The sequence below is a fragment of the Drancourtella sp. An12 genome (assembly GCF_002160935.1).
GTDB classification, from domain to species: Bacteria; Bacillota; Clostridia; order Lachnospirales; family Lachnospiraceae; genus Sellimonas; species Sellimonas catena.
Genome location: NZ_NFLO01000001.1, coordinates 114,631 through 172,301 on the forward strand (window position 1 = coordinate 114,631; position 57,671 = coordinate 172,301).

The 57,671-nt window shown below is 46.4% G+C and carries 51 protein-coding genes, 1 tRNA gene, 1 other RNA gene and 1 riboswitch (2 of these 54 only partly in view); of the genes, 45 read left to right on the forward strand and 8 right to left on the reverse strand.

Going from position 1 to position 57,671, the window contains the following annotated elements; all coding sequences use genetic code 11:
• Together B5E64_RS00580 and pcp are read left to right on the forward strand one after the other, a co-directional pair.
• Window positions 1-710: the 3' portion of a peptidase gene (locus B5E64_RS00580; RefSeq protein ID WP_087166589.1), read on the forward strand. The gene continues 277 nt to the left of window position 1, outside the view; only the last 710 of its 987 coding nucleotides appear in the window; its start codon lies off the left edge, out of view; its stop codon occupies window positions 708-710.
• 20 nt (window positions 711-730) lie between these two features.
• Window positions 731-1,375 carry a pyroglutamyl-peptidase I gene (pcp, locus tag B5E64_RS00585; protein WP_087166590.1) on the forward strand — a complete coding sequence of 215 codons (645 nt, stop codon included), beginning with the start codon at window positions 731-733 and terminating at the stop codon, window positions 1,373-1,375.
• 192 nt (window positions 1,376-1,567) lie between these two features.
• Here pcp and dltD read toward each other — a convergent pair whose 3' ends face one another.
• The 4 genes from dltD to dltA are packed head-to-tail and all read right to left on the reverse strand — an operon-like array spanning window position 1,568 to window position 5,681.
• Window positions 1,568-2,743 carry a D-alanyl-lipoteichoic acid biosynthesis protein DltD gene (gene dltD, locus B5E64_RS00590; protein ID WP_087166591.1) on the reverse strand — a complete coding sequence of 392 codons (1,176 nt, stop codon included), beginning with the start codon at window positions 2,741-2,743 and terminating at the stop codon, window positions 1,568-1,570.
• Window positions 2,740-2,976 carry a D-alanine--poly(phosphoribitol) ligase subunit DltC gene (gene dltC / locus B5E64_RS00595; RefSeq protein ID WP_087166592.1) on the reverse strand — a complete coding sequence of 79 codons (237 nt, stop codon included), beginning with the start codon at window positions 2,974-2,976 and terminating at the stop codon, window positions 2,740-2,742. The genes dltD and dltC overlap by 4 nt, the downstream gene beginning before the upstream one ends.
• A gap of 18 nt (window positions 2,977-2,994) precedes the next feature.
• A complete protein-coding gene (gene dltB, locus B5E64_RS00600; protein WP_087166593.1) occupies window positions 2,995-4,155 on the reverse strand; it encodes a D-alanyl-lipoteichoic acid biosynthesis protein DltB in 1,161 nt (386 codons plus the stop codon).
• Window positions 4,152-5,681, reverse strand: coding sequence for a D-alanine--poly(phosphoribitol) ligase subunit DltA (gene dltA, locus B5E64_RS00605; RefSeq protein WP_087166594.1), 1,530 nt, complete (start codon window positions 5,679-5,681; stop codon window positions 4,152-4,154). The genes dltB and dltA overlap by 4 nt, the downstream gene beginning before the upstream one ends.
• A 163-nt stretch (window positions 5,682-5,844) precedes the next feature.
• On the opposite strand from dltA, the gene B5E64_RS00610 reads away from it, so the two are divergent.
• Both B5E64_RS00610 and B5E64_RS00615 read left to right on the forward strand, forming a co-directional pair.
• A complete protein-coding gene (locus tag B5E64_RS00610; protein WP_087166595.1) occupies window positions 5,845-6,948 on the forward strand; it encodes a helix-turn-helix domain-containing protein in 1,104 nt (367 codons plus the stop codon).
• A 104-nt stretch (window positions 6,949-7,052) separates the two neighbouring features.
• On the forward strand, window positions 7,053-9,347 hold the full coding sequence (locus tag B5E64_RS00615; RefSeq protein ID WP_087166596.1) for a hydratase: 2,295 nt from the start codon (window positions 7,053-7,055) through the stop codon (window positions 9,345-9,347).
• Between the two features lie 46 nt (window positions 9,348-9,393).
• Here the strand turns inward: B5E64_RS00615 and B5E64_RS00620 are convergent, their stop codons facing one another.
• Window positions 9,394-10,803, reverse strand: coding sequence for an amidophosphoribosyltransferase (locus B5E64_RS00620; protein WP_087166597.1), 1,410 nt, complete (start codon window positions 10,801-10,803; stop codon window positions 9,394-9,396).
• 199 nt (window positions 10,804-11,002) lie between these two features.
• Between B5E64_RS00620 and B5E64_RS00625 the strand changes: the two genes are divergently transcribed.
• The 12 genes from B5E64_RS00625 to pflA all read left to right on the forward strand — a co-directional run bounded on the left by B5E64_RS00625 (window position 11,003) and on the right by pflA (window position 25,045).
• Complete coding sequence (locus B5E64_RS00625; RefSeq protein WP_087166598.1) at window positions 11,003-11,209, forward strand: hypothetical protein; 207 nt, start codon at window positions 11,003-11,005, stop codon at window positions 11,207-11,209.
• Window positions 11,210-11,929: 720 nt separating this feature from the next.
• Window positions 11,930-14,575 (forward strand): hypothetical protein, encoded by a 2,646-nt coding sequence (locus B5E64_RS00630; RefSeq protein ID WP_087166599.1) that lies wholly within the window; start codon window positions 11,930-11,932, stop codon window positions 14,573-14,575.
• Window positions 14,576-14,706: 131 nt separating this feature from the next.
• Window positions 14,707-16,620 (forward strand): 1,4-alpha-glucan branching protein GlgB, encoded by a 1,914-nt coding sequence (gene glgB, locus B5E64_RS00635; RefSeq protein WP_087166600.1) that lies wholly within the window; start codon window positions 14,707-14,709, stop codon window positions 16,618-16,620.
• 101 nt (window positions 16,621-16,721) lie between these two features.
• Window positions 16,722-17,330 carry a class I SAM-dependent methyltransferase gene (locus B5E64_RS00640; protein ID WP_087166601.1) on the forward strand — a complete coding sequence of 203 codons (609 nt, stop codon included), beginning with the start codon at window positions 16,722-16,724 and terminating at the stop codon, window positions 17,328-17,330.
• A 52-nt stretch (window positions 17,331-17,382) separates the two neighbouring features.
• Window positions 17,383-18,159: a ZIP family metal transporter gene (locus B5E64_RS00645; protein WP_087166602.1), complete on the forward strand. Its 777-nt coding sequence runs from the start codon at window positions 17,383-17,385 to the stop codon at window positions 18,157-18,159.
• 39 nt (window positions 18,160-18,198) lie between these two features.
• Window positions 18,199-18,849, forward strand: a complete 651-nt coding sequence (gene trmB / locus B5E64_RS00650) for a tRNA (guanosine(46)-N7)-methyltransferase TrmB (protein ID WP_087166603.1) — start codon at window positions 18,199-18,201, stop codon at window positions 18,847-18,849.
• Between the two features lie 218 nt (window positions 18,850-19,067).
• A complete protein-coding gene (locus B5E64_RS00660; protein WP_087166605.1) occupies window positions 19,068-19,412 on the forward strand; it encodes a thioredoxin domain-containing protein in 345 nt (114 codons plus the stop codon).
• 129 nt (window positions 19,413-19,541) lie between these two features.
• Window positions 19,542-19,614: transfer RNA gene (locus B5E64_RS00665), tRNA-Lys, on the forward strand.
• A 114-nt stretch (window positions 19,615-19,728) separates the two neighbouring features.
• Entirely contained in the window at window positions 19,729-21,756 is a 2,028-nt protein-coding gene (locus B5E64_RS00670; RefSeq protein ID WP_087166606.1) for a sulfatase-like hydrolase/transferase, read from the forward strand.
• Window positions 21,757-21,943: 187 nt separating this feature from the next.
• Window positions 21,944-24,028, forward strand: a complete 2,085-nt coding sequence (gene pflB / locus B5E64_RS00675) for a formate C-acetyltransferase (RefSeq protein WP_087166607.1) — start codon at window positions 21,944-21,946, stop codon at window positions 24,026-24,028.
• Between the two features lie 26 nt (window positions 24,029-24,054).
• Window positions 24,055-24,297, forward strand: a complete 243-nt coding sequence (grcA3, locus tag B5E64_RS18580) for an autonomous glycyl radical cofactor GrcA3 (RefSeq protein ID WP_024734038.1) — start codon at window positions 24,055-24,057, stop codon at window positions 24,295-24,297.
• Complete coding sequence (pflA, locus tag B5E64_RS00685) at window positions 24,284-25,045, forward strand: pyruvate formate-lyase-activating protein (RefSeq protein ID WP_087166608.1); 762 nt, start codon at window positions 24,284-24,286, stop codon at window positions 25,043-25,045. The genes grcA3 and pflA overlap by 14 nt, the downstream gene beginning before the upstream one ends.
• A gap of 497 nt (window positions 25,046-25,542) precedes the next feature.
• Here pflA and B5E64_RS00690 read toward each other — a convergent pair whose 3' ends face one another.
• Complete coding sequence (locus tag B5E64_RS00690) at window positions 25,543-27,000, reverse strand: helix-turn-helix transcriptional regulator (RefSeq protein WP_087166609.1); 1,458 nt, start codon at window positions 26,998-27,000, stop codon at window positions 25,543-25,545.
• A gap of 290 nt (window positions 27,001-27,290) precedes the next feature.
• Between B5E64_RS00690 and B5E64_RS00695 the strand changes: the two genes are divergently transcribed.
• From B5E64_RS00695 to tadA, 6 genes are all read left to right on the forward strand, one after another.
• A complete protein-coding gene (locus B5E64_RS00695; RefSeq protein ID WP_087166610.1) occupies window positions 27,291-27,779 on the forward strand; it encodes a GNAT family N-acetyltransferase in 489 nt (162 codons plus the stop codon).
• A gap of 113 nt (window positions 27,780-27,892) precedes the next feature.
• Window positions 27,893-28,519 carry a 4'-phosphopantetheinyl transferase superfamily protein gene (locus B5E64_RS00700; protein ID WP_158099173.1) on the forward strand — a complete coding sequence of 209 codons (627 nt, stop codon included), beginning with the start codon at window positions 27,893-27,895 and terminating at the stop codon, window positions 28,517-28,519.
• Window positions 28,520-28,543: 24 nt separating this feature from the next.
• On the forward strand, window positions 28,544-29,374 hold the full coding sequence (locus tag B5E64_RS00705; protein ID WP_087166612.1) for a M15 family metallopeptidase: 831 nt from the start codon (window positions 28,544-28,546) through the stop codon (window positions 29,372-29,374).
• Window positions 29,375-29,409: 35 nt separating this feature from the next.
• Entirely contained in the window at window positions 29,410-30,816 is a 1,407-nt protein-coding gene (locus B5E64_RS00710; RefSeq protein ID WP_087166613.1) for a deoxyguanosinetriphosphate triphosphohydrolase, read from the forward strand.
• Between the two features lie 104 nt (window positions 30,817-30,920).
• Entirely contained in the window at window positions 30,921-31,907 is a 987-nt protein-coding gene (locus B5E64_RS00715; protein WP_087166614.1) for a DUF6128 domain-containing protein, read from the forward strand.
• Window positions 31,908-31,991: 84 nt separating this feature from the next.
• Entirely contained in the window at window positions 31,992-32,513 is a 522-nt protein-coding gene (tadA, locus tag B5E64_RS00720) for a tRNA adenosine(34) deaminase TadA (protein ID WP_087166615.1), read from the forward strand.
• Window positions 32,514-32,532: 19 nt separating this feature from the next.
• On the opposite strand, the gene ffs is transcribed toward tadA, so the two are convergent.
• Window positions 32,533-32,795, reverse strand: an RNA gene (ffs, locus tag B5E64_RS00725) — signal recognition particle sRNA large type.
• 69 nt (window positions 32,796-32,864) lie between these two features.
• Between ffs and B5E64_RS00730 the strand changes: the two genes are divergently transcribed.
• The 16 genes from B5E64_RS00730 (at window position 32,865) to B5E64_RS00805 (ending at window position 49,137) form a co-directional block, all read left to right on the forward strand.
• Window positions 32,865-34,598: a B12-binding domain-containing radical SAM protein gene (locus B5E64_RS00730; RefSeq protein ID WP_087166616.1), complete on the forward strand. Its 1,734-nt coding sequence runs from the start codon at window positions 32,865-32,867 to the stop codon at window positions 34,596-34,598.
• A 5-nt stretch (window positions 34,599-34,603) separates the two neighbouring features.
• Window positions 34,604-35,242 carry an endonuclease III gene (nth, locus tag B5E64_RS00735; protein ID WP_087166617.1) on the forward strand — a complete coding sequence of 213 codons (639 nt, stop codon included), beginning with the start codon at window positions 34,604-34,606 and terminating at the stop codon, window positions 35,240-35,242.
• A 141-nt stretch (window positions 35,243-35,383) separates the two neighbouring features.
• Window positions 35,384-36,868, forward strand: a complete 1,485-nt coding sequence (locus tag B5E64_RS00740; protein WP_162610110.1) for a peptidoglycan binding domain-containing protein — start codon at window positions 35,384-35,386, stop codon at window positions 36,866-36,868.
• Window positions 36,865-37,848: an AIR synthase-related protein gene (locus B5E64_RS00745; protein ID WP_087166619.1), complete on the forward strand. Its 984-nt coding sequence runs from the start codon at window positions 36,865-36,867 to the stop codon at window positions 37,846-37,848. The genes B5E64_RS00740 and B5E64_RS00745 overlap by 4 nt, the downstream gene beginning before the upstream one ends.
• Before the next feature lie 7 nt (window positions 37,849-37,855).
• Window positions 37,856-38,338 (forward strand): Lrp/AsnC family transcriptional regulator, encoded by a 483-nt coding sequence (locus B5E64_RS00750; RefSeq protein ID WP_087166914.1) that lies wholly within the window; start codon window positions 37,856-37,858, stop codon window positions 38,336-38,338.
• The gene (locus tag B5E64_RS00755; protein WP_087166620.1) at window positions 38,338-39,513 is read left to right on the forward strand and encodes an aminotransferase class I/II-fold pyridoxal phosphate-dependent enzyme; all 1,176 of its coding nucleotides are present in this window, start codon (window positions 38,338-38,340) and stop codon (window positions 39,511-39,513) included. The genes B5E64_RS00750 and B5E64_RS00755 overlap by 1 nt, the downstream gene beginning before the upstream one ends.
• Before the next feature lie 41 nt (window positions 39,514-39,554).
• Window positions 39,555-40,052, forward strand: a complete 498-nt coding sequence (locus tag B5E64_RS00760; protein ID WP_087166621.1) for a tRNA (cytidine(34)-2'-O)-methyltransferase — start codon at window positions 39,555-39,557, stop codon at window positions 40,050-40,052.
• 445 nt (window positions 40,053-40,497) lie between these two features.
• The gene (locus B5E64_RS00765; protein ID WP_087166622.1) at window positions 40,498-40,806 is read left to right on the forward strand and encodes a hypothetical protein; all 309 of its coding nucleotides are present in this window, start codon (window positions 40,498-40,500) and stop codon (window positions 40,804-40,806) included.
• A 31-nt stretch (window positions 40,807-40,837) separates the two neighbouring features.
• On the forward strand, window positions 40,838-42,859 hold the full coding sequence (locus B5E64_RS00770) for a V-type ATP synthase subunit I (protein WP_087166623.1): 2,022 nt from the start codon (window positions 40,838-40,840) through the stop codon (window positions 42,857-42,859).
• Window positions 42,859-43,344: a V-type ATP synthase subunit K gene (locus tag B5E64_RS00775; protein WP_087166624.1), complete on the forward strand. Its 486-nt coding sequence runs from the start codon at window positions 42,859-42,861 to the stop codon at window positions 43,342-43,344. Before B5E64_RS00770 ends, B5E64_RS00775 begins: the two co-directional genes overlap by 1 nt.
• A gap of 38 nt (window positions 43,345-43,382) precedes the next feature.
• Window positions 43,383-43,976 (forward strand): V-type ATP synthase subunit E, encoded by a 594-nt coding sequence (locus B5E64_RS00780; RefSeq protein WP_087166625.1) that lies wholly within the window; start codon window positions 43,383-43,385, stop codon window positions 43,974-43,976.
• 34 nt (window positions 43,977-44,010) lie between these two features.
• Window positions 44,011-44,982: a V-type ATPase subunit gene (locus B5E64_RS00785; RefSeq protein ID WP_087166626.1), complete on the forward strand. Its 972-nt coding sequence runs from the start codon at window positions 44,011-44,013 to the stop codon at window positions 44,980-44,982.
• Window positions 44,975-45,295 (forward strand): V-type ATP synthase subunit F, encoded by a 321-nt coding sequence (locus B5E64_RS00790; protein ID WP_087166627.1) that lies wholly within the window; start codon window positions 44,975-44,977, stop codon window positions 45,293-45,295. Before B5E64_RS00785 ends, B5E64_RS00790 begins: the two co-directional genes overlap by 8 nt.
• A gap of 20 nt (window positions 45,296-45,315) precedes the next feature.
• A complete protein-coding gene (locus B5E64_RS00795) occupies window positions 45,316-47,085 on the forward strand; it encodes a V-type ATP synthase subunit A (RefSeq protein WP_087166628.1) in 1,770 nt (589 codons plus the stop codon).
• A complete protein-coding gene (locus tag B5E64_RS00800; protein ID WP_087166629.1) occupies window positions 47,086-48,456 on the forward strand; it encodes a V-type ATP synthase subunit B in 1,371 nt (456 codons plus the stop codon).
• Between the two features lie 18 nt (window positions 48,457-48,474).
• The gene (locus tag B5E64_RS00805) at window positions 48,475-49,137 is read left to right on the forward strand and encodes a V-type ATP synthase subunit D (protein ID WP_087166630.1); all 663 of its coding nucleotides are present in this window, start codon (window positions 48,475-48,477) and stop codon (window positions 49,135-49,137) included.
• Window positions 49,138-49,232: 95 nt separating this feature from the next.
• Here the strand turns inward: B5E64_RS00805 and B5E64_RS00810 are convergent, their stop codons facing one another.
• Entirely contained in the window at window positions 49,233-50,333 is a 1,101-nt protein-coding gene (locus B5E64_RS00810) for an SLC13 family permease (protein WP_087166631.1), read from the reverse strand.
• Window positions 50,334-50,521: 188 nt separating this feature from the next.
• Between B5E64_RS00810 and B5E64_RS00815 the strand changes: the two genes are divergently transcribed.
• From B5E64_RS00815 to B5E64_RS00845, 7 genes are all read left to right on the forward strand, one after another.
• On the forward strand, window positions 50,522-50,947 hold the full coding sequence (locus B5E64_RS00815; protein WP_087166632.1) for a hypothetical protein: 426 nt from the start codon (window positions 50,522-50,524) through the stop codon (window positions 50,945-50,947).
• A gap of 122 nt (window positions 50,948-51,069) precedes the next feature.
• A complete protein-coding gene (locus B5E64_RS00820; RefSeq protein WP_087166633.1) occupies window positions 51,070-51,585 on the forward strand; it encodes a shikimate kinase in 516 nt (171 codons plus the stop codon).
• 198 nt (window positions 51,586-51,783) lie between these two features.
• Complete coding sequence (locus tag B5E64_RS00825; protein ID WP_087166634.1) at window positions 51,784-53,076, forward strand: UDP-N-acetylglucosamine 1-carboxyvinyltransferase; 1,293 nt, start codon at window positions 51,784-51,786, stop codon at window positions 53,074-53,076.
• Between the two features lie 123 nt (window positions 53,077-53,199).
• Window positions 53,200-53,297: riboswitch (SAM riboswitch) on the forward strand.
• A gap of 137 nt (window positions 53,298-53,434) precedes the next feature.
• Window positions 53,435-54,622, forward strand: a complete 1,188-nt coding sequence (metK, locus tag B5E64_RS00830) for a methionine adenosyltransferase (RefSeq protein WP_087166915.1) — start codon at window positions 53,435-53,437, stop codon at window positions 54,620-54,622.
• A 101-nt stretch (window positions 54,623-54,723) separates the two neighbouring features.
• Complete coding sequence (locus tag B5E64_RS00835) at window positions 54,724-55,881, forward strand: HAMP domain-containing sensor histidine kinase (RefSeq protein ID WP_087166635.1); 1,158 nt, start codon at window positions 54,724-54,726, stop codon at window positions 55,879-55,881.
• Window positions 55,874-56,563: a response regulator transcription factor gene (locus B5E64_RS00840; protein ID WP_087166636.1), complete on the forward strand. Its 690-nt coding sequence runs from the start codon at window positions 55,874-55,876 to the stop codon at window positions 56,561-56,563. The genes B5E64_RS00835 and B5E64_RS00840 overlap by 8 nt, the downstream gene beginning before the upstream one ends.
• 186 nt (window positions 56,564-56,749) lie before the next feature.
• A protein-coding gene (locus B5E64_RS00845) for a glycoside hydrolase family 3 N-terminal domain-containing protein (RefSeq protein WP_087166637.1) crosses the window boundary here: on the forward strand, window positions 56,750-57,671 show its 5' portion. Its footprint extends 344 nt past the window's final position; the window shows 922 of its 1,266 coding nt (coding positions 1-922); the start codon lies at window positions 56,750-56,752; the stop codon falls past the right edge of the window.

A 57,671-nucleotide genomic window follows, 5' to 3' on the forward strand; every position in this document is an offset into this window, starting at 1 on the left:
CGAAGCGCGCAATCAGCCGTCATAAGAAATTTTTGTCCCTGCCCCTTTCGACAAACAATGGAAAATCCATGCTGGAATTTGATTTCCTCATGATGGATACAAAGAAAAGCCGGCTGATGGCGGAGGTTATTATGAAATACCTCCGTCATTCGTCACGGATTCACGTAACCACTCCTGCGGGTACCGACCTGCAGATGGGGAAAAAGGGCAGAAATCCGGGGTTTTTCAACGGTGTGGTCAAAGACGGCAAAGGATATTCCTCGGCCAGTATCGAGGTTTATGTACCGATTGAGGAGACGAAGACGGAAGGCATCATGATGCTGGACGGATCACTTGGGTACATTGGGAAAGCAGAAGAAGTTACGAGAATAGAATTCCGGGAAGGGCGCATTGTAAAAATCGAAGAGACGCCGACCGGAATCCGGCTGAAAAACTATATGGAAGCTTACAAGGACAGCAGGATCTATATTGGCGGTGAATTCGGCATCGGCCTGAATTCGTACTCCCGGTGTGTGGGAGACTGCTATATCGAGGACGAGTCAGCCTATGGAACATTCCATATCGGACTCGGCCGGAATCTTGCCCTTGGAGGTGTACAGAATGCCAAAGGGCATTTTGATCTTGTATGCCTGGAACCGGATATCTATGCGGACAACAGGCAGCTGATGCAGGAAGGCAAGATTATCTTGCCGGAACCAAATGTATATTAAGGTATAAGGAGGTCAGTACAATGAAAGTATTAGTGACAGGATTCGATCCATTTGGGGGAGAAAAAGTAAATCCGGCATATGAGGCAGTGAAACTGCTTCCGGATACAATCGCAGGAGCTGAAATTATCAAAATTGAAATTCCGACCGTATTCACAAGAAGTGCAGAGGTTGTAGAAGAGGCAATTAAAAAATACGAGCCGGACATGGTACTGGATGTCGGACAGGCAGGCGGACGCTCCTGTATGACAGTAGAAAGGGTTGCGATCAACCTGAAAGAAGCAAGGATCCCGGATAACGACGGAGAACAGCCATTTGACGAACCAATCCGCGAAGACGGCGAGACTGCATACTTTTCCACACTTCCGGTAAAAGCAATGGTGGAAAATATGAGAGCCCATGGAATTCCGGCACACATTTCCTATACAGCAGGAACCTATGTATGCAATTGCATTATGTACAATGTGCTTTATCTTGCGGCGAAAAAATATCCTGGAATCCGCGCCGGATTTGTACATGTACCATTTGAAAGCGGACAGGTTGTGGACAAGGCAAACGGCACACCGTTTATGTCCCTGGAAATGATAGCAAAAGCTCTGGAATACGGCATCGAAGCCGCAGTGACAAACAAAGAAGATGTGCAGAAAGCAATGGGCGAAACACACTAAATAAAAAAGATTTCATTGGGGACGTGTTCCGGTGCGCAGGAACCCGTCCCTTATAAATTGGTAAAAAATTAATATTAGAACATATTGTAGACAAATTTTGGTGCGGTGGACAGATTGGCGTACATGAGATACAGGTAGAGTATCATGAGCATTGCATAAAATACAGCCGTCCACCCTGCGAATGCGGCAAATTTATTTTTCTTCAGTTTTCTGATAAAATCTGTAAATGCTTTCATTGATCATCACCCATCCTTTCTTACCTATATGGACTCCGTCTTCGAAGAAGTATTTTGTGTATTCCTGATCGGAGAAATCTGCTATGGAGGCATTGTACTCGGCGGCCACGGAGCGGATTTTCTGGTAGTAGTCTTCCCTTGCTTCTTTTGGGAAGCCGGTATAATCGTACCAGTATCCGTTAACCGGCATCATGACGAGCAGAGGGCGGATTCCAAGATCCTGACAGACATCAAGAAAACATCTGAGATCGTCATATTCCGGCGAGGTGCTGTAACTTCCATTCAGACTCTGGTTTTTCTTTTTTTTCATGAATGGACGGACTTTCCATTTGTAGGAACTGTCGTCCATATAAAACGGATTTCCCTGATTCTGTGCCTCTCCATCTTTAATGGACTGTTTTAACAGGGAAGCAAAATCCGGATCCTGATCCGTTTTTTCTTTGGACGATGCTTTTGGAACATTGTCCTTTACCATCTGCATGACAGCGGTCTGCAGTTCTTTTTCTTTCAGGAACCTCGTGTAGATCCGGTAGTTGACACGGTCAGACATGGAAGCGTCCTGAGTGTAGAGTACACGGTTATAAAGGTCTGCACGTTCCCGGGCAGCAGGATCGACCCGAAGCAGTTCATGGGAGCGTTTGATCATGTAGTCCTTGACATTTTTGCGCAGATGGTTGTTTTTGAGCATTGCGATGTAATGGGACTCTGAAAAACGGGAGGTGAAAGCCTCCGGCTGTACACCTGCCTTCCGGAACCACTGCGGGGAAAGGAAAAGAACCGCTTCCTTTGTCTTTGCATGTTCTCCCAGCGATGCCAGTGTGATGGCATGGCTGAGAGACTGGTAGTAGCCGGCACCGATCAGCATCATATGAAATTTTGTGTCTTTGAAAATCTTTCCCGGATGATAAGGTGTTTTCACGCCGTACTGAAACTCGGAAGAGCCGAATGTCAGAACTGTATTTTCATCCAGGTTTTTTAAAATAGCTTCCCTGGCCGGAAATTTTCCGTCTCCGGACCAGGAGGCGAATGCATTTCCATCGGCATATACCCTGCGCTCTGCCAGAAAATGCAGCCCGGCTGCCGAAGTCAGTGTAAGGGCAGCGGCAAGGAAAAATGCCAGTAACCGTTTCATGATGCACTCCTTGTTTCCAGATAGGTAAGGATCCGGTTTGGTGTGTTAAAGGTACTGCGGTCTACCTCGGACGGGGCGATCAGGATACCGAGTTCGTCCTCAATATCTGCAAGCAGTTCTGCAAATCCAAGCGAATCCATCAGATCGGTTTCAAACAGATCAATGTCCGGGTTGCTTTTTACAATATCATCTTCACAGATTCTTTCCAAAATTTCAAACAGTGTTTCTTTCATAGTATATTCCCTCCAAAATTATGATAATCCGAGCAGCCATACAAACTTGCCCGAAAAGATATAAAAACCAAAAATTACGAGCTGAAGTGTGATCAGCCACGACAGGAAACGGTACCACCGTTTCTGACGGTGATTTTTGTAAAAGGTTGATTTTTTCTTGTACCATTCCGTAGCGGCCAGTAGAACGCCATGATAAAGTCCGTACAGGATATAGGATGGCGTCACGCCGTGCCACAGACCCATGACAAGCATGTTGACAAGAAAACCTGCACAGGCTGCATTGAGCCTGTTTTTAAAACGCTTTTTCCGGATCGACTGAATCATAAACCGGGAAAAGAGAAAATCCCGGAACCAGTGGGACAGTGTAATATGCCAGCGGTCCCAGAACTCCTGAATGTCAATACTTTGAAACGGCCGCCGGAAATTGTCCGGAGTCCGGATGCCAAGAAGATAGCTGGTGCCGACTGCCATCAGACTGTACCCGGCAAAATCGAAAAACAGGTAAAATCCATAGCAGTACGCATAGAAAATCACATAGTACCATGTGCGGGCACCGTCAACCATTCCCATGCCTTTAAAGAACACAGAGGCAAGAATCAGCTTGTAAATCAGTCCAAGCAGAATTTTAAATATGCCTTCTCCGGCAAGCGCCAGGTACTCTCTGCGGGGCCGGATACTGTTCAGGTCCTCCAGAAACCGCCGGCTCCGGTCGATAGGACCTGAACTAAGAGACGGAAAGAACAGCACGAAGGCTGTAAAATCAAAGACAGACATTTCGGTAATCAATCCGTCATAGGTCTCGATAATGATCTGGGCACACCGGAATGTCAGATAGGAAATTCCAAGGAACGCAAAGATGGATTCTCCCCACAGTCCGGCCAGTTTACTGAGAATCAACGGCAGAATACTCAAAAACAGTGCCAGCCTGTACACCCGGACATTCCGGTCTCTGGAAACACGCAAGGCCATGTACCCTTTTACAACAGTCAGTTCGATTATAAAAAACAGAATCAGGTAAGATGCCTGCTCCGGTTTTGAAAAAAAGGCCAGAGCGGTAAATAAAATAGTTGCGGCAGTAGAGTACCATTTCAGCGGCTGCTCCAGAATACCGAGCAGTAATGCCGGAAGAAGAATGAGAATAAGGACACAGAAAAACTGATAATTGTCAAAAAAACTCATGAAAGCATCCCTCCCAGAGCTTTCCGGTCAGCTTTTCCGTTGGCCGTCATCGGGAGCTGGTCAAGGAAGACCACTTTTTTGGGAATCATGTAATCCGGAAGATATTCTTTCAAATCCTGCCTGATGCGCAGTGATTCTGCAAACTCATCTTCCGGGACATCTTCCTTGACAAGGAAAGCGGTAATACTTTTTGCTTTTCCATCCCGCATATTCGCGACAGCGGCAGCGTTTTTAATACCGGGAAGCTTCAAAAGATTGCTTTCGATATCTCCGAGTTCAATCCGGTATCCATGCAGTTTGATCTGAAGATCAATGCGTCCGCAGTAGTAAAGCATGCCATCCTTTATATAACCCTCATCTCCTGTCCGGTATCCGCGGACTGTATTTCCGCTTTTGGAGACGGTGAAAAAGACAGGTTCTGAGAGGTCCGGCCGCCGGAAATATCCCGGACTGACCGTGTTTCCGAGAATAACAATCTCGCCCCTTTCTCCATCGGTCAGACGCGCCCCTTCCGGGGAATGGATTTCAATCCATGTTCCCGGTTTTGGACGCCCGACAGGAAGCGGAATTTCCGTTTCTGTAAGTTCCGGTGTGACCTGAACTTCCGTCACTGCTACCGTGGATTCTGTCGGCCCATATGTATTCATGATGACAGCATCCGGAAACCGTCCGGCCAGCTTTTGTGCGGTCCGGTTTGTCAGCGTTTCTCCGCAGAATAAAAACAGGCTGATCTGCGGAAGCAGTGAACTGTCAAAATTCGGATCCCGAAGGCACATATCTGCGAAAGACGGCGTAGAAACCCACACGGAGGCCCGGGATGCGGCCAGTGCCGGAAGAAGGAGACGAAAATCGGACTGCTGCGATTTTGTAAGAGGATACAATGTTCCGCCGCAGGCCAGGCACGTGTACAGATCCATGACTGAAAGATCAAAAGAAAACGGTGCCTGGTTTAAAAAGATGTGTCCTTCTTTATCTTTTTTTGAGGTACCAAGGCCGACAGACCACTCCAGATAATGATTCAGACAGTCAGAAGTGATCTGAACGCCTTTCGGGTTTCCGGTACTTCCGGAAGTGAAAATCATATAAAAAAGATCTTCGCCGGAAACCGGGGACAATTGTAATTGCTCCTCCGGATATTCTTCCTGCATCAGATGTTGAATTTCTTCTTTCCTGATAAAGGAAACGGTACTGGAACTGTCCTCCGGATCTTCGCAGGCCAGTACAAAAGGCGGCTGAATGCTTTCGATGATCTGCATGGTACGGGACCATGGTACAGAAACATCGACCGGACAGTATCCTCTTCCTGATTTTACACATGCAAGAAAGCAGATGAGCATCAGCGGGCTTTTATGTCCGTAGACAGGAATCGGAGTCCTGTCATCTTTACAGAGCCTTTGAAGAGCCGCGGCAAGAAGATCAGAATATTTCCAGAGATCTCCGTAGCTTAAACGTTCTTCACCGGATATCATTGCAGCGCGGTCCGGAAAACGGACGGCTGTCTGATTGATTTCGTATAAAATGTTCATAACTTTTCCCTCCTGTAGTGCTTTACCAGTATCATAAAGAACCGCCCTGAAAAGTCAATATGATTTCGCGAACAGTAAGAAAACATTCAACAAATCTTAATAATCCTCATTTACTTTTCCACTTTTTTTGATATAATTATTCCAATGAATGGAGGAAAACATCATGTTGTCAAATCAGGTACTGCAAAGAACAATATCAGAAATAGAAAATATAGCAGGGGGTTCCTGTTCTGTGTGGGCAATGGACGGACATCGCATTGTACAGGCAGGGACAGAGAGTATGAATGCGGGCGAGAGGATTCAGGCATTTCTCGAAGAGATAAAAAAAGAAGAGATCTTTCAGGGACTCGAAGAGATCCGCACAGGATACGCCCTCTTCCTTGTGTGTGATGAGGAGAAACCTGCTTACATATTAAATATAGAAAACATGAGCGGAGAAAAGGCGGAAATTGTAGGGCGCCTCGGCGTTAAACAGATGGAGGGGCTGATACGTGCCTATAAAGAAAAGATTGACAAGAACCGTTTTCTTCAGAATCTTCTTCTTGATAATATGCTTCTTGTGGATGTTTACAACCAGGCAAAGAAGCTTCATATCGAAAACGATCAGAAGAGAGTGGTCTATCTTGTAGAGGCCAGGGCCAAAGATAATCAGATGCTTCTTGAAACGATGAAAGGAATGTACGCGTCCGGCATGAAAGATTTTGTAACTGCGGTGGATGAGGGAAGTGTGATTCTTGTCAAGGCGCTGGAAGAGACAGATGGATACCGGGAAGTGTTTGAAAGCGCCAAGAGCATCGCGGATACGGTATCTGCTGAGGCAATGGTTAATATCCGGGTGTCTTACGGTACGATGATCCACGAGTTGAAGGATGTATCAAAATCCTACAAAGAGGCCGGCATGGCACTGGATGTGGGGCGGATTTTCTATCCGGACAGGAATATTCTTGCTTATAACGAACTGGGAATAGGACGGCTGATCCATCAGCTTCCGCTCTCTCTGTGCGAGATGTTTTTGAAAGAGGTTTTCGGGGACAGGGATGTATCCGAGTTTGAAGAAGAAACACTTTCCACGGTTTACAAATTCTTCGAAAACAATCTGAATATCTCCGAGACGGCCAGACAACTCTATATCCACAGAAATACGCTCGTGTACCGGCTGGAAAAGATTCAGAAGCTGACAGGTCTGGATGTGCGGGTGTTTGAGGACGCTCTGACATTTAAAATCGCGATGATGGTATCAGAGCATATGAAATTTATGAATCAATAAAGTTTATAAACAGGGAAAACACAGAGACAGGTATTACAGCTTGTCTCTGTTATTTTAATGTGCTAAAATGAGAAAAGTACAAAATGAAGGAGGTACTTGCCTGTATGATAAAGTTATTTAAAAATGGAGTCTACTTACTGAATGGTAAAGATATCATAGAAGACGGACCGGAAGCTGCCGAGGCGCTGAAAGCAAAGACGGGACGTGTGGTTACAAAAGAAGAGGCGGCGGCGCAGACGATCGCCTATGAAATTCTGAAAGCCCACAATGTTTCAGGAAATATGAAAAATCTGAATATCAAGTTTGACAAACTGACGTCACATGACATTACGTTTGTCGGAATCATCCAGACAGCAAGAGCGTCCGGACTTGAGCGGTTCCCGATTCCGTACGTGCTTACCAACTGCCACAACAGCCTCTGTGCTGTAGGCGGCACGATCAATGAGGATGACCATATGTTTGGACTGACCTGTGCCAAAAAATACGGCGGCGTCTATGTACCGCCTCATCAGGCTGTCATCCACCAGTATGCGAGAGAAATGCTTGCCGGAGGCGGTCAGATGATCCTGGGATCTGACAGTCATACCCGATACGGCGCTCTTGGAACAATGGCAGTAGGGGAAGGCGGACCGGAGCTTGTAAAGCAGCTTCTCAGCAAGACATATGATATCCGGATGCCGGAAGTGATTGCAGTTTATCTGGACGGAGAGCCGGTTAAAGGAGTCGGCCCGCAGGATGTTGCTCTGGCGATTATCAAAGCGGTGTTCCAGAACGGTTATGTGAATAATAAAGTGATGGAGTTTGTGGGACCTGGCGTTGAAAAGCTGAGTGCAGATTTCCGTATCGGCATTGATGTTATGACGACAGAGACGACCTGCCTCTCTTCGATCTGGAAGACGGATGACACCATCCGGGAGTTCTATGAGATCCACGGAAGAAGCGGAGACTATAAAGAGCTGAATCCTGGAGAAGCCGCTTACTATGACGGAATGGTCTATGTAGACCTTGGAAGCATCCGCCCGATGATTGCAATGCCGTTTCATCCGAGCAACGCCTACACGATCGAAGAAGTTAATGCAAACTTAAAGGATATTCTTCATGATGTGGAAGAAAAAGCAAAGGTAAGCCTTGACAATGCGGTGGAATATTCACTGCAGGATAAAATACGAAACGGAAAACTCTACGTGGAGCAGGGAATCATTGCAGGATGTGCCGGAGGCGGATTTGAGAATATCTGTGCCGCGGCGGACATTATCCGCGGGAAGAACATCGGCTCCGATGCCTTTACATTCAGTGTGTATCCGGCAAGTACTCCGATTTACATGGAACTGGTGAAAAACGGTGCTGTCGCAGATCTCCTTGCGGCAGGAACGGTTGTTAAGACAGCATTCTGCGGACCTTGCTTTGGCGCGGGGGATACTCCGGCAAATAATGCGTTCAGTATCCGTCATACGACAAGAAACTTCCCGAACAGAGAAGGATCCAAGCTTCAGAACGGTCAGATTTCCTCTGTGGCGCTGATGGATGCAAGATCCATTGCAGCAACAGCCGCCAATAAAGGATATCTGACACCGGCGACCGATCTCGATGTGGAATATAAAAATCCGACCTATCATTTTGATGCCTCCATTTATGCGAACCGTGTCTTTGACAGCCACGGAAAAGCAGATCCGGACGCAGCGATCCAGTTTGGTCCAAACATCAAGGACTGGCCGCAGATGCCGGCGCTTCCGGAAAACTTATTGTTAAAGGTTGTTTCAGAGATCCATGATCCGGTAACGACGACAGATGAGCTGATTCCGTCAGGAGAGACTTCCTCTTACCGGTCCAATCCGCTTGGACTTGCGGAGTTTGCGCTTTCCAGAAAGGATCCGGCATATGTCGGGCGTGCAAAAGAGGTGCAGAAGGCCCAGAAAGCAATCGAGGCACACACTTGTCCGCTGGAAGTACTGGAAGAACTCAAACCTGTGATGGCAAAAGTGAGAGAACAGTTCCAGAATGTGGGAGAAGGAAACCTTGGTATCGGAAGCACGATCTTTGCAGTGAAGCCGGGAGACGGATCTGCAAGAGAACAGGCGGCATCATGCCAGAAGGTGCTTGGAGGATGGGCGAACATCGCAAGCGAATATGCGACGAAGCGTTACCGCTCCAACCTGATCAACTGGGGAATGCTTCCATTTATTACAAAGGAAGACCACAAAGCCCTTCCGTTTAAAAACGGCGACTATATCTTTGTTCCGGAAATCCGCAAAGTGATTGAAAGCAAAGCAGAAGAAGTAAAAGCCTATGTTGTGGACGGCGGCCTGAAAGAGATCACGCTTCATCTTGGCGCGCTGACAGATACAGAACGGGAAATCATTATGAAAGGATGTCTCATCAATTATTATAGAGGCTGGTAAGCAGCAGAAAACCCCGTCCGGGAGCCGGACGGGGTTCATTTTTACTTTATTCTTCTCCGTTGAAGCAGTACGTACAGAGCTTGCAGGAGTCGATTCCGATGGATTCGATCAGGTCATCCAGACGGTGGTAACGAAGAGAGGTGAAATTCTGCTGACGGCAGATTTCATCCAGCATCTTCTGGTACCGGTCACTGTTCGGGTCTGCGTATTCAGCCAGGATTTCCGGGGAAGCATCTCCTTCCCAGTCGCGGATAATCCGGCGTGTAATCAGATCCAGTTCGGATTTGGATCTTGAGAAGTTCAGATACTTACATCCATATAACAACGGAGGACATGCAGGGCGTACATGCACTTCCTTGGCACCGCTCTGATAAAGGAATTCAGTAGTCTCACGCAGCTGTGTTCCACGGACAATGGAATCATCGATCAGAAGCAGCTTTCTGTCTTCGATTAAAGCCTGCACCGGAATCAATTTCATGCGGGCGATCAGATTTCTCTGACTCTGAGTGGTCGGCATGAAAGAACGCGGCCAGGTAGGTGTATATTTAATGAACGGGCGGGCATATGGGATACCGGATTCATTTGCGTAACCGATGGCATGTGCCACTCCGGAATCCGGGACGCCTGCAACGATGTCAGGAGTAACGGTTCCGGCATCTCTTTTTGCAAGAAGGCTTCCGCATTTGTAGCGCATCTCCTCTACATTGACTCCCTCATAGGAAGAAGTAGGGTATCCATAATAAACCCAGAGGAAGGAACAGATCTTCATTTTTTCAAAAGGCTGTCCGACTGTTTCCACGCTTTCAGGTGTTACATAGACGATCTCACCAGGTCCCAGTTCCTTATAATCGGTATATCCGAGATTGATATATGCGAAACTCTCAAAAGAAACACAGTATGCATCATCTTTCTTTCCGACGACAACCGGAGTGCGTCCGTAACGGTCACGTGCCGCATAGATACCTTCCGGAGTCATGACAAGCAGAGTCATGGAACCGTCCACGATCGACTGTACATAACGGATTCCTTCTACAATCGAATCCTTTTTGCAGATCAGGGAAGCAACCAGTTCTGTGGCATTAATCTGCCCGGTGCTCATCTCCTGAAAATGAGAATGTCCATCATTATAAATCATGTTCAAAAGTGAATCAAGATTATTGATCTTGCCGACTGTAGTGATAGCAAAGCTGCCAAGATGTGACTGGATCAGCAGAGGCTGCGGTTCGAAGTCGGAAATACAGCCAATACCCAGATTTCCCTTCAGCTCCTCCAGATCTTTGTCAAATTTGGTACGAAACGGGGAATTTTCAATATTATGGATTGCGCGGCTGAATCCATTCTCTCCGTGAGTTGCCATACCGCCTCTTCGTGTTCCGAGGTGAGAATGATAATCTACCCCGTAAAATAAATCAAGTACACATTCATTTTTTGAAGCTACGCCAAAAAATCCGCCCATAGTGTGTATTTCTCCTTTCCCATTCTAAAACAATCTTACATTGACAATACTAATTTAGTTTAGCACGGATGGACCGGTAAATGAAGAGGAAATTAAAAATAGATAAATGAATGAAAAATATAAATAAATCAGACAATAAGTACAATTAGAATCGAAGAATGAAATAAAATAAAAAATATAAAAGAAAAGTATTGACAAAATGGAGGCGAGATGCTATAGTGTAATCAATCCAAAAGAAAAGAAACCTGACGAGAAAGGGATTCTTGAAAACTGGAAGTTGTTTCACTTTCAGAATTGGAAATTTAGAAAAGGAGGGCTTTTACCATTGGACAATACGGAATTCAAAACTCAATATGTTAGTGGTGTTACAGATGAAGGTTCCCATGATGAAAGCCTTTATCAATAAATCAATCCAGTAAATAGTTGAGTATACAAAGTATATCGGAGTTGTTAGAAACTGGAATTTGTGATTGAAAGATCTGTAAGACATATTGAGGATGATACCACATCAGTCAATAGTTCAAAGAGTTAGAAGATGTGTAAAGAAACATCGCATAACCATCAGAAATTTTATTAACCATTTATTTTATATTTAATATGAGTTGATGAATGAAGACGTAGTATGCGGATAGTAACAGGGGAGGAAGCCAAGGAGCAGAACCCATAAGAAGATTGAAATAAGAAAGAGAGTTTCTCTAAGTTATATGAATCTGATATATTGGCAGAAGATCCGAAAAGTCAACAAAATTAAATACATTATAAAAGGAAGTAAAAGATCTGAGATCAAAGATTACATTAGCGGAAAATTAATCAGAGACTTTGAGTTATATATCGAATATAAAATAAAAAAGGCTTTTGGGAACCGGTAGATCAAAAGAAAGATTCCTCCGGTAAGAGAATATAGAATATGAAAAAATTGAATAGTTAGAGTAGCCATTATAAGAAAAAACGTTATAATGGCTACTTTTTTTGCGTAATAGTTTTGTAATAATTAAGAAAAAAACACTCCCATTTTTTTGACATTGACAGGTTGGTATGATACACTAAGAAAATGAAAAGATATATCATTCTTGCGTATAGAAGGCTGGTAAGGAATCGCTGCAAAAGCAAGTAATTAATGAGGTGAATGACATTGGATAAATACGAGTATCGTGAAAAAACGGAACAAATGATGAAGTACGTCCAGACAAGATCCTACGACAAGGCAAAGGAGATCGCAGATACGATCGACTGGAAGCGAGTAAAAAATGCGTCAATGCTTTGTACTGTAAGTGAAATTTACGAATATACCGGGGAGTATCAGAAGAGCAGAGAGATCCTTTTTATTGCATATGACAGAAGTCCGGGGAGCAGGAAGATTGTATACCGCCTGGGGACTCTGGCGCTTCGGCTGGGGGAGACGGAGGAAGCGCTGGACTGCTATGACGAATTTGTGAGTATGGCTCCGAAGGATCCGAACCAGTACATATTAAAGTATAAGATTTTAAAGGCGCAGAACGCCCCGATTAAGGAACAGATTCATGTGCTGGAAGAATTTAAAAAAGCGGAATATATTGAAAAATGGGCATATGAGCTTGCAGAGCTTTACGATCAGGCGGGAATGACAACCGAGTGCCTAGAAGAGTGTGACGATCTGATTCTGTGGTTCAGTGACGGAGCTTTTGTACAAAAGGCGATGGAGCTGAAAATGAAATATAAACCTCTGACGCCGCAGCAACAAAAGAAATATCGAAAAGCGGGGAATGAGGAAGAATCCGGAAACCTGACTGCCGCTGTGGAAGAAGCACAGACAAGGAAGGCGGAAAAAGAGGAGCAGGTAAAGGTTGAGGAGATTCCGGCGGAAAATCAGAAAGAGGTTCAGGGAGAACCGGAAAAGACAGTAGATTTTGAGCAGGTGATTTCGATGCTTCAGGACCAGGGGAAAAGAGAAACACTGATTCTGAAAGCAGATTCTTCAAAAGCGCTGACAGGAGCCTTTCTGCTTGGAATGGCTGTCGGAGGAAATAAGACGATAACAGAAGTGAAGCAGATGTTCGAAAAAGGAGAGGGAGACGTGTACGAAACAGGCCAGATGAAAATAGAAGAGATCCTTCGTCAATGGGAAGAAAGACAAAGGAAAAATGCAGCCGTTATTGAAGAAAAACGGCGCGAAGCAGAGGCAAAAGCAGAGGAAGAAAAAGCAAAGCAGGAAACAGTTTCCAAGGACACAGCGACGATACTTTCAGAAGATATTCAAAGACTTCTCAGCGAGATGGAAGCGGAAGAAAAAGAAAGAGAAGAGGCTGTCGGCGGCACGACAGAGTCTCTTGCAAGACTTTCCGAGTCGATGAAAGATCAGACAGAAGAAGAGACAGAAACTGAAACAGAACCGGATGAATCTGTCGAAGAAGAAAGTCCTGAGGACGAGTACGCCGAAGAAGAGTACGACGAGGACGAGTACGCCGAAGAAGAGTACGACGAAGACGAGTACGCTGAGGAGGAGCATGACGAGGACGAGTACGCCGAAGAGGAGTATGACGAGGACGAGTACGCCGAAGAAGAGTACGACGAGGACGAGTACGCCGAAGAAGAGTATGATGAGGACGAGTACACCGAAGAGGAGTATGACGAGGACGAGTACGCCGAAGAAGAGTACGACGAGGAGGAGTACGCCGAAGAGGAGTATGACGAGGACGAGTACGCCGAAGAAGAGTATGACGAGGACGAGTACGCCGAAGAAGAGTATGACGAGGACGAGTACGCTGAAGAGGAGTCCGTGGAAGAGGAGTATGAGGACGAAGAATCCGATTTTGAAGAGGATGATTCTGACTATGAAGAAGAGGTAGAAGAGTCAGATCAGGAAGAAGAGGAAGCGGCGGAACAGGAGCCGGAAAAAGAAGAGGTTCTGGAAATCGAGGAACCGGATGAAGACGAAGACTCCAGATCTTCCGGCGGATCTTCCTTTGATACAGGATTTATTGTTCAGGGAAGATATGACTTGAGCGCAACAAGTGAAATCGGTCTGAAGCTTGGTTTGACAGAGGAGCAGAAAAAACTGTTCTCCTATTTTGTACCGATCCGTGGAATGAGTGAGCAGCTTGTCGATGTTCTCGAGCAGGACAGAAACTGCAGAAAGCGGTATGGAACTTCCAGAACAGGAAATATTCTTGTAATCGGACACAAAGGATCCGGTAAGACTGTACTTGCGGTTGATATTGTAAAAGCGATTCAGAAGCAGCGCAGGATGAAGCAGGGCAAGGTTGCGATTATCACCGGAGACGCACTGAATAAGAAGAACCTGATCAGTATTATCCAGAAGCTCAGCGGTGGTGCGCTGATTATTGAAAAAGCAAGTAAAATGAATGATAAAACCATTGATGAATTGACAGGATTAATGGAAGAGCAGACCGGAGAGATGCTGTTTATTCTGGAAGATGAGAGACGTCCGATGGAGAAAATGCTTTCTGAGTATCCGGACTTCCGCAGAAAATTTACTTCCCGTGTGGAACTTCCGATCTTTATCAATGATGAGCTTGTTACGTTCGGCCAGACATATGCAAAAGAAAACGGATACCGGATTGATGAAATGGGAATTCTTGCTCTTTACAGTCGTATCGATGTACTTCAGAAAGAAGACCACTTTGTGACAGTAGCTGAAGTGAAGGAGATCATGGATGACGCGATTGCCCATTCCCAGAAAGCGAATGTAAAACATCTGATGAAGAGGGTATTCGGAAAGAGCACAGATGAAACTGACAGAATTATTCTGAAAGAGGATGATTTCAAACATTAAAGATAATCGACAATAATTGTATAAAATGACGAAAAGAGTTTTGATAAAGTGAAAAACTTTGTTAAAACTCTTTCTTTTTATCCATCCCTAAAGTATAATAAACTTAGATTTTTTGTGAGAAGGTGGATAGTATGGCGAGAACAAAAAAGAAAAAACCATATGAGATAGGAGAACTGGATCAGTACTTATTTGGACAAGGAACTCATTATGATTTATATAAAAAAATGGGATCCCATCTTGTTACGGATGGACGCAGAAAAGGTGCGTATTTTGCAGTCTGGGCGCCGAATGCGAAGGCAGTTTCGGTTGTAGGTGATTTTAACAACTGGGACAAGGATAAAAATCCGATGGTAAGAGAAGAGCCGCTTGGGATCTATACCTGCTTTATTCAGGGGATCGAAGAGGATATGATCTATAAGTACTGTATTGAGACGAAGACCGGAGACTTCCTCTACAAGGCTGATCCGTTCGCGAATTATGCGGAAGTAAGGCCTGGAACCGCTTCGAAAGTGCATGACATATCAAATCTGAAATGGAGCGACAGTGCGTGGATGGAAAAGAGGACTACCTGGAACATGGATGAGAGTCCGATGTCTATCTATGAAGCGCACATTGGTTCCTGGAAACAGCATCCGGGAGAAGAAGAGGAGCGCTTTTACAACTACCGTGAGTTTGCAGTGGAAGCTGTGAAATATATGAAAGAGATGGGATATACCCACATTGAATTGATGGGAATCGCAGAGCACCCGTATGACGGCTCCTGGGGATACCAGGTAACAGGATATTTTGCGCCGACTTCCAGATATGGAACCCCGGAAGATTTTGCGTATATGATCAACTACTTCCACAAAAATAAAATCGGGGTTATTCTGGACTGGGTACCGGCTCATTTTCCAAGAGACGCGCACGGACTTGCGGATTTTGACGGTACAGCGGTTTATGAATATGCGGATCCGAGAAAAGGTGAGCACCCTGACTGGGGTACGAAGATTTTTGACTACGGCAAGTCTGAGGTAAAAAATTTCCTGATCAGCAATGCGTTGTTCTGGATGGAACATTTCCATGTGGACGGGCTTCGTGTCGACGCAGTTGCATCGATGCTGTACCTGGATTATGGAAAGCAGGACGGTCAGTGGGTTGCCAACAAATATGGAGGTAATCAGAATCTGGAGGCGATCGAGTTTTTCAAGCATTTAAATTCGGTTGTTCTTGGACGAAATCCGGGAGCGGTCATGATTGCGGAAGAGTCTACCGCATGGCCTAAAGTGACAGGAAAACCGGAAGACGATGGACTGGGATTCAGCCTGAAATGGAACATGGGCTGGATGCACGATTTTCTGGAATATATGAAGCTGGATCCTTATTTCCGGAAAGAGCACCACAATCAGATGACATTTGCGATGACCTATGCTTACAGTGAGAAATATGTTCTTGTACTTTCACATGATGAGGTCGTCCATTTGAAGTGTTCGATGCTCAATAAGATGCCGGGACTCGGATTTGATAAATATGCGAATCTGAAAGTCGGATACGCATTTATGATGGGGCATCCGGGGAAGAAGCTTCTGTTTATGGGGCAGGATTTCGCGCAGCTTAGAGAGTGGAGTGAGGAAAGAGAGCTTGACTGGTATCTGCTGGAAGAGCCGGAGCATCAGTATCTGCAGGCGTTTACAAGAGATCTTCTGAAGCTTTACAAAAAGAACAAAGCCATGTATGAGCAGGACACTGTCGGATATGGTTTTGAGTGGGTAAATGCGAACGACGGATACAGAAGTATTTTCAGCTTTATCCGTCATTCCAGAAATAATAAAAAGAATCTGCTTTTTGTCTGCAACTTCACGCCGATGGAATGGGCGGACTACCGCGTAGGTGTGCCGCGCAGAAAGCAGTACAAGCTGATATTAAACAGTGATGAAAAACAGTATGGAGGAAAGGGCGAGGACCGGCCGCTTGTTTATAAGGCTGTGAAGCAGGAGTGCGATGGAAGACCGTATTCCTTTGCATATAAACTTCCACCATACGGTGTGGCAGTATTTGAGTTCTGATTACTGCAGTTGACAGGAAAAATGATCAGGCCCGTCTGGAAGGTGCATGAAGGCTTTGCAGGCGAGCCTGATTTTGTGTGGTTTAAAAATGGAGGGTCGATATGGAAAATTACCAGATTACACAGTGGTGCCACCGGTTTATCGAAGAACAGGTTAAGGATGGGGACTACTGTATTGATGCCACCTGTGGAAATGGACATGATACGTTGCTTTTATGCAGGCTGGCAGGCAGTGATGGACTGACAGCGGGATTTGACATCCAGGAACAGGCGGTAGAGAAGACAAAAAAACGGCTGAGGGAGGCCGGCGTGGAAGAAAAGGCCAGAATTTTCTGCTGCGGACATGAAAAGATGAGAGAACAGCTGGCAGAGGACCCGGACTGCCGAAAAATGCTGGAGAAGACGCAGGACGGTTATGGAAGTGTCTCCTGTGTTGTGTTTAACTTTGGCTATCTTCCGGGAGGGGCACATGATCTTGCCACAAAAGCGCAGACAAGTCTGGAGGCAGTTGAACAGAGTCTGGAGCTTCTGAAAAAGGGAGGAATTATCAGTCTTTGTATCTACAGCGGGAAAGACAGTGGATTTGAGGAGAAGGAAGCTTTGATGGAATATCTGAAAGGTCTTGACAGCAAAAAATATCTGGTTATAATGAGCTCATATTACAATCGTCCGAATCATCCACCGGTTCCGGGACTGATTATCCGGCTTTGATGTAGCAGAATGTGGATGATATCATATACTAACTGACAGGAGGGATGAAGATATGCAGCTTGCAGCAGGACTGTTGTTACCGTTTATAGGGACCACGCTTGGTTCGGCGTGTGTTTTTTTTATGAAAGGCCAGATGAAACCGCTTATTCAGAAGATACTTCTTGGATTTGCGTCCGGAGTGATGGTGGCGGCATCGGTATGGTCACTGTTGATTCCATCGATGGAAATGTCGGAAAACATGGGAAAATATGCGTTTATTCCGGCGGCAGCCGGATTTCTGCTTGGGATTTTCTTCCTACTTATGATGGATCAGGCGGTACCGCACCTTCACATGGGGGCGGAGAAGTCAGAGGGACCGAAATGTTCTTTAAAAAAAACAACCATGCTTGTCCTTGCCGTCACACTTCATAATATTCCGGAAGGAATGGCGGTCGGCGTGGTTTTCGCGGGGATGCTCTCGCGGAACACAGAAATTACAATGGCAGGTGCGTTTGCGCTGTCGATCGGCATTGCGATCCAGAACTTCCCGGAGGGAGCAATTATTTCCATGCCGTTAAAAAGTGAAGGAACGGGAAAGGGAAAGGCATTTTTGTACGGGATGCTTTCCGGGGCAGTGGAACCGGTGGCGGCCGGAATTACCATTCTGCTTGCGGGATTTATTACACCGGTGCTTCCGTATCTGCTGTCTTTTGCGGCCGGAGCAATGCTTTATGTTGTGGTGGAAGAATTGATCCCGGAGGCAAGCGAAGGGGAACACAGTAATATCGGAACGATCGGATTTGCAGCCGGCTTTGTGCTGATGATGATCCTGGACGTTGCGCTGGGATAATGAAAGTCCAGATGAGATCAGGAGAGAGGAGAGAATAGGATGAGACTTCGGAATATACCGGGGGCAAGAGACGTGATTGCCGGACATGAAGCGGTGATAAAGAATGAGAAGGAACAGAAAGGACACTGGGAAGAGGTCTTTGGAAATGACCATCCGGTACGTGTGGAGATCGGTATGGGGAAAGGCAGGTTCCTGATGACGATGGCGCTGGAACATCCGGAAATAAATTATATTGGAATCGAGCGATACTCCAGTGTGCTTCTGCGGGCGCTGGAGCGGATGGATGCCATGGAGGAACCGCCTTCTAACATCCGGTTTGTATGCATGGATGCGGCTGAAATAGAAGAAGTATTTGAACCGGGGGAAGTGGACCGGATCTATCTGAATTTTTCGGATCCGTGGCCAAAGGCACGTCATGCAAGGAGAAGACTGACGTCAGCCGTGTACTGGGAGAGATATGATCATATTCTGAAGCAGGACGGGGTTGTGGAGTTTAAAACGGACAATAAAGAACTGTTTGAATTTTCTCTTGAGCAGGTTCAGGAGGCCGGCTGGGAACTGAAGGCACATACTTTCGACCTGCACCATAACGAAGACCTGAACCGGGGGAATATTATGACGGAATATGAGGCAAAGTTTTCCGCCAAAGGAAATCCGATCTGCAAGCTGATTGCAGAAAGAAAAAGATAGGGGGAACGCGTAACAGAATCCTTCATCCGGCATATGATGATAGAAAAAGCAGGCAGGTGGAAAATGGGAAAAAGATGCGGAAGAAAGGTCTGCCATACGTGCAGAAGATTCTGCTACGATAATATCTGGCTGAATAAAAAGATCCGGATTCTTCAAAAATCCTGTGCAGAACTATACAGGGTATTTAATCCTGGCTGCAGGTCAGGGCGGTGTGACAAATGCAGGAGTTGACAGAGCAGAATTTCCGGAAGGAAGTACTGGAGGAGAAAAAGCCTGTACTGGTAGAGTTTTATGCAGTCTGGTGCGGGAAGTGTTCGATGATGGAAGACATATTCGGAATGGTTGCGGAAGAATTTGACGGGAAAATCAAGGCGGGGAGAGTGGAAACGGAGAGCAATCCGCTTCTTGCCGCAAGATACCGTATCCGGGCAATTCCGGCATTTCTTTTGTTTTCGGACGGGGAAGAAGTTCTGCGGATGACAGGGATGATGGAGCCTGAGGAGATGGCCGGAAGATTGAACGCTGCTGAAAATATGCTGAACAGCCGGAAGAGAAAGAGATAACCGTATCACCCGGGCGCCCTGAATTTCAGGCGTTTCACAAAAAATAAAAAAATTTTTAAATTTTGCTTGCATTTTCCTGAATAATGTAATATAATTTTTCTTGCGTTAAACAAATGGAAAATGCAAAATGTGCCATTAGCTCAGTTGGTAGAGCACCTGACTCTTAATCAGGGTGTCCAGGGTTCGAGCCCCTGATGGCGCACTTTAAATCACTGTTTTTGGAGAGGGAGATCTCTGGGGGCGGTGATTTTTTTTGTGCCCAAAGGGCGAAAGTTTGATTTGGAATAGATAGATTAGTGATGGAAAGGGAGCACGTATGAGGCAGGATGTACAAAAGATAATTCTTCAGATCAGAAGAAGGTGGAAAAAGAGAAAAACAAAAGTAATCAGCATTTTGCTTGCGATCATCTGGCTGGCTGTCATGGTTGTGCTTTTGACAAACTGGAGAATGTTTGGCAGGACGGCAAATGGAGATTCGATAAAAAGAATCGTGCAGTGGGTACTTCTCTGGCTGTTTGGTGTTGCGGGAGCAATTCTATGGCAGTTTTACTGCCTCTTCCTCAGAAAAAAGAGGAAAATCAAACGGCTCGGGGTTGGAAGCATCGTGGTACTGGCGATTGCAATGGGGACAGGAATGTTCTGGATCATGGAGTGGATTTATAATCCGCAGATGTTTACGATTCCGTACCAGTTTGTATCTCTCAGTATCTGTGTTTCAGCCGTTGTGTTCCTGATTTTTCTGCTGTTGTGCAATTCTCTTCGTCTTGCAGTGCTTTTGTGCAGTGCCATGTATTTTATTTGGACGATTGCCAGCTATTTTGTTTACGAATTCCGGGGCCTTCCGCTGCAGATTGTGGATTTTCTGGATCTCGGGACGGCGACAACGGTAGCGGGTGATTATGAATATTCCATGACACTGCATATGCTGATTGTGGGTGTGATTATAGTCAGCATTGTTACTTCTTTATATACGGGGAACAAATACAAACTTGTAAAAGGAAAGAAGGCCAAAGTTCTGATCCGTGTGGCGGGTATATTCCTGCTTGTCGGAGGAATTCGCTATCTTGGATGGTCCGATCAGCCGGAAAGCTGGAATGTGGTTCTGAATGGGAACCGGCCGGGAGACAGTTTTTATAATTATGGAATGCAGATGTGTGTGATCCGCGGTGCCAGAGATTCGATTGTAAAGGAACCGGAAGGATACTCGGTTGAAGAGCTGCAGCAGGTATCGGACGAGATTGAATCAGGAAATGCGGGAAGCAGCAAAAAGCCGAATATCATTGCTGTCATGGATGAAACATTTTCTGATCTGACCTGGATCAGAGATTTCCCGGTATCAGAAGAAATTATTCCATTTTATAACAGTCTGACAGAAAATACAATTAAAGGGAAGCTGCTGGTTCCGGTGCTGGGCGGAGGGACAGGAAAGACGGAGTTTGAATTCCTGACCGGAACGTCGATGCGGATGTTCAACTCGACGCCTTATGTAGTACTCGGGAAAAAACTGGATGCCTCAATGGTGGAGCCGCTCGAAAGTCAGGGATACAAAACAGCCGCGATACATCCGTTTATTCCGACAAATTATAATCGGGAAGTTGCGTATGAAGCGATGGGATTTGACCGGTTCCTGAGCTTTGATGATTTTCAGGGAGAAAGAATGGTACGGGATTTTATCTCGGATGAGGCATGTTTTGACCGGATTGAGGAAATGATAAAGGACGAGGAAGATCCACTGTTTACATTCTGCGTCACGATGCAGAATCATTCCCCGTATACAAAAGAATATGAAAATTCAATTGAACTGCTGGAGTATACCGATTCACAGGTGGAACAGTATATGTCACTGATTCATGAATCCGACCGGGCACTGCAGAAACTGATCGAAGATCTGGAAAAGTCCGATGAGCCGACGGTAGTTGTGTTTTTTGGAGATCATCTTCCGACATTGTCCGAAGATTTTTACGAGTATGTATTTGGAAAGACAGATGAGGAAATGACGTTTGAAGAAAACCAGAATTATTATCTGACCCCGTTTTTGATTTGGGCAAATTATGATATTGAGGAGCAGCAGGATGTTGTCACAAGCAGTAATTATCTCGGAGCTATGACACTGGAGACGGCTGGGGTAGAGCTTACAAAATATCAGCAGTATCTTCTTGACTTAAGAGAAAAGGTGCCGGCTTTCAGCGGAACAGCCTACTATGGACATGACGGCAGATTTCACGAGTACGGATCCGGAGGCCGGGAGGAGGAGAATCTGCCGCTTGATGACTGTATCAATTACAACAAGATTTTTGGAGAAGAGAGCCGGCTGGACGAGTTCTTTTTTCCTGAAAAACGATGAATAAGGCACAGGTTTTGTATTTTTTCCTATACAATCGCTAGGATTTGCCAAAAAGCAGGAATTGTTCCTGAAATAGTACATGAAACGCATTGACACAGATTTCACGAATCAGCTATAATAGCCCCATGAAACAGAAACAGTTGTTTCGAAACAGTATAGGGTTTATATTTGAAGGAGGATTATCAACATGAGAAAAGAATGGGAATCTTTTCGCGGAGGCATCTGGGAAAAAGAAATCAATGTAAGAGATTTCATCCAGAAAAACTACACACCGTATTTAGGTGATGACAGCTTTCTTGCAGGACCGACAGAGGATACAAAGGCACTGTGGGAGCAGGTTATGGATCTGTCCGCGCAGGAGCGCGAAAAAGGCGGAGTCCTTGATATGGACACGAAAATTATTTCTACCATTACGTCCCATGGACCGGGATATCTTGACAAAAGCAAGGAAAAGATCGTAGGCTTCCAGACAGACAAGCCGTTCAAGCGTTCCCTGCAGCCATATGGCGGTATCCGCATGGCAATCAAGGCATGCGAAGAAAATGGATACCATGTGGACCCGGCAATCGTTGAATTCTTCACTAAACATAGAAAGACACACAATGACGGAGTATTTGATGCTTATACACCGGAGATGAGAGCGTGCCGTTCCAGCCACATCATCACAGGACTTCCGGATGCATACGGACGCGGACGTATCATCGGCGACTACAGAAGAGTTGCTCTTTACGGTGTGGACAGACTGATCGAGGACAAGCAGCATCAGAAAGATACGACAAGAACAATCATGTACTCTGATGTTACAAGAGAAAGAGAAGAACTCTCCGAACAGATTAAAGCATTAAAAGAGTTAAAAGAACTGGGACAGATCTACGGATTTGACATTTCCAGACCGGCTGAAAATGTACAGGAAGCGATCCAGTGGCTGTATTTCGGATACCTTGCTGCAATCAAGGAGCAGAACGGTGCGGCAATGTCCCTTGGACGTACTTCCACATTCCTCGATATCTATGCTGAGCGTGACCTTGCAAACGGCACATTCACAGAGGAGCAGATTCAGGAATTCATCGACCACTTCATTATGAAGCTGCGTCTTGTAAAATTTGCGAGAACACCGGAATACAATGCACTGTTCTCCGGAGACCCGACATGGGTAACAGAGTCGATCGGAGGTATGGGAATCGACGGACGTCCGATGGTTACAAAGATGTCCTACCGTTACCTTCATACACTGCAGAACCTTGGAACAGCACCGGAACCGAACCTGACCGTGCTGTGGTCCACAAGACTTCCGGAAAACTTCAAGCGTTTCTGTGCGAAGACATCCATCGAGTCTTCTTCCATCCAGTATGAGAACGATGACCTGATGAGAGTGACACATGGTGATGACTACGCAATCGCATGCTGCGTATCCTCTATGCGCGTAGGTAAGGAAATGCAGTTCTTCGGAGCCCGCGCAAACCTTGCAAAATGTCTGCTTTACGCAATCAACGGTGGTGTGGACGAAATTTCCAAGAAACAGGTGGGACCGAAGTACCGTCCGATCACATCCGAATATCTGGATTACGATGAAGTAAAGAGTAAATTCAGTGACATGATGAAATGGCTTGCACAGGTATATGTCAATGCACTGAACATCATCCACTACATGCATGACAAATACTGCTACGAAAGAATTCAGATGGCTCTTCATGACAAGAAGGTAACACGCTGGTTCGCGACAGGTATTGCAGGACTTTCTGTTGTAGCTGACTCCCTGTCAGCGATTAAATACGCGAAAGTAAAAACAGTCCGTGACGAGAATGGTATTGTAGTAGATTACGAAATTGAAGGAGATTTCCCGAAATACGGAAATGATGATGACCGTGCAGATGAGATCGCATACGATATCGTGCATGAGTTTATGTCCTATGTAAAAGGAAATCACACATACCGTGGAGGTATCCCGACAACATCCATCCTTACGATCACATCCAACGTTGTATACGGAAAGAATACAGGATCTACACCGGATGGAAGAAAGGGCGGCGAGCCGTTCGCTCCGGGAGCGAACCCGATGCACCACAGAGACAGCCATGGTGCGGTAGCTTCCTTAAGCTCTGTAGCAAAACTGCCGTTTAAAGATGCTCAGGATGGTATTTCCAATACCTTCTCCATCATCCCGGGAGCACTCGGAAAAGATGACGCTATTCTTTTTGACGACATTGCTTTCGAACTGGAGCCGGACTGCGCATGCTGCGAGCCAAATGCAACATTAGACGATGAAGAATAATAATATAAAATAAGGAGGACAATCATATGAAAATCAGTGAAGCTCAGATTGACAATCTTGTAGGTTTATTAGATGGATACGCTGAAAAAGGCGGACATCATCTGAATGTAAATGTATTCACAAAAGATACACTTCTGGATGCACAGGCTCATCCGGAAAAGTATCCGCAGCTTACTGTACGTGTGTCCGGATACGCAGTAAACTTCAATAAGCTGACAAAAGAGCAGCAGGATGAGGTTATCTCCAGAACATTCCATGACGAAATGTAATCAGGGCTATATTCATTCGACAGAGAGTTTCGGGACCGTGGACGGTCCCGGAATTCGTTTTGTCATCTTTTTCCAGGGGTGTCCGATGCGATGCAAGTACTGTCATAATCCGGACACCTGGCAGCCGAACCAGGGAAATCTCATGACAGTGGAGGAACTTCTGGAAACATATCGTCATAATGAGAAGTTCTACAGAAAGGGCGGGATTACCGCGACGGGCGGTGAGCCGCTTTTACAGCTTGAGTTTCTGACAGAGCTTTTCAGGCAGGCGAAAGAGACCGGGATCCATACATGCCTGGATACATCCGGTATTGTATACAGAGAATCAAGAAAAGAAGAGTTTGAGAAGCTGTTTGCGGTTACGGATCTGGTTCTGCTGGATATTAAACACAGCCTTCCGGAAGGCCACAGGGAACTGACAGGACAGGATCAGGCTCCGGTGCTGGAGTTTGCCAGAGCACTGGAGACGGCGGGGGTACCGATGATTATACGCCACGTTGTAGTTCCTGGTATTACCGACGGGAAAGAAGAGCTGGAGACACTGGGACATCTGATCTCCGGTTTCCGAAATCTGAAAGGGCTGGAAGTGCTTCCATATCATACGATGGGGACGAAAAAGTACGAACAGCTCGGAATGAAATATCCGCTGGAAGGCGTGGAAGCCATGGATAAGACAAAAGCCCATGAAGCGAGAGAATTCCTGCTGAAAATCATAATGGAAGACAGAAAGAAAAGGACTGCAAAATAAGCCCTTTATATCAGAAAACGCCAGCTCCGGCAAGACCGGAACTGGCATTTTTTTATTAGGACCTATTTGAAATTCTGCATAGACATATTCGGTTGAAGAAGAAGCATTTTCCGTATCGATAGAATATGGTTTTTTAATTCTGTAGGATCCGCTTTCTGAGACATCATCTAGCGTACAGATAAATCTTTTTTCTTCACCTGCCGCGATAGTGTAGGCAATATCCTCATATACGATCGAAACCGGAACTTCCGTCCATTTATCATTAAGAAAGGTTTCGATCTCATAGGCTTCTCCGGTTGCGATGTCCTGTTCACTATTATTTATCATATTCACTTCTATTTGTGAACTTGAAGAAGGAATTACGTTTTCGTCCGAACAAAGTTCTAATAATACTGCCGGATTCGTTTCGCCATTATCGATGTGGGCTTTATTCGACGCACACCCATTGCATCCCAGCAAAGTTACAGCCAATAAAATGAAAATCTTCATATATCCTCCTATATAAGCTCCTCGTTCTGTTCTGTCTCTGCTATCAGCGAAGAAATGATCTCTACCGCTTCCTCTTCTGTGTAGAAAAGGTCTTTATCCAGATGTTCACAGAAATCGCAGAATCCGTGGAGCAGTCCCGGTTCTGTGATGTCCAGGCAGATCAGCCGTTCCGGATTGGAAGACGGGAACATCAGGTAACCGTTCCGGTGATTGACGTACATGAACAGTTCGTTATCAAGGTCGCCGATGCTGCATTTAAGCATCCGGATTCCTCCGGCCGGACAGATCTGGAGGAATTGTCTGATCAGAGTAATACGGTCCGCAGGTTCAAACGGCCGGTATACTTCCGGCGGATATTCCGGGATCCGTCCGGTATCCAGAAAGCGCCGAAGCCCTTCTTCGGAGAAGATGAAAAGCATGCGGTGGCCGGTAAAGCGTTTCCTGAGATCATGTACATAATCTCTCAGCATGGAAATCAGATAATCGCGGTTTGGAAGCTCCGGATAAATATATTTGTCATAAAAATAATCCGGAATACAGTAGGTCAGACACGGGAGCATCTGAAAACAGTAGTTCTGATCGACGTCTGCCTTGAGGTTATGAAAATAATCAAGCTGAGTCGACAGATCACTCATGGTAACACCAAAGGAAGAGGTCTGCTCCAGATACTGATCATAAATCTGATGAAAGAACTGCAGGCTCTTCTCTGTCTGGAACAGGATTCCGGAACGCATATCTCTGGAAAGAAGGAATGCGTGTCTGGATGTAAGCACAAGATAAGGGAAGAGAAGAAGCTCATTTGATGAATGAACCAGTTCCCCGTAGTAATAATAAACATTGTATTTACATGCACAGCAGTAGACCGGGAGAATCTTCTTCAGGCAGGTCAGATTATAGTTTTTCTTGTTAATTGTCAGCTGATCGCTGGAATTAAAACAGATAATATGGCTGATTGACAGGTTTTTGTTTTCATATCCCAGAGTCGGAAGAAGATTCATCAGAAAATCCGAGTCCGGCTGGATCAGAAGACGGATCTGGGGATCGTTTGTCCGGGATTCCAGAAAAAGAATATAAAACAGCTGATGGTTAATTTCATTCTGCCCGGTTATGGTAGATACACCCGGAGTATCCGGGAAACAGGATAAAGGCGCAGGGGTCGGGGTGGAATAAATTTCAGAGTATTTTTTAAAATTTTCAAATAATTCAAGAATGCTTTTCCTGCGGTAGTAGTTTTCCAGCCCGTCAACGGAAATTTTGTAGGATTCGATAAAATCATTCCGTTCGGAAGGGGTGAGCCGCAGATACTCGGCCATCAGAAGAACGGTGTCCATGTTTGCCACATGCCGTGTCCCCTTGATAATTTTATACATAAAGGAGCGCTCAATTCCGCAGAACTGCGCCATTTCATTTGATTTTATGGCTTTTGCAGCGATATGCTTCCCTAATAAATCCGAAAATATCGACATAGATTTTTCTCCTGATTTTAAAATAATGTTCTGTTATGGAACGTGTGTTAGAATTATTATAAAGAAAAGAGGATAAAAAAACCAGATGTAAATGGAAAAAAGATTGTCCAATTTTTTGTCCACTTGGAAAATCTATAGAAAGAACAGAATAAACATGCTACAATAAATTTGTCTAAAGGGAGAGAGGGAGTTAGTGATTAATAATAGTGTATACCGCAGAAATGTGGTATGATGAAAACGAATCTGGCAACAAGATTCGTTTTTTGTTGTCTGTAAATATGGAGGTAGCGATGGAAATAATTATCAGAAATGCAAAAAGAGAGGAAGCGGAAATTCTCGCTCAGATAGAAAGGGAATGTTTCCCGGAGGCGGAAGCGGCGACGGAGAAAGATATTGCGGAACGGATGGATGCGTTCCTGGACTGCTTTTTCGTGGCAGAGGCAGACGGAAAGGTAGTTGGATTTATTAATGGAGCTGTGGCAAAAGAGCCGCATCTGCCGGATGAAATGTACCATGACACCGGTCTTCATGATCCGGATGGAGACTATCAGACGGTGTTTGGCCTTGATGTGCTGCCGGAGTACCGGAGACAGGGAATTGCAGGCCGTCTTCTTGAGAGGATGATTGAACATGCGCGAGAGTGCGGCAGAAAAGGTGTCGTGCTGACATGTAAAGATCATCTGGTACATTATTATGCGGGATTTGGATTTGAAGATCACGGAGTGGCAGATTCCAGCCACGGCGGAGCCAAATGGAATGATATGCAGCTGAAATTCTGATGATGGATCAGAAGCAGAAGCGATGGAAATTTCCGGACATTTAAAGAATCCGGGAAGTGTGCTATAATCAAGGTGCCTGATAAATGCAGGATTTTTGATGAAAGGGAATGGATATGGTTTACACATGGGCGGCTGACACCGCTTTGCTGATGGATGAAAAACAGTATGAGGCTTATTACCGGCAGATTCCGAAATGGAGACAGGAAAAGGCGGACCGGATCCGGATGAGGGAAGACCGGGCGCTAAGTGTCGGTGTCTGGGCATTGTATCAGAAAGCACTTCGGGAAAGCGGGCTTTCAGAAAAAATGGTCTTTAATCTGTCTCATTCCGGACATTACGTGTTGTGTTCGATTGCGGATACGGAAACGGCGAGGACCGGATGCGATCTGGAAAAGACAGGGATTCCAAGACTGAAAGTGGCCAGGAGGTTTTTCTGCCGCTCTGAATGGGATTATATTCAGAAAAAGGCGTCTGAAGATGAGAGGAAGGAAGCGTTTTATCGTTACTGGGTTTTGAAAGAAAGCTTTATGAAGGCGACGAGACTTGGAATGAAGCTTCCTCTGGATGCATTTGCAATCCGCCTGAGTGAAGGGGAAGATCCGGTGTTGACAAAAAAGCCGGATACGATAGAAGGACGGTTTTATTTCCGGGAATATCCGGAACCGGAGAGAGGATTTTTTGCTGCTGTGTGTTCGGAAGATCCGGACATGGCAGAAAATCTGAGGTGGATGACACTGTGACAGAAAGACAGAAAGGACTGCAGAATGAAAGATCAGACAAAAGAGAAGATAAGAAAACTGGAACTTCTGATACGTTACCGGATCAGGAAGATGCACCATCCGGGAAAAGTATTTTTTGTTTCCTGCGCAACGGTTCTTGTGGCCGGATTTTTGGGCGGGGTGGCGCTCGGACGCTATGTAGAAAGCCGGCAGGCTGCGGAGACAGTACAGAAAAAAGATAACCAGTATGAATCCCTTGAGAAGGAATATAATTCTGTAAAGGAGCAGGCCGAGGCTCAGAATGAAGAGACAAGGCCGTGGTACCTGATGCTTGTAAATCAGTCTCATCCGATGGAAGACGGATACGTTCCTGAACTTGCCAATATTGATGATTCCCACCAGGTTGACGCAAGAGTACTGGAGCCTTTGCAGAACATGTTGAAGGCCGCCAGTGATGAAGGGTACAGCCTTTATGTCTGCTCGGCGTACCGCTCTGTAGACAGGCAGAAAGAGCTGTTTAACGAATCAATGATTGATTATGTGAATCAGGGAATGACCTACTACGAGGCAGCTATTGAGACGGCGAAGTCGATTGCGTGGCCGGGAGAGAGTGAACATGCGACAGGTCTTGCAATGGATATTGTATCTTCGGATTATGCAGGACTGGATGAAAAGCAGGGAGAGACCGATGACCAGAAGTGGCTGATGGAGCACTGCTACGAATACGGGTTTATCCTGAGATATCCGAAAGACAAGTCGGAAGACACCGGGATCATTTATGAGCCGTGGCATTACCGCTATGTCGGAGTGGAGGCGGCACTGGCGATCCGGGATCAGGGCGTGACGCTGGAAGAATATCTGAATGAAGAATATTAAAAGATGACAGTTCTCTTGGACAGGAGGAATGCCGGATGGAATGGAGCAGACTGTTGTCCCCGAAGCGGCAGCGGACAGGGAGAAAACATAAGGAGAAAAACAGAACAGATTTAAGAAGCAGTTTTGAGAAGGATTATCACAGAATTATCGGGAGTGCCTCATTTAGGCGGCTCCAGGATAAAACACAGGTATTCCCGCTTGACCGGAGTGACTTTGTGAGAACAAGACTGACCCATTCTCTGGAAGTCTCATCTTTTGGGAAATCACTTGGACAGAATATCGGGGAGTATATCCTCGCATACGGGAAAGATCCGGAATTTACTCCTCAGATGAAAGAGGACATCTGTAATATACTTTTATGTGCCGGACTGATCCACGATATCGGGAATCCGCCGTTCGGCCATTTTGGGGAAACGACAATCCGGGAATGGTTTGAGGAGCATCTCTCAAGGATTACATACGGCGAGAAGCCTCTGACGCAAGTTCTGACTCCAAGAATGCTGGCTGATTTTTACTACTTCGAAGGAAATGCCCAGGCGTTCCGTCTCGTGACGAAGCTCCATTATCTTGTGGATGAAACCGGAATGAATCTGACCTTTGCGCTGTTAAACACGATTGTCAAGTATCCGGTTGATTCTCTGCATGTGGATCCGTACAGTGAGAAAATCCAGCAGAAAAAGCTGGGATATTATCTGGCGGATGAAGAACTGTTTTTTAAGATCAGCAGTGAGACAGGAACCGGAAACAACCGCCATCCTCTGACCTTCATTTTAGAGGCAGCCGATGATATTGCGTACAAAACAGCGGATATCGAAGATGCTTACGTGAAAGGGTTTCTGCCGTTTTCGGCTCTTTCCAGGGAACTGGAAAACCTAGATACAGGAGAGACCTTTCAGGCATATGAATATCTGATGGCTCTTTACCGCGGCGCCGTCGAAAGGCAGGAAGAAGAGCCGGAAGCCTATGCGGTCAAAAACTGGATTGTGCGGGTGCAGTCGTTCCTGATCGCCTGCGCGACAGAAGGATTCACAGAGAATTACGAGGCGATCATGTGCGGAGAGTATCAGAAGGATCTGTTTGCAGGGACGAAGGCGGAAGAGCTGATGGATGTACTCGGGCATGTTGCAGAAAAATATGTGTTTATGACCGATGAAATCTATAAAATGGAAGTGGCGGAATCAAGGATTTTATCCTTTCTGATGGAAAAATTTGTGATGGCAGCTGTCCGGTACAGTGATCCAAAGCAGAAGATGGATTCGATTGACAGGCGGATGCTTGCTTTTATTTCGGATAATTATAAGAAAGCATATCAGCATCAGTCTCAGGGAAAAGGAGATATTGAGAAGCTGTATCTTCGGATTCTGCTTGTAACGGACTACATCTGCGGAATGACGGACAGCTACGCAAAAAGGCTGTATCAGGAGTTGACAGCGAAGATATAAAAAGAAAACACGACATAAACTGACAGGGAGGGACTGCATACGGTCTCTCCTTTTTTGAGTTCGTTTCTGGTTTCCGGTTCTTTTTCTGAAAGGACGGGCATAGTATGGAAAGGAAAAGGAAACAGGCGGGAAGCAGATTTATGAAGCGTTTTATCTGTTATCTTTATGAGTATCAGGAAGGAAGACGGATCAGAAATATCGGATTTTGTAAAGTGGAATCATCGGAGGATGGATGCACGGTCAGTATTCACGGGAAAGGCTGGGGGATGAACAGTCCGAGAAAGCTGTCACTGTATCTGTTCTGGAGAGAGAATGGAAAGTGCCTTGGGGTGTATCAGGGAGAACTTGGGAATGTCAGTCCGGCACTGAATTACAGGCTTTCCTATACGGAAGAAGATGTAGGAAGCAAAGCACGGTATGACCGCGTGGAGGGAATCATTTTATGCGGAGAGAACGGGCCGCGGTATGCTGCGGTCTGGACCGATGAGGCGGTGGATATCAGCCGGATGGAGCCGGCCGGAAAAGAAGAGATGACAGAAGAAAAAGAAGAACAGCCGGAAGAGCCGGAAGAGCCGAACGAGGGAGAGCCGGTGCCGGAGGAAAATGAGATGCCGAATGAGCAGGAAGAACCGGCAGGTGTTTCCTATGATGTGAGGGAGATTTTGCCTGAGGAGAGCCGGGAACTGGAAGAAAAGGAGCCGGAACCGTTCTATTTTGACGAGGAAGAGGAGGATTCGAAGCCTGAGATTGCGGAACAGGAGTGTCAGACAACGTGCCGGTTTCGCTGCACCAAAATCCAGAGACAGGATCTCTCAAGACTCATCCGAAGAGAATGGCAGCTGGCAAACAACAGCTTTCTCCTGCACGGTTATTATAATTATCATCATCTTGCTTTTTTGCAGGAGGGAGAGAACCTCTACCTCGGAGTACCGGGAGTCTACAGCGAAAAAGAACGAAGAGCTGCACAGGCCTTCGGATTTCCTGGATTTGTAAATTATGAGGAGGAGATGCTGGATCTGCCGGAGGGAGAAAAAGAGGACCGGACAGATTTCGGGTATTGGTGTCGACAGGTTCATCAAATTAGAGTATAATGAATAAGAAATTGCCGTGTTTCAGAGGACTTTCGATGAAAACGGCACAAAAGAATTTCAGTAAAAGACACAGGAGTATCGAAGATGGGACGCAGACGTTCAAAAGAAGAGAAAGAACAGGAAGAGAAACTTCAAAAAGAGCTTCAGGAAAAGCAGGATATCAAATACATGAAAGAAGCGGTGAAGCAGGCGAAGAAGGCTTATGCCCTGGGTGAGGTCCCGATCGGATGTGTCATCGTATATGAAGATAAGATTATCGGACGGGGATACAACCGCCGGACGATTGATAAAAATACACTGGCCCACGCGGAGCTTCAGGCGATCCGCAAGGCGAGCCGGAAGATGAATGACTGGAGACTTGAGGACTGTACGCTGTATGTCACCCTGGAACCGTGCCAGATGTGTTCCGGGGCGATTGTGCAGGCGCGGATCAGGCGGGTAGTCATCGGATGCATGAATCCAAAGGCGGGCTGTGCAGGATCGATCATGAATCTTCTGCAGGTGCCGCAGTTTAATCATCAGGTGGAACTTACGACGGGGATCATGGGCGAAGAGTGCAGCCGGATGATGAAGACATTTTTTAAAGAATTAAGGCAAAAAAAATAGAGCAGTCATCTGCTCTTTTTTGTGCGCTGTGCGTCGAACGCATCTCCCAAGCGTTACTCTGGCAGTTAACTCAACCCAGGCACCCTCGCGGCACACGGGAGGTTCCGCTTAGTGCTGCTTCGTTCCCGACCTGACACGGTTCACGGAGTCCAGTTGCGCGAGACCCGAAGTATCAACGCCACTTTCCAGAGGCAGCCTCACAAGAATACGCCCTCGGCACAGCATCACCCCTACTATAGCGGATTGTAGGTACAGGGTACCGCTAACACCCCGGCTGCACGTTTCATAAGTTTACAGTGTTTTTGGGGAAATGTCAATAAAATCGGCAAAATAAAAAGGAGAAAATTACGTATGAAAACCATTCTCGCGGCAGTGAATGCCAAATATATCCATTCCAATCTGGCTGTCTATTCTCTAAGGGCTTATGCAAAAGACTATCTGAGTGAGACGAAGATTGCGGAATATACGATCAACCAGCAGATTGATGAGATCCTGATGGATCTGTACCGGGAGCAGCCGGAACTTCTGTGCTTTTCCTGCTATATCTGGAATCTGGATTATGTGGAGGAGCTGGTGCGGGAGATCAAAAAGATCCTGCCGGAGACGATCATCTGGCTTGGCGGACCGGAGGTCTCCTACGATGCAAAAGAGGTACTTCTCAGGCTGCCGGAGGTTACCGGAGTGATGAAAGGGGAGGGCGAGGAGACGTTTGCCGCGCTTCTGGACTTTTATCACGGGAAAACAGAAAGGCTGGATGAGATTGCCGGAATCACGTTCCGGAAAGAGGACGGTGAGATCCGGGAGAATACATGGCGGGAAGTCATGGATTTAAGTCTTGTGCCGTTTGTATATGAGGACCTGAGCCTGTTTGAGCACAAAATTATTTATTATGAGACAAGCAGGGGATGTCCGTTCCGGTGCAGCTACTGTCTGTCCTCGGTTGATAAATGTCTCAGATTCCGGGATCTGGATCTGGTAAAACGGGAGCTTCAGTATTTCCTGGATCAGAAAGTTCCGCAGGTAAAATTTGTGGATCGGACGTTTAACTGCCGCCACGGCCATGCGAAGGAAATCTGGAAGTATCTTCTGGAACATGATAATGGAAGCACAAATTTTCATTTCGAGGTTTCGGCGGATCTTCTGGATGAGGAGGAACTGGAACTGATTTCCAGGATGCGTCCGGGACTGATTCAGCTGGAGATCGGAGTGCAGTCGACCAATCCGGATACGATCCGGGAAATTAAAAGGACGATGAATTTTGAACGGCTTTCGGAAGTGGTAAAAAGGATCAAGACAATGGGAAATACACACCAGCATCTGGATCTGATTGCGGGGCTTCCATATGAAGGATATGAGAGTTTTGGACAGTCATTTGACGATGTCTACGGCCTGATGCCGGATCAGCTGCAGCTTGGATTTCTGAAAGTGCTGAAGGGTTCTTATATGCAGGAGCATGCGGAGGAATACGGACTGGTATATAAAGGAAAACCGCCGTACGAAGTGCTTGGGACAAGCTGGCTTTCCTACGGAGAGATTGCACAGCTTAAAAAGATCGAAGAGATGGTGGAGGTCTATTATAACAGCGGACAGTTTGCGAATACACTGCGCTTTCTGGTAAAGGAATTTGCATCGCCGTTTCGGATGTACGAGAAACTGAGCGGCTACTATGAGGAGAAAGGACTGTTTGGCCGGAGCCACACAAGAACCGCAAGATACGAGATTCTGCTTGACTTTATCGGGGAAAACGTAAAAGGAAAGACAGAATTTTACCGGGAACTTCTGGTGTATGATCTGTATCTGCGGGAAAATATCAAGAGCCGTCCGGAATTTGCAGGGGAGTCTCTGGCGGACAAGGAGTTTTTGAAAGCATTTTACGACAGGGAAGAAAAGGAGCCGGTATATCTGAAATCCTATGAAAAGGCGGATAGCCGGAAACTCCGGAAGATGACCCATATCGAAGTATTTGAGTTTCAGGTGGACCGGGATATGGAGCCGGGGAAAACCGTGCTGCTGTTTGACTATCAGAACCGGAATCCATTAAATTATGAAGCGGCGGTGTTCCGGATCGGAGAAAAAGAGGAGTAAGAAAAATGAAGAAACGGACAAAGGAGATTCTGGATATTCTGGATCAGCAGTTTGGAACAGAATATAAATGTTATCTGAATTATGAGACGCCGTGGCAGCTTCTGGCGGCCACCATGCTGAGCGCACAGTGTACGGACGCGCGGGTCAATATCGTGACGAAAGATCTGTTTCAGAAGTACACATCACCGGGAGACATTGCGGCAGCGGATTTAAAAGAACTGGAAGAAGATATCCGGCCTACCGGATTTTACCATAACAAGGCGAAAAACATGATTGCGTGCATGAAGGACATTCACGAAAAGTATCACGATGAGGTGCCGTCCACGCTGGAGGAGCTGACGTCGCTTGCGGGAGTAGGGCGGAAAACCGCCAATGTGATCCGGGGCAATATTTACCACGATCCAAGTGTTGTGGTAGATACCCACGTGAAACGGATTTCAAGGAGACTTGGATTTACGACAAATGAGGATCCGGAGAAGATTGAGCAGGATCTGATGAAAGAACTGCCAAAAGACCACTGGATTCTCTACAACATCCAGATTATTCAGTTTGGAAGGACGATCTGCACGGCAAGAAGTCCAAAGTGCGGGGAATGTTCCTTGCAAAAATACTGTGAAGAGTATAAAATAAAAGGAAAAGTCTGACAGGAGAAAGGATGATGGGATGAATTTCCATGATAAAAAGACACGAAGACTTGTGGCAATTGTGATTATACTGGTGATTATAGCAATGGTAGCAACGTCTATTATACCTTATCTGATTTAGGAGAAATGGTGGGAGCGCCTATGGGAGAACGGAAGAAAGAAAATCCAAAACACACGCAGAGGAGAATGAGTGCAGCACAGAAAAGAAAGTTCATAGCCCTTGCCGGGCTGGCTTTTCTATGTGCTCTTTTTGTCATTGGCATTTTTTATTCTTCTGTCTACCGTTATGTACACAGAATGGATCGGGAGCAGATCGAGCAGAATGTATTTGTTCAGGGAGTAGATGTTTCCGGTATGACAGAAAAGGAGGCGCTTGAAAAGTTAGAGGACCGGTGGATGGTTATGAAACATACGCCGGTTACACTGAAAGCAGACGGAAAGACGGCACAGGTGACAGTCTCCGAGCTTGGAATCCGGCAGGGTGATTTGGTGAGTCTTGTAAAAGAGGCGTCCGAATACGGGAAGCACGGAAATCTGTATCAGCGATACAGGAAAATACGGCAGGCAAAGAAAGAGAAAGTAGAATACGAAGACGATTATCAGATCGATGAGGAAACAGCGGAAAAAGTGCTGGAAGAGAAAACAGCAGACTTCTTTGAAGAGGCAGTGAACGCAAAGATTACAAGGGTCGGAGGCGTATTTCAGATCACCGATGAAAAAGACGGAGAGAAAGCGGCAGTTCAGGATGTTCTGGATGAGATCGTTGACAGGCTGGGCGATCTTGAGAAAGGAAAAGATGTGGAAATTGAGGTGAAATCCGAAAAGGATGAGCCGAATATCAGCCGGGACGACCTGGAAGCGGTTCAGGACGAGCTTGGCAGTGCATCTGTAGAGATCCGGAATGATGAGACGCGCCAGGAGCTTCTGACGTTGACCGGAGATCTGAACGGACAGATTGTGATGCCGGAAAAGGAACTTTCCCTTCAGAAAGTGCTGGAAGAGCATTCCGGGGAGGAGATGTCTCAGGAAGCGCTGGATCTGATGGCTACCAGCCTCTATGATGCTGCCCTGTATGCAGAGACCGGGATTTCCGAACGACATGAATCAGAAACGCTTCCGGAATATGTAGACGCGGGAATGGAAGCGGTTCTCTCGGAAGAGAAGGATCTGAAAATAGAAAATACAACAGAGTCGCCTCTTTATATTGAAGCCTATATCAATGGAGATGAAGAGCTTGTCTGCACCATTTACGGGGAAGAAACCCGTGAGAAAGAGAGAAGCATTTCTTTCAAAACCGAGACGGAAGAGAAAGAGGACTCTGAGGTGGCGACTGTCTATGAGGAGGACGCTGCGCTTGCAGCCGGAAAAACCGAAGTAAAGGAGAGCGGATCGCCGGAAAGCACAGTGACTCTTTTGAAGATTGTAAAAGAAGACGGTGAAAAATCCGATGAAGAGGAAGTCGGTGCATCCGAATACGATGCGGTCAGCAGGATTGTGAGCGTCGGCACAAAGACAGACGATGAAAAAACAAAAGAAGCACTGAAAGAGGCGGTTGCCACACAGGATCAGGAGACCATCGAAAAGGCGGTCGAACAGGCAAGGAACAGTAAAGGACAGGAAAGATGAGAAAAGGGATTTTGACACAGGCTGCATATCAGCGGTCTGTATATAGAAAATTAAAAGATGATCATCCGGCACTTTCGCCTTACAGCTGGAAACGCTGTACGAAAATACCGCTTGGTGCCAAAGAACTGGTGGTTTCGGAGATTCTCATGACCGGAAGGGAGAAGGATCTTTTGGTTTATGCCGCGGCCAGGGCGGTGACGGCTGTCGCCGCGGAGGGCGGGCATCCGTTTGGGGTAAGGGTGTCCGTCCTCGTGCCGGAGCAGACAGAGGAAGACTCCATAAAGGAAATGTCGGAGATTCTAAAAGAAACGGCAAAAGAGCAGGGATTTCAGATTCTGAATATATTTACCGAAGTATGTCCTGATGCAGATGTATTTACCGTGTCGGTTACCGGATTCGGAACATGTGAAAGTACGGACGAAGAACCGGAAAAGGCATACGACGGAAAGGATCTGGTTCTTGTCAATCCGGTTGCACTCGAAGGGAGCCTTCGGGTTCTGCACGAAAAAGAGGTGGAAATCCGGGAGCGGTTTGTGCCGGTATTTTTGCAGAAACTTCTGGATTCCAGAGGGACTCTGTTTGCAGAAAAAGCAGTCAGAAAAGCAGAAGAATATCATGCGGATTTTATCAAGCCGGTGACAGACGGCGGAGTATTTGGAGCTCTGTGGGAACTGGCGGAAGAGACGAAAACGGGATACGAGGTGGATCTGAAAACATTTCCGGTCCGCCAGGATATCATCGAGATCTGCGAGCTTTTCAGACTGAATCCATATCAGATGGCATCGGGAGGATGTCTGCTTATGATCCTTGAAGATGGACGTGGTTTTGTTGAGGCTTGTAAACGGGACCAGATAATGGCGTCCGTCATCGGAAAGATGAAAGCAGGAAAGGATAAAATCATTCTCAACGGGGAGGAGAGACGGTGTACGGACCGTCCGGCTGAGGATGAGTGGTTTCGGATCTGTAAAGGAGGAAAATAAGATGAATATGAGAACGGAAATATTGCGTTACCTGGAAAAGAACAGCCGTGTGGATTTAGGGGAGCTGGCAGTGCTTCTCGGAACAGACGAGGCAACGATCGCAAATGAGATCGCGGACATGGAGAAAGAAAAGATTATCTGCGGCTACCATACATTGATTGACTGGGACAAGACAGGGGAAGAGTCTGTGACAGCCCTGATTGAAGTCCGGGTGACACCGCAGAGAGATCTGGGATTTGACCGGATTGCGGAGCGGATCTACAATTTCCCGGAAGTTACAGCGGTCTATCTTATTTCAGGAGCATATGATTTTCTGATTATTCTGGAAGGGAAGACACTCAAGGAGGTATCCCGGTTTGTTTCAGAGAAACTTTCCCCGATCGAACCGGTGCTTTCCACGGCAACCCATTTCATTTTAAAGAAATATAAGGACCACGGAACGATTCTTGCGCCTCAGAAGAAGGCAGAAAGGATGCTGGTGATGCCGTAATGAGAAATCCATTATCCGATAAGATTGTAAATATACAGCCGTCCGGTATCCGGAAGTTTTTTGATATTGTAAATGAGATGAAAGACGCGATTTCCCTGGGAGTGGGTGAGCCGGATTTTGATACTCCGTGGAGAATCCGTGAAGAGGGAATCTACTCTCTGGAAAGAGGACGGACATTCTATACATCCAATGCGGGGCTGAAAGAATTAAAAGACGAAATTTCAAAATATCTGGAGCGGAAGATTCAGGTTTCCTACGATCCGGCATCCGAGATCGTTGTGACGGTCGGAGGAAGTGAAGGAATCGACATCGCCATGCGTGCCATGCTGAATCCGGGGGATGAGGTACTGATCCCGCAGCCAAGCTATGTCTCCTATCTGCCGTGCGCAGTGCTGGCGGACGGAGTGCCGGTGGTGATTCCGCTGCAGGAGAAGAATAAATTTAAGCTGACAAGAGAAGAACTGGAAGAAAAGATTACGGATAAGACGAAGATACTTGTGCTTCCATTTCCAAACAATCCGACAGGATCCATCATGACGAAGGAGGATCTTGAGCCGATTGCAGAAGCAGTTGTGGAGCACGATCTCTTTGTAATCTCCGATGAGATTTATTCGGAGCTGACTTATGGAACGGATCATGTTTCTATTGCATCATTTCCTGGAATGAGAGAGAGAACGATTGTGATCAATGGTTTCTCCAAAGGATTTGCCATGACCGGATGGCGGCTTGGATATGCGTGCGGACCGGCTCCGATTCTGGAACAGATGTTAAAGATCCATCAGTATGCCATCATGTGCGCACCGACCAACAGCCAGTATGCGGCTGTGGAGGGACTGAGAAACTGCGAGGATGAAGTCCAGGAGATGAGAAAGGCGTATAATCAGAGAAGACGATACCTTCTGCATGAGTTTCAGCGGATGGGGCTGCAATGCTTTGAGCCGGAGGGAGCGTTCTACATGTTCCCGGGCATTCAGGAGTTCGGAATGACCTCGGAAGAATTCGCGACACGCTTTCTGGAGGAAGAGAAGGTGGCTGTCGTGCCGGGGACGGCATTTGGAGACTGCGGGGAAGGCTTCCTGCGTATTTCCTATGCGTATTCGCTGGATGACCTGAAAGTTGCGATCGGGCGTCTGCAAAACTTTATTACAAAGCTTAGAAATCAAAAGAAAGCATGATGCTGTCATATCAGGACAGCGTGTGCGGGGGGAGGAATCACATGCTGAATATTGTGCTGCATGAGCCGGAAATTCCGGCAAACACCGGAAATATAGGGCGCACCTGTGTGGCGGCGGGCGCGAGGCTTCATCTGATTGAGCCTCTTGGTTTCCGCCTGACAGAGAAAAACTTAAAACGGGCCGGGATGGACTACTGGGATCAGCTGGATGTCCGGACTTATATTGATTTTCAGGATTTTCTGGAGCAGAATCCTGGAGCCAAAATCTATATGGCCACGACGAAGGCGCACCAGATTTACACGGATGTCCGCTATGAGCCGGACTGTTACATTATGTTCGGAAAAGAAAGCGCGGGAATTCCGGAGGAAATCCTTGTCGATTATGAGGATACCTGCATCCGGATTCCCATGATCGGGGATATCCGTTCCCTGAATCTTGGCAATTCGGCGGCGATTGTTCTGTACGAAGCGCTCCGCCAGAACGGATTTGCGGGAATGAACCTGGAAGGACATCTGCACAGGCTGGACTGGAAAGAATAAACAAAAGATATCTTATTTCCGCAAAGGCGGTTCTGTCTGATACAGACTGCTTTTGCGGAATTCTAATGACACATCATGTTACAGAGGGAAGATTCTCTTTCACAAAGAACTCCAAAACAGGATAAAATTTCTGAAAATGCATATTTATAGACTGAAGTACGAAAAAAACGGTACTCTTTGAGAAAAAAAATAACAATTTTGAAATAGTTTTTTTCTATTATAGACAAAATATTTAGATACAGGATGTTTCAAAAGATTCATCAATAAGTAAAATATCAGCCGAAAAAGTTACGAATCGTTTCATTTGTGCAAATTGCATTATAATAAGAAGAGAAGGAACTTTTTCATTATCGGAATTGCACATTGAAAAAATTGCAGTTTAAAATATTTTATGCTAAGATAAATCTATATGGGGCAGAGATTTATAGACAAAGGTGGTGAGAAGGTGATACAGAAAACAATTCAGGCTGTACAGGAGGCGGAAGCGAAAGCAGCTGATACCTTGAAGCAGGCCGATGACAAAGCGTCTGAGGTGCTCGCCAAAGCAAATCAGAAAGCCGGTGAATTGAAAGAGGCTGTTGTCAATGAGGCACAGGAAAGAGCAGAGAAGAGGATGGAAACATTGAAAGTAAAATTGAAAGAAGAAGAAGGGGCTTTCGATGCGGATACTCAGAAAGAAGTGGATGCCTTAAGGGCAATAGCAGATCAAAGGGAAGCGCAGGCAGTGGAGATGATTCTCAGAGAGCTGTCATGACGCTTTGCAACAAGAAAGGAGGAGTTTCCATATGTCAGTATTGCAGATGCAGCGAATCAGTATCTGCGCGTTGAAAAAAGACCGGAAGGCAATACTGGAAGAACTTCAGGAACTGGGAGTACTGGAGATCGAGACTTCCAAAGTGACGGCGGACGGACTGGACAGACCGGATACAGCTGAAGAGAAACAGAGATCTGAGAAGCAGGCTCTGATGCTGGATCAGGCGCTAGATGTACTGCAGGAATATGCTCCGGAAAAAACTTCGATTTTTGCCTCCCTGGAGGGGAAGAAACTGGTGGCAAGAGACAGCTTTTTGGCTGCTGTCAAAGAGAGAGAAGCGATTCTTGAGTCTGCCGGGAAAATTCTTTCTTTAAAGAAAAAGGAGGCGGAAAACAAAGCCGAGATCGTGAAACTGCAGACACAGAAGGAAGCGCTCACACCGTGGCTGGCACTGGATATTCCGATGAACTGTGAGGGGACTAAAAAGACCAGAATTTTTATCGGCAGTATCGGAAGTGTTATGACGCAGGAGGAGATCCTGACCAGAATTGCACAGACGGCACCTGATCTGTCTGCGGTAGATGTCGAGATTATTTCTGCAGACAAAGATCAGACCTGCCTGACGGCGGTATGTCTGAGAACCGAAGCCGACAGACTGGAAGAAGCACTCAGAGCTTCCGGCTTTTCCAGACCGGCACAGTCCTGGGAGAAGATTCCGGCACAGGAGCTGGAAGAAATCGAAAAGAAAATGGAGAAGGTCCGGAGTAATATTGCGGGGATCCAGGAAGAGATCAGATCGATGGCGGATCTCAGAGAGAACCTGAAGATGCTTTCGGATTATTGCAGGACAAGAGCACAGAGATATGAAGCTCTTGCAAAGATTCCGCAGACACAGAAGACATTTCTTGTCAGCGGATATGTGGCAGCCAAGAATGCGAAAAAGCTGGCGCAGAGACTGGAGCGTCAATTTACGCTCTCTGTAGAGATTGAGGAGCTTGCAGAGGATGAAGAGGCGCCTGTACAGCTGGAAAACGGAAAGGCGGCAGCTTCGGTGGAAGGTGTTCTCGAGGCATTTGGACTTCCGGGAAAGGGAGAAGTGGATCCGACCAGAATTATGTTTGTGTTTTATGTGTTTCTGTTTGGAATGATGCTTTCCGACGCTGCGTATGGGCTGATTGTGTTCGTAGCCTGTGCGGTTCTTTTAAAGAAGTTTCCAAGAATGTCCGAAAGTATGGCGAAATCACTCAGAATGTTTATGTACTGTGGAATTTCTACAATCGTATGGGGCGTTCTGTTTGGAGGATATTTTGGAAATATTGTAGATATTGTATCTGAAAAGTTTTTTGGAGTAACAGTGACGGTACCGGCGGTATGGTTCATGCCGCTGAATGATCCGATGAAACTGCTTGTATTCTCCATGTTGTTTGGGTTGATTCATCTGTTTACAGGTCTTGGAATCAAAGGATACATGTGTCTGAGGGACAAGCGCTACATGGACTTTTTCTGTGATGTGGTTTTGTGGTACTGCCTGCTTGTCGGACTGATTCTGATGTTGCTTCCAAGCAGTATTTTTGCATCCATTGCACAGGCGCATATTGTACTGCCGGAGCCGGTGAATCTGCTTGCAAAAGTACTTGCCATTGCCGGAGCGGCAGGAATCGTACTGATGTCCGGGCGCGGAAGAAAGAATCCTGCGCTTCGGCTGGCACTTGGAGCCTATGATCTGTACAACATTACAGGGTGGCTCAGTGATGTTTTATCCTATTCCCGTCTGCTGGCACTGGGACTTGCCACGGGAGTTATTGCTTCTGTTGTAAACCAGATGGCGGGCATGCTTGGAAACGGCATTATCGGAATTATCGGATTTATTTTAATTTTTATCGTAGGTCATACGTTAAATCTTGGGATTAATCTTCTGGGTGCGTATGTGCATACAAACAGGCTGCAGTTCGTAGAGTTCTTCGGGAAGTTTTATGACGGCGGCGGAAGAGCATTTGCACCGTTTCATTCAGACACAAAATATATGGATATTATGAAGGAGGAAGAATTGTAATGAGTATTTTTGAAAATTTAGGGCTTGTTTATGCGTTATTAGGTGCTGCGCTGGCAGTTATTTTAGCAGGTATGGGTTCTGCGTATGGAGTAGGTATTGCCGGACAGGCAGCGTCCGGAGTTGTGACGGAAGATCCGTCAAAGTTCGCAAAGGTTCTGATTATTCAGCTTCTGCCTGGTACACAGGGAATTTACGGTCTGCTTGTTGCGTTCATTACACTTTCCAAGATCGGTCTTCTCGGAGGAAGTCCGGCAGATCTTGATGTGAGAACAGGGCTGCTGATTCTGATTGCCTGCCTGCCGGTTGCGCTCGTCGGACTTGTTTCCGCAAAACATCAGGGAAGAACTGCAGTGGCTGCAATCGGAATTGTGGCAAAGAAACCGGAGCAGTTCGGTAAAGCCATGCTGTTCCCGGCAATGGTTGAGACTTACGCGATCCTTTCACTTTTGATTTCCATCCTTGCTGTTACAGCAATTCAGGTATAGTATCAGGACAAAATCTAAAAGTAAAGGAGAGCTTAAGAATGACTGGATTAGATAAAATGATCAGCCAGATTCTGGAAGAAGCGGATGCCGCAGCATCACAGAAAGAAGCGGACGCCGCATCACGTGCTGAAGCGATCCTTTCGGAAGCAGAAAAAGAGGCGGAGATCCTGAAGACGGAGATTGAAGAAAAATCTGAAAAAGAACTTGCAGGATATGAGAGCCGCCACCGCCTGGCCGATGAGCAGAAGAGGCGAACAGCCCTTCTTTTGGCGAAGCAGGAGATTATTTCCGATACAATCGAAAAGGCATATCAGAAATTCTGCTCGATGGAGACAGAAGCCTATTTTGAAGTGATTGCAAAAATGATTAGAAAATTTGCGCTTCCGAAGGAAGGAGAGATACTGTTTTCCGAAAAAGACCTTGGAAGGATGCCGGAAGGATTTCGGGCGGAAATCGCCCGGGCAGCAAAAGAAAAGGGCGGCAGTCTTACTGTTTCCGGTGAGACAAGACGGATGGAAGGCGGTTTTGTCCTTGTATATGGAGGAGTTGAGGAAAACTGCTCTTTCAGGGCACTTTTTGATTCCAGAAAGGATGAGCTGCAGGATAAGGTTAATAGATTATTATTTTTTTAGACAGCGCAATTCCGCGAGAAGGAGGATTTAACCAATGGCAAAAAATCAATACACCTATGCGGTTGCGCGGATCAGGTCAATGGAAGTATCGCTGTTTTCCCAGGCGGATATTGAACAGCTCCTTGCGTGCAGGGATGAAAAACAATGTCTGCAGCTTCTTCAGGAGAAAGGGTGGGGAAATGCGGACACACCATCTGATGCTGAAGCGATATTGACATGTGAACGGGAAAAGACCTGGGCGGAAGTCGGCGGTATGATCGATGATATGTCCGTGTTTGACGTACTGTCTTACCCGGATCTTTTTCACAATCTGAAGGCTGCGATTAAAATGGTGGCTTCCGGAACAGAGATTCCGGGTATTTTCATCAGCGGGACGAGAATTCCTGCCAGAGAGATACTGGACAGTGTAAAAAACAAAGAATTCGAAAAGCTGCCCGATTACATGGCGGGGGCTGCCAGAGAAGCATATGAGACACTTCTGCATACGCAGGATGGACAGCTTTGTGACATCATGATTGACAGGGCGGCTCTTGAGGCCGTCTATCAGGCAGGGAAAAACGCAGAGGATGACATTATCCGGGAATATGCCGAGTCCACTGTCGCAGTGGCGGATATTAAAATCGCGGTACGTTCACAGAAAACCGCAAAAAGTCTGGAATTTATGAAAAATGCGATGGCAGAGTGCGGAAGTCTGGATGTCGATGCGCTCTGCAGGGCAGCGCTTGGCGGAGTAGATACAATTGCAGAATATCTGGAAGGCACAGCATATAAAGGAGGAGCGCAGGCACTGAGAGAGTCGGCTTCCGCTTTTGAATGCTGGTGCGACAACCGGATTATCGAAACGATCCGCCCGCAGTTATACAACCCGTTTACAATCGGACCGGTTGTTGCGTATGTGCTTGCGCGGGAAAATGAAATAAAAACGGTGAGGATCATACTGACCGGAAAGCAAAATGAACTTCCGGAAGAATCCATCCGGGAAAGGGTAAGGGAGATGTATGTATAAGATAGCAGTATTAGGCGATTATGACAGCATTTACGGTTTTGCGGCCCTGGGTCTTGACATCTGTCCCGTAAACAGCCCGGAGGAGGCAAAGAAGACATTTGTACAGCTGGCGGAGGCAAAGACAGGTATCATCTATGTGACCGAAGCTCTGGCAGCTGTCTTGAAACACGAAATAGACAGATATAAGGACGCAATTGTGCCGACTGTGATCCAGATTCCTGGAATCAGCGGAAACACGGGCGCCGGAATCGAAGGGGTAAAGAAGTCTGTAGAGCAGGCCGTAGGCTCCGATATTCTGTTTGGTGGTAATTAGGAAAGCAGGTGATTGTCGAAATGAGTAAGGGAACGATAAAGAAAGTGGCAGGGCCGCTGGTTATCGCTGAAGGAATGCGTGACGCCAACATGTTTGACGTGGTTCGTGTAAGTGATCAGCGATTAATCGGAGAGATCATCGAAATCCACGGTGATCAGGCCTCTGTACAGGTTTATGAAGAAACGGCGGGACTGAAACCGGGCGAACCGGTAGAGTCCATGGATGTGCCGATGTCCGTAGAGCTTGGACCTGGACTGATCACAAGCATCTACGACGGTATCCAGCGTCCGCTTGATGATATTATGAAAGTGACAGGCGGAAACAGCCTGAAACGCGGAGTCGAAGTCCCATCCCTGAAACGGGACAAGAAATGGGAGTTCGTTCCGGTAGCTAAAGTAGGAGACGAAGTTGAGGGCGGAGACGTGCTCGGAACTGTTCAGGAGACCATTGTCGTACAGCAGAAGATCATGGTACCTCCGAATGTAAAAGGAACAGTAAAAGAGATCCGTTCCGGTTCTTTCACTGTCGAAGAAGTAGTTGCGGTACTTTCCACTCCGGAAGGAGACAAAGAGCTTACCATGATGCAGAAATGGCCGGTAAGACGTGGACGTCCGTATCAGAAGAAACTTGCTCCTGAGATGCCGCTGATCACAGGACAGCGTGTTATCGATACATTCTTCCCGATTGCAAAAGGCGGTGTGGCTGCGGTTCCGGGACCATTCGGAAGTGGAAAAACAGTTATTCAGCATCAGCTTGCAAAATGGGCGGAAGCAGATATTGTCGTATATATCGGATGTGGAGAGCGTGGAAACGAGATGACCGACGTTCTGAACGAATTCCCGGAACTGAAGGACCCGAAGACAGGCGAGTCCCTGATGGAGAGAACCGTTCTGATCGCCAACACATCGGATATGCCGGTTGCAGCGCGTGAGGCATCCATTTATACAGGAATTACGATCGCGGAATATTTCCGCGATATGGGATATTCCGTAGCTTTGATGGCAGACTCCACATCCCGGTGGGCAGAGGCGCTCCGTGAGATGTCCGGACGTCTGGAAGAAATGCCTGGTGAAGAAGGATATCCGGCTTACCTCGGAAGCCGTCTGGCGCAGTTCTATGAGCGTGCAGGACATGTGGTTTCTCTTGGAAAAGACGGACGAGAGGGGGCTCTTTCCGTAATCGGAGCCGTATCGCCTCCGGGTGGTGATATTTCCGAACCGGTATCCCAGGCAACCCTTCGTATCGTAAAGGTATTCTGGGGACTGGATTCCAACCTGGCTTACAAGAGACATTTCCCGGCAATCAACTGGCTGACCAGTTATTCGCTGTATCTGCAGGATATGGAAAAATGGTTCAACGAAGAAGTAGCTGCGGACTGGATGGATAACCGTCAGAAGATGATGGGACTCCTTCAGGATGAAGCAGAACTTGACGAAATCGTTAAGATGGTAGGTATGGATGCACTGTCACCGTCCGACCGTCTGAAGATGGAGGCCGCACGGTCCATCCGTGAGGACTTCCTGCACCAGAACTCCTTCCATGAGATTGACACTTATTCTTCTTTGAAGAAGCAGTATCTCATGATGAAACTTGTGCTTGCGTTCTACGAAGAGTCTTCCAGGGCTCTTTCCGAAGGAGCATCCATGAACAAGCTGATCGGCATGCCGGTACGCGAGCAGATCGGACGTTTTAAATATACTCACGAAGATGAGCTGGATGATGCTTATCAGAAAGTGACAGAAGAGCTTACAGCAGAAGTAGCGGACACATTCGGAAAGGAGGACTTCTAAATGCCAAAAGAATATAGAACAATTCAGGAAGTTGCCGGACCGCTTATGATGGTCCGCGGGGTAGAAGGCGTTGCATACGACGAGCTGGGCGAAATTGAACTTGTAAACGGTGAAACCCGCCGGTGCAAGGTTCTGGAAGTAGATGGAGATACCGTACTGGTACAGCTGTTTGAAAGTGCGACAGGAATCAACCTTTCCAACAGCAAGGTACGTTTCCTTGGAAGAAGCATGGAGCTTGGTGTATCAGAAGACATGCTCGGCCGTGTCTTTGACGGACTGGGACGTCCGATCGACGGCGGGCCGGAAATCCTTCCGGAAGAGAGACTGGATGTTAATGGTCTCCCGATGAACCCGGCGGCGAGAAGTTATCCGGAAGAGTTTATCCAGACAGGAGTTTCCGCAATTGACGGATTGAACACTCTTGTCCGTGGACAGAAACTTCCGATTTTCTCGGCATCCGGACTTCCGCACGCGCAGCTTGCCGCACAGATCGCAAGACAGGCAAAAGTGCGGGGCACCGATGAACCGTTCGCCGTTGTATTCGCGGCAATGGGTATCACATTCGAAGAATCCAACTTCTTTGTGGAAAGCTTCCGGGAGACAGGAGCTCTGGACCGTACGGTTCTGTTCGTCAACCTTGCAAATGACCCGGCTATCGAACGTATTTCCACGCCGAAGATGGCGCTGACAGCAGCAGAGTACCTTGCGTTTGAGAAAAACATGCACGTACTTGTTATTCTGACGGATATCACAAACTACGCGGACGCGCTCCGTGAAGTATCCGCAGCCCGTAAAGAAGTTCCGGGCCGCCGTGGCTATCCGGGATATATGTATACAGACCTTGCATCCATGTATGAAAGAGCAGGACGTCAGAAAGGAAAGAGCGGAAGTATCACGATGATTCCGATCCTGACCATGCCGGAAGATGACAAGACCCATCCAATCCCGGACCTTACCGGATATATTACAGAGGGCCAGATCATCCTGAGCCGTGATCTTTATCGTAAGGGCGTTCAGCCGCCGATCGATGTACTGCCGTCTCTGTCCCGTCTGAAAGACAAGGGAATCGGTGAAGGAAAAACCCGTGCGGATCATTCCAACACGATGAACCAGCTCTTTGCGGCGTATGCACGTGGAAAAGAAGCGAAAGAACTCATGGTCATCCTCGGTGAAGCAGCGCTGACGGAAATTGACCTGATCTACGCAAAGTTTGCAGATGCATTTGAGAAGGAATACGTTTCCCAGGGATACGGAACAGACCGTTCTATCGAGGAGACACTGGAAATCGGATGGAAGCTGCTCTCTATTTTACCGAGAAGCGAGCTGAAACGTATCGATGATAAATATCTGGATCAGTATTATGGCAAATAGAAATGGGGGTGAACTGGCTTGGCATCTACACAGGTAACACCAACCCGTATGGAGCTGACGAGGCTGAAGAAAAAGCTGGTAACTGCGACAAGAGGCCATAAGCTCTTGAAAGATAAACGTGATGAGCTGATGCGCCAGTTCCTTGATCTGGTCAGGGAAAATATGGCGCTTAGAGAAAAAGTGGAAGCCGGAATCAAGGCGGCAAACAAAAACTTCGTAATCGCAAGAGCCGGTATGTCCGGCGAGGTTCTGAAAACTGCTTTGATGATGCCGAAACAGTCGGTGGAACTTCAGGTGGGAGAGAGGAACGTCATGAGTGTGGACATCCCTGTTTTTGAAACAAAGACAAGGACCGCCGATGCAAATGATATCTACTCATACGGCTTTGCCTTTACGTCCAGCGATCTGGACGGAGCTGTAAAGTCACTTGCCGATATTCTTCCGGATATGTTAAAGCTGGCAGAAACCGAAAAGGCATGCCAGCTGATGGCATCGGAGATTGAGAAGACAAGACGGCGTGTCAATGCGCTGGAACATGTCATCATTCCGGAGACACAGGACAATATCCGTTATATCACGATGAAGCTGGATGAAAATGAGAGAAGTTCTCAGATCCGGCTGATGAAAGTAAAAGACATGATGCTGGAAGATGCGCATCATTATAAAGAGCGCCAGGCATAGACGGCGTGATAATGTATCAGGCAGATGAAGGAAACTGTTTCTTGACAACATTTCCGCATCTGCCTGTACTGTTTTGGGACAGATATTTGATCTGCCTAAAAGGCCAGATATAGAACAAGAAGGAAGAAAAGATTACAGATGGTAAAGATCATGATATATTTTCCTTTTTGCTCCGGATATCCGGATGAAATCTGCCGGTAGGAAATCAGACTGGCCATGGAGGCAATCAATGTGCCAAGGCCGCCAAGATTCGTTCCGATGATCAGCTCGGAAATACGGGATGTGTAATTCGAGAGCAGCATGGCAGCCGGAACATTGCTGATGACCTGGCTTGCGAGAATGCTGACCGGCCGTTCGTGATTCTCGAGCACAGAGCGGATAAAGATGCGCAGACTTTCAAAATGATCGATATTTCCCACAAAAATAAAAAAGAATACAAAAGTCAAAAGCAGCGCATAATCAATTTTTGCAAACAAGTTCCTCTTTCGAAAGAAAAGAGGGGCGGCAACAAGAATCAGAAGTGCCCGGTCTGGCAGAAAGCCGGCGACAGAACACAGGCAGAAAAGGAAAAGGATCCCGAAAAACAGAAGATCTTTTCTGCCGGGAAACGAGGACTTTCCGACCTGAATACTGATTGATCCGCGTTCTGTTCCAAAGAAGGAAAAGAGAGCCAGAAGCACGGCCGCAAGTGCGGTAAAAGGCAGCATCAGCCATAAAAATTCCGGAAGACTCATTCCGGAAAGGGAATACAGGTAGAGGTTCTGCGGATTTCCGATCGGGGTGAACATGCTTCCCAGATTTGCAGCGATTGTCATCAGGACAGTCAGATAACAGATCCTGGATTCCATCTGGCCCATTTTCAGGATCAGAATACCGAACGGGACGAACGTAATCAAGGATACATCGTTGGTAATGAACATGCTGCTCAGAAAGCATAAAAATACGAGGGTAAGCGCGAGCCCTCTCCTGGAAGAAGTCCTGTTTAAAAGCAGCCCTCCGATATAGAGGAAAAAGCCTGCTTCCCTTAAACCTTCCACAATCAGCATCAGGCAGAAAAGTAAAATCAAAGTATGAAAATCGATATAGCCAAGATATGCAGGCCCGGGAGGCGTGATCAGGCAGGACAGAAGAGCCAGACACAGAGATACCAGCAAAACAATATCATTTTTAAATAAACAGATGATTTTTCTTATCATTTCTCAACATTCCTTTCGTGCGTTTTTTGCACCATTGAGATTATAGCAGAAGTGAGTCGAAACGTCACCATTTTTGAAAGGAAACCGGACGGATTTGAAAAAATAAAAGAAAACAAGGAGGCAAGCTGCAAAATTCCAGTTTTTGCATATGGTAAAGTAGATTATATCAGACAGGAAGTGCGAAGAATATGGAACATAAACTACCTTATTATATGGCCTATCCGATGGATTTAAAGGAATACGGTGAGGAAAAAAGAGACCGTCGTGATGTGGAATACATGAAGAGCATGTATCCGATGTCCGCAAAGAAAATCCTGCCGTATGTGGAAGAAGAGTGTGACCGGATGGAATATGAGGGAAGTATGATCTATGACGAATACCCGGACCGTCTGCTTCTCTATCTGATGGCAGGCCGGATTTATGACAGAATGAAAGAAGGGGAGAAGAAGGAAATTGCCATGGAGATTGAAAAAGAGCAGGTGGAAACACAGGAGCTTAAACGGAAGAAAAAGGACAGGGAAGAGACTCTCATGGATCTGGTCCAGATTCTTCTGTATCAGGAAATTGTGCAAAGAAGATGTAGGCATCGCAGAAATTGCAGGCATTATTATTAAATTTTTCGTCAGGATACAGGGTTTACGCAAAGTTTAAACCATGATAAAATATGAATGGAAATACAAATCGATACCGTTTTTTCTAAAAATGAAGAATGCGGCACGAGAAGAGAGGAAGGCAGATGAAGAAAAATCTCATTTTCATAGGTATGCCGGCATCTGGAAAAAGTACGATCGGTGTTGTGACAGCAAAGCGTCTGGGATATCGGTTTATCGATACAGATCTTATGATACAGGAGCAGGAAGGGAAGCTGCTCAGGGAGATTATTGAAGAAAGAGGAACGGATGGATTTCTGGAGATCGAAAATCAGGTTAATGCGTCTGTGCAGGCAGAAAAAGCGGTGATCGCACCGGGCGGGAGCGTCGTGTACTGCGAAAACGCGATGGAGCATTACAAAGAGATCGGGACGATTGTGTATCTGCACGTTCCGTATACAGAGATCGAGGCACGGATCCAAAATGCAAGAAACCGCGGTGTTGTGCTGAAGGAAGGACAGACGCTGCGGGAACTGTACGATGAACGCTGCAGACTTTTTGAACAGTATGCAGATGTCCGTATCAATGAAGACGGTTTATCGATGGGAGAGACGGTTGAAAAAGTACTTGCTGTTCTCAGTGATATCAGGGGAGAAAACTGAGGATAAATAGTCCGGCCTGTCTGCATCTCCGGCAGTCAGCACAAAAAGGAACGAGAAATAAAAGTTTTACAAACAGAAAATTTGTGCTATACTAATCCGGTAAGAGTGTTCTTTGTTAAATTTATATGAACATTAGTTAAAATTTAGATAGATCAGGACGAAATTACGGATACGATTAAATAGTAGTCGAGGTGTGATATGGAGCAGTATATTATTAAGGGAGGGACTCCTCTTGTTGGCGAAGTTGTCATAGGGGGAGCCAAAAACGCGGCGCTTGCAATTCTTGCAGCTGCAATTATGACGGATGAGACAGTACACATTGATAATCTTCCGGATGTGAATGATATCAATGTTTTATTAGAAGCAATGGAAGGTATCGGTGCGCAGATCAAGAGAATTGACCGTCATACGGTACAGATCAGCGGTGGAGCGGTGCATGATTTTAATATTGATTATGACTATATCAAGAAGATTCGAGCTTCCTATTATCTTTTAGGAGCCCTTCTCGGTAAGTATAAGCACGCGGAAGTGGCACTTCCGGGCGGGTGCAATATCGGAAGCAGACCGATCGATCAGCATTTGAAGGGATTCCGTGCCCTTGGAGCGGAAGTGGAGATTGAGCACGGAAAGATTCTTGCCGATGCGGACAGACTTGTGGGAAGCCATATTTATTTTGACGTTGTCAGCGTAGGAGCTACGATCAATGTGATGATGGCAGCTTCGATGGCAGAGGGTATGACGATTCTTGAAAATGTGGCAAAAGAGCCGCATGTAGTAGATGTTGCCAACTTCCTGAACAGCATGGGAGCTAATATCAGAGGTGCAGGTACGGATGTGATCAAGATCAAAGGTGTAAGCAGACTTCACGGGGCGGAGTATTCTATTATTCCGGATCAGATTGAGGCAGGTACCTTTATGTTTGGAGCAGCCGTGACAAAGGGCGACGTGACAGTACTCAATGTGATTCCGAAGCATCTGGAAGCGACCATTGCAAAGCTTGTAGAGATCGGATGCGAAGTGGAAGAGTTTGATGACGCTGTGCGTGTAGTTTCAAAAGGGAAACTGCGTCATACACAGGTGAAGACCCTTCCTTATCCGGGATTCCCGACAGACATGCAGCCGCAGATGGGAGTTGCGCTGGCATTGTGCGAAGGAACAAGTACGATTACAGAAAGCATTTTTGAAAACCGGTTTAAATATCTGGATGAGCTTGCGCGCATGGGAGCGGTTTCCAAGATTGAGGGAAATTCAGCGACAATCGAGGGCGTGGAGCGGTTCTCCGGAGCCAGAGTGAGCGCGCCGGATCTGAGAGCCGGAGCTGCGCTGGTGCTTGCAGGACTGGCTGCGGACGGTATTACGATTGTGGATGATATCGTCTACATTCAGCGAGGATATGAACGGTTTGAAGAGAAATTAAGAGAGCTCGGCGCTGAAATTGAGAAGGTTTCAAGCGAAAAAGAGATCCAGAAATTTAAACTGAAAGTCAGCTGAAAACAGTACGTGAGGAGTGGGGTGCGGAGATACCGTATCCCTGCTTTTGTTAAAAAACTCTTGACAGGATTATATGATGGTGATATGATTCCGTACAGTGACAAGTAAATCAAGTTATATTTTCTCTTATTCAGAGTGGTGGAGATACATAGGATCTGAGAAGCCACGGCAACCCCGGTCACGGAAGGTGCCAGCCTGAGCGAGTAATCGAACAATAAGAGGATTGATATATGATGTATATATAACAGTCCGCTTATGGTGGGCTGCTTTTTATTGCGCATTAATATGTTTTAGTGCAGCAGAAAAGCCCGCCAGAGAAAACAGACAGTATATGAGAGAAAAGGAAAGGCAGGAAAAGATGGAAAAATTATTATTTACTTCTGAATCAGTAACAGAAGGTCATCCGGACAAAGTCTGTGACGCGATTTCTGACGCGATTCTGGATGCTTTGATGGAGCAGGATCCGATGAGCCGTGTGGCATGTGAGACATGTACAACGACAGGTCTTGTAATGGTTATGGGTGAGATTACAACCAACGGATATGTAGATATCCAGAAGATCGTGCGCGACACGGTAAGAGAGATCGGATATACAAGAGGAAAATTCGGATTTGACGCGGACACATGCGGTGTTCTGGTAGCTATTGATGAGCAGTCATCCGATATTGCAATGGGCGTTGATAAAGCGCTGGAAGCAAAAGAAAACAAGATGTCCGATGAGGAGATCGAAGCGATCGGTGCCGGTGATCAGGGTATGATGTTCGGATATGCGTCCAATGAGACAGAAGAGTATATGCCGTATCCGATTTCCCTTGCGCACAAACTTACAAAGCAGCTTGCAAAGGTAAGAAAAGACGGGACACTCCCGTATCTCCGCCCGGATGGAAAATCTCAGGTGACGGTAGAGTATAATGAAGAAGGAAAACCGGGACGTCTGGAGGCAGTGGTACTGTCCACACAGCATGATCCGGCAGTCACACAGGAACAGATCCATGAGGACATTAAAAAGTATGTATTCGATCCGATTCTTGATCAGAAGATGATCGATGAGAATACGAAGTTCTTCATCAATCCGACAGGACGCTTCGTTATCGGCGGACCGCACGGTGACAGCGGACTGACAGGACGTAAGATTATCGTAGACAGCTACGGCGGAATGGCACGTCACGGCGGCGGTGCATTTTCAGGAAAGGACTGCACAAAGGTAGACCGTTCCGGAGCATATGCGGCACGTTATGTAGCAAAGAACATAGTGGCAGCAGGCCTTGCGGATAAATGTGAAGTACAGCTTTCTTACGCGATCGGAGTTGCTCAGCCAACTTCCGTGTGGGTAGATACCTTTGGAACAGGAAAGCTTTCCGATGAAGCGCTGGTAAAAATGATCCGTGAAAACTTCGATTTAAGACCGGCAGGAATCATCAAAATGCTTGACCTCAGAAGACCGATCTACAAACAGACAGCAGCATACGGACACTTCGGACGTAACGATCTGGATCTTCCTTGGGAGAAGCTTGATAAGGTGGAAACACTGAAAAAGTATTTATAAAAACTTTAGAAAATTTTAGGGGCGCCTATAGTGGAGGCGCCCTTTTTCGTGATATACTGTACCTGTGATCAGAGCAGAGAAAGCAGAGAGGAAGAACTGTTTTGAAATTGAAGACAAAATTGATTATTTCATTCGTAATCATTACGATTCTGCCGGCGGTTTTGACCGGCTTTGCTGTATGGGGTGTGGCGAACTATCATATTAAAGCCATCGAACGTACCTATGGGATTTCAGGTGAGGAGTACCGGGACTTTAAGCAGTCGATCGGTACATTGAATCAAATTCCGGAAGTTCACGAATTTCTCAGCACCATGATCATTGGTGTGATCCTGATTCTTGCCCTTACGGCAATGCTGATGATTCTCTGGATTTACGGCAGCCTTCTGCGGCCGATTGAGAAGATGGAGATCGCGGTAAAGAGCATCACGGAAGGAGAGCTGGATTTTGAGCTTCATCCAGAAAAAGACGACGAGATCGGGCAGCTGTGCAAGGACATTGAGGAAATGCGAAAAAGGCTGAAGGAGAATGCGGAAGAAAAGCTGAAAAATGATAAAGACAACAAAGAATTGATCAGTAATATTTCCCATGACCTGAAGACACCGATTACAGCAATCAAAGGATATGTGGAAGGGATTATGGATGGAGTGGCAGATACGCCGGAGAAAATGGACCGTTATATCAAAACGATCTACAACAAGGCAAATGAGATGAACACACTGATTAACGAGCTGACGTTCTACACAAAGATTGATACAAACCGGATTCCATACAATTTCGCCCCCGTCCGGGTCAATGACTATTTTAATGACTGTGCGGAGAACCTGTCTTCCGAACTCACAAATCAGGGCGTGGAATTTGGATATTTTAATTATGTTGAAGACGATGTCAAGATTATTGCGGATGCCGAGCAGCTGATGCGTGTTGTCAATAATATTATCAGTAATTCCCTGAAATATATGGACAAACAGCAGCCGCGGATCAACCTGAGGGTCAAAGATGTGGGCGACTTTATCCAGGTGGAGCTGGAGGATAACGGAAAAGGAATCGACGCGAAGGATCTGCCATATATTTTTGACCGCTTTTACCGGACGGATGCTTCCAGAAATTCATCCAAAGGCGGGAGCGGAATCGGGCTTTCCATTGTAAAAAAAATTATTGAAGAACACGGCGGAAAAATCTGGGCCACAAGCAGACCGGGCACAGGGACGGTAATGTACTTTGTCATCCGAAAATATCAGGAGGTACCAATTTATGAGTAAGATTTTTATTATAGAAGATGAAGAAGCGATCGCGGATCTGGAGAAAGACTATCTGGAACTCAGTGGATTTGAGGTAGAGGTGGAAAATGACGGAAACGCAGGACTGAAAAAGGCACTGGAAGAAGATTTTGATCTTCTGATTCTGGATCTCATGCTTCCAGGAGTAGACGGATTTGAGATCTGCAGGAAAGTACGGGACGAAAAAGATGTGCCGATTATCATGGTATCCGCAAAGAAAGATGATATTGATAAAATCAGAGGACTAGGTCTTGGCGCCGACGACTATATGACCAAACCATTCAGTCCGAGCGAACTGGTAGCCAGAGTCAAGGCACATCTTGCAAGATATGAACGACTGATTGGAAGCCACGCGGAAGAAAATAAAATCATCGAAATCCGTGGACTGAAGATTGACACCACAGCAAGACGCGTGTGGGTTAACGGAGAAGAAAAAGCATTTACAACAAAAGAATTCGATCTCCTCGCATTCCTGGCAAGCCATCCAAACCATGTATACACCAAGGATGAGCTGTTCAGTGAAATCTGGGACATGGAATCGATCGGAGACATTGCGACCGTTACAGTACATATCAAAAAAATCCGCGAAAAGATCGAGTACGACACATCCAAGCCACAGTATATTGAAACCATCTGGGGAGTTGGATACCGCTTTAAAGTATAGTGAATTGTTTCTGAATTTTTGGGGACGTGTTCCGATGCAACGGAACACGTCCCCAAAATCGTGCAGACTTCCGGAAATTCGCGGAAAACGGGGGTTGACAGGGTGTTTCGATTATAATACTCTTAAAGCTGATAATAAAATTTTTATAAATTTCAGGTTAAATAATTAATATAGTAAGGGGATCATATGAGCGGAAAGAAAAGGAAACGCAGAAGGAGAAGAACGGGGAGACTGGCGCTTGGAATCGGATGTATGCTTTTGTCGGCAGGTGCGTTTGCTGCGGTGATCTATTTTAGCAATGCAGGGCGTGATGAGGTGGAGCAGGAGGGGGCTTCGCAGCAGACAAAAGAAGATTCGGCTACACGGGAAGAAGAGACAAAGACACAGGAAAGTGAGATTGATCAGAAGCTGGAGGAGCTGACGCTGCAGGAGAAGATTGCGCAGATGTTTATGATCACACCGGATGCTCTGACAGGTGTTCAGGGAACATGGAATCCGGGAGAGGTGACGGAAACGGCCTATAAGGAGCGGCCGGTGGGCGGTCTGATCATGATGGAAAATAATCTGGTCTCTCAGGATCAGATCAAGACGTGGAATGATACGATTACAGGATTTTCCAAAGAGGTGGTCGGAGTGGAGCCGTTCCTTTCCGTGGATGAAGAGGGCGGAACAGTAGCACGGATTGCGGGAAATGCGGCTCTTGGCATTGAGAATGTAGGAAATATGTCAGAGATTGGTGCATCCGGGGACAGTCAGAAGGCGTATGATGCGGGCGAGACGATCGGAACGTATCTGAAAGAGCTTGGCTTTAATATGGATTTTGCTCCGATGGCGGATGTCTGGACAAACCAGGAAAATACGATTGCGCAGTACCGGGCATTCGGATCGGATCCTGAGACAGTGTCAGAGATGGTATCCGAGGCGATAAAGGGATTCCACAGCCAGGGGATTTATACAGTGGCCAAGCATTTCCCGGGACACGGAGGAACGAGCGGGGATTCCCATGAGGGAACTGTATACTTAAACAGCACGAAGGAAGAGCTGGAATCATGTGAATTTCTTCCATTTCAGGCTGCGATTGATGCGGACACGGAGTTTGTGATGGTTG

Coding starts and splice junctions, on each gene's coding strand:
- pcp (WP_087166590.1), top strand. CDS start 731: ATGAAAGTATTAGTGACAGGATTCGATCCATTTGGGGGAGAAAAAGTA.
- dltD (WP_087166591.1), bottom strand. CDS start 2,743: ATGAAACGGTTACTGGCATTTTTCCTTGCCGCTGCCCTTACACTGACT.
- dltC (WP_087166592.1), bottom strand. CDS start 2,976: ATGAAAGAAACACTGTTTGAAATTTTGGAAAGAATCTGTGAAGATGAT.
- dltB (WP_087166593.1), bottom strand. CDS start 4,155: ATGAGTTTTTTTGACAATTATCAGTTTTTCTGTGTCCTTATTCTCATT.
- dltA (WP_087166594.1), bottom strand. CDS start 5,681: ATGAACATTTTATACGAAATCAATCAGACAGCCGTCCGTTTTCCGGAC.
- B5E64_RS00610 (WP_087166595.1), top strand. CDS start 5,845: ATGTTGTCAAATCAGGTACTGCAAAGAACAATATCAGAAATAGAAAAT.
- B5E64_RS00615 (WP_087166596.1), top strand. CDS start 7,053: ATGATAAAGTTATTTAAAAATGGAGTCTACTTACTGAATGGTAAAGAT.
- B5E64_RS00620 (WP_087166597.1), bottom strand. CDS start 10,803: ATGGGCGGATTTTTTGGCGTAGCTTCAAAAAATGAATGTGTACTTGAT.
- B5E64_RS00625 (WP_087166598.1), top strand. CDS start 11,003: ATGGAGGCGAGATGCTATAGTGTAATCAATCCAAAAGAAAAGAAACCT.
- B5E64_RS00630 (WP_087166599.1), top strand. CDS start 11,930: ATGACATTGGATAAATACGAGTATCGTGAAAAAACGGAACAAATGATG.
- glgB (WP_087166600.1), top strand. CDS start 14,707: ATGGCGAGAACAAAAAAGAAAAAACCATATGAGATAGGAGAACTGGAT.
- B5E64_RS00640 (WP_087166601.1), top strand. CDS start 16,722: ATGGAAAATTACCAGATTACACAGTGGTGCCACCGGTTTATCGAAGAA.
- B5E64_RS00645 (WP_087166602.1), top strand. CDS start 17,383: ATGCAGCTTGCAGCAGGACTGTTGTTACCGTTTATAGGGACCACGCTT.
- trmB (WP_087166603.1), top strand. CDS start 18,199: ATGAGACTTCGGAATATACCGGGGGCAAGAGACGTGATTGCCGGACAT.
- B5E64_RS00660 (WP_087166605.1), top strand. CDS start 19,068: ATGCAGGAGTTGACAGAGCAGAATTTCCGGAAGGAAGTACTGGAGGAG.
- B5E64_RS00670 (WP_087166606.1), top strand. CDS start 19,729: ATGAGGCAGGATGTACAAAAGATAATTCTTCAGATCAGAAGAAGGTGG.
- pflB (WP_087166607.1), top strand. CDS start 21,944: ATGAGAAAAGAATGGGAATCTTTTCGCGGAGGCATCTGGGAAAAAGAA.
- grcA3 (WP_024734038.1), top strand. CDS start 24,055: ATGAAAATCAGTGAAGCTCAGATTGACAATCTTGTAGGTTTATTAGAT.
- pflA (WP_087166608.1), top strand. CDS start 24,284: ATGACGAAATGTAATCAGGGCTATATTCATTCGACAGAGAGTTTCGGG.
- B5E64_RS00690 (WP_087166609.1), bottom strand. CDS start 27,000: ATGTCGATATTTTCGGATTTATTAGGGAAGCATATCGCTGCAAAAGCC.
- B5E64_RS00695 (WP_087166610.1), top strand. CDS start 27,291: ATGGAAATAATTATCAGAAATGCAAAAAGAGAGGAAGCGGAAATTCTC.
- B5E64_RS00700 (WP_158099173.1), top strand. CDS start 27,893: ATGGTTTACACATGGGCGGCTGACACCGCTTTGCTGATGGATGAAAAA.
- B5E64_RS00705 (WP_087166612.1), top strand. CDS start 28,544: ATGAAAGATCAGACAAAAGAGAAGATAAGAAAACTGGAACTTCTGATA.
- B5E64_RS00710 (WP_087166613.1), top strand. CDS start 29,410: ATGGAATGGAGCAGACTGTTGTCCCCGAAGCGGCAGCGGACAGGGAGA.
- B5E64_RS00715 (WP_087166614.1), top strand. CDS start 30,921: ATGGAAAGGAAAAGGAAACAGGCGGGAAGCAGATTTATGAAGCGTTTT.
- tadA (WP_087166615.1), top strand. CDS start 31,992: ATGGGACGCAGACGTTCAAAAGAAGAGAAAGAACAGGAAGAGAAACTT.
- B5E64_RS00730 (WP_087166616.1), top strand. CDS start 32,865: ATGAAAACCATTCTCGCGGCAGTGAATGCCAAATATATCCATTCCAAT.
- nth (WP_087166617.1), top strand. CDS start 34,604: ATGAAGAAACGGACAAAGGAGATTCTGGATATTCTGGATCAGCAGTTT.
- B5E64_RS00740 (WP_162610110.1), top strand. CDS start 35,384: ATGGGAGAACGGAAGAAAGAAAATCCAAAACACACGCAGAGGAGAATG.
- B5E64_RS00745 (WP_087166619.1), top strand. CDS start 36,865: ATGAGAAAAGGGATTTTGACACAGGCTGCATATCAGCGGTCTGTATAT.
- B5E64_RS00750 (WP_087166914.1), top strand. CDS start 37,856: ATGAGAACGGAAATATTGCGTTACCTGGAAAAGAACAGCCGTGTGGAT.
- B5E64_RS00755 (WP_087166620.1), top strand. CDS start 38,338: ATGAGAAATCCATTATCCGATAAGATTGTAAATATACAGCCGTCCGGT.
- B5E64_RS00760 (WP_087166621.1), top strand. CDS start 39,555: ATGCTGAATATTGTGCTGCATGAGCCGGAAATTCCGGCAAACACCGGA.
- B5E64_RS00770 (WP_087166623.1), top strand. CDS start 40,838: ATGTCAGTATTGCAGATGCAGCGAATCAGTATCTGCGCGTTGAAAAAA.
- B5E64_RS00775 (WP_087166624.1), top strand. CDS start 42,859: ATGAGTATTTTTGAAAATTTAGGGCTTGTTTATGCGTTATTAGGTGCT.
- B5E64_RS00780 (WP_087166625.1), top strand. CDS start 43,383: ATGACTGGATTAGATAAAATGATCAGCCAGATTCTGGAAGAAGCGGAT.
- B5E64_RS00785 (WP_087166626.1), top strand. CDS start 44,011: ATGGCAAAAAATCAATACACCTATGCGGTTGCGCGGATCAGGTCAATG.
- B5E64_RS00790 (WP_087166627.1), top strand. CDS start 44,975: ATGTATAAGATAGCAGTATTAGGCGATTATGACAGCATTTACGGTTTT.
- B5E64_RS00795 (WP_087166628.1), top strand. CDS start 45,316: ATGAGTAAGGGAACGATAAAGAAAGTGGCAGGGCCGCTGGTTATCGCT.
- B5E64_RS00800 (WP_087166629.1), top strand. CDS start 47,086: ATGCCAAAAGAATATAGAACAATTCAGGAAGTTGCCGGACCGCTTATG.
- B5E64_RS00810 (WP_087166631.1), bottom strand. CDS start 50,333: ATGATAAGAAAAATCATCTGTTTATTTAAAAATGATATTGTTTTGCTG.
- B5E64_RS00815 (WP_087166632.1), top strand. CDS start 50,522: ATGGAACATAAACTACCTTATTATATGGCCTATCCGATGGATTTAAAG.
- B5E64_RS00820 (WP_087166633.1), top strand. CDS start 51,070: ATGAAGAAAAATCTCATTTTCATAGGTATGCCGGCATCTGGAAAAAGT.
- B5E64_RS00825 (WP_087166634.1), top strand. CDS start 51,784: ATGGAGCAGTATATTATTAAGGGAGGGACTCCTCTTGTTGGCGAAGTT.
- metK (WP_087166915.1), top strand. CDS start 53,435: ATGGAAAAATTATTATTTACTTCTGAATCAGTAACAGAAGGTCATCCG.
- B5E64_RS00840 (WP_087166636.1), top strand. CDS start 55,874: ATGAGTAAGATTTTTATTATAGAAGATGAAGAAGCGATCGCGGATCTG.